The sequence below is a fragment of the Halomonas sp. LC1 genome (assembly GCF_030247125.1).
GTDB lineage: Bacteria > Pseudomonadota > Gammaproteobacteria > Pseudomonadales > Halomonadaceae > Vreelandella.
The window spans coordinates 1-57,671 of record NZ_JASSPG010000001.1 but is presented as its reverse complement, the minus strand read 5'-3'; the positions used below and the strand labels follow the sequence as shown (position 1 = coordinate 57,671).

General features: G+C 58.1%; 47 protein-coding genes and 4 tRNA genes (1 of these 51 running past the window's edge). 34 read left to right on the top strand and 17 right to left on the bottom strand.

Annotation, left to right across the window (positions count from 1 at the left end; genetic code table 11):
• The 6 genes from QIT27_RS00255 to uvrY form a co-directional block, all read right to left on the bottom strand.
• A tRNA-Leu gene (locus tag QIT27_RS00255) sits at positions 1–17 on the bottom strand; it reaches 70 nt to the left of the window's first position.
• Between the two features lie 39 nt (positions 18–56).
• Positions 57–130 (bottom strand) — tRNA-Cys (locus QIT27_RS00250).
• A 26-nt stretch (positions 131–156) separates the two neighbouring features.
• Positions 157–231, bottom strand: a tRNA-Gly gene (locus QIT27_RS00245).
• Between the two features lie 99 nt (positions 232–330).
• Positions 331–879: a CDP-diacylglycerol--glycerol-3-phosphate 3-phosphatidyltransferase gene (pgsA, locus tag QIT27_RS00240; RefSeq protein ID WP_159341713.1), complete on the bottom strand. Its 549-nt coding sequence runs from the start codon at positions 877–879 to the stop codon at positions 331–333.
• A 99-nt stretch (positions 880–978) separates the two neighbouring features.
• On the bottom strand, positions 979–2,793 hold the full coding sequence (gene uvrC, locus QIT27_RS00235; RefSeq protein ID WP_285262554.1) for an excinuclease ABC subunit UvrC: 1,815 nt from the start codon (positions 2,791–2,793) through the stop codon (positions 979–981).
• 46 nt (positions 2,794–2,839) lie between these two features.
• Positions 2,840–3,490 (bottom strand): UvrY/SirA/GacA family response regulator transcription factor, encoded by a 651-nt coding sequence (uvrY, locus tag QIT27_RS00230; RefSeq protein ID WP_139525612.1) that lies wholly within the window; start codon positions 3,488–3,490, stop codon positions 2,840–2,842.
• Positions 3,491–3,664: 174 nt separating this feature from the next.
• On the opposite strand from uvrY, the gene QIT27_RS00225 reads away from it, so the two are divergent.
• Positions 3,665–3,740: transfer RNA gene (locus QIT27_RS00225), tRNA-Ala, on the top strand.
• 93 nt (positions 3,741–3,833) lie between these two features.
• Here QIT27_RS00225 and argF read toward each other — a convergent pair.
• Positions 3,834–4,754, bottom strand: a complete 921-nt coding sequence (gene argF / locus QIT27_RS00220; RefSeq protein WP_285262553.1) for an ornithine carbamoyltransferase — start codon at positions 4,752–4,754, stop codon at positions 3,834–3,836.
• Positions 4,755–4,971: 217 nt separating this feature from the next.
• Here argF and grxD point away from each other — a divergent pair, with 217 nt between their 5' ends.
• The 8 genes from grxD (at position 4,972) to QIT27_RS00180 (ending at position 10,993) form a co-directional block, all read left to right on the top strand.
• Positions 4,972–5,322 carry a Grx4 family monothiol glutaredoxin gene (gene grxD, locus QIT27_RS00215; protein ID WP_159341716.1) on the top strand — a complete coding sequence of 117 codons (351 nt, stop codon included), beginning with the start codon at positions 4,972–4,974 and terminating at the stop codon, positions 5,320–5,322.
• 160 nt (positions 5,323–5,482) lie between these two features.
• Positions 5,483–7,429 carry a DNA polymerase III subunit gamma/tau gene (gene dnaX, locus QIT27_RS00210; protein WP_285262552.1) on the top strand — a complete coding sequence of 649 codons (1,947 nt, stop codon included), beginning with the start codon at positions 5,483–5,485 and terminating at the stop codon, positions 7,427–7,429.
• Positions 7,430–7,478: 49 nt separating this feature from the next.
• Positions 7,479–7,805 carry a YbaB/EbfC family nucleoid-associated protein gene (locus QIT27_RS00205; protein ID WP_044630130.1) on the top strand — a complete coding sequence of 109 codons (327 nt, stop codon included), beginning with the start codon at positions 7,479–7,481 and terminating at the stop codon, positions 7,803–7,805.
• 3 nt (positions 7,806–7,808) lie between these two features.
• Positions 7,809–8,414: a recombination mediator RecR gene (recR, locus tag QIT27_RS00200; protein WP_159341718.1), complete on the top strand. Its 606-nt coding sequence runs from the start codon at positions 7,809–7,811 to the stop codon at positions 8,412–8,414.
• A gap of 53 nt (positions 8,415–8,467) precedes the next feature.
• Positions 8,468–9,601, top strand: coding sequence for a ribonuclease D (rnd, locus tag QIT27_RS00195; protein WP_285262551.1), 1,134 nt, complete (start codon positions 8,468–8,470; stop codon positions 9,599–9,601).
• The gene (locus tag QIT27_RS00190) at positions 9,598–9,891 is read left to right on the top strand and encodes a YcgL domain-containing protein (protein WP_253017318.1); all 294 of its coding nucleotides are present in this window, start codon (positions 9,598–9,600) and stop codon (positions 9,889–9,891) included. Before rnd ends, QIT27_RS00190 begins: the two co-directional genes overlap by 4 nt.
• A 31-nt stretch (positions 9,892–9,922) precedes the next feature.
• Positions 9,923–10,495, top strand: coding sequence for an acyl carrier protein phosphodiesterase (locus QIT27_RS00185; RefSeq protein WP_159341721.1), 573 nt, complete (start codon positions 9,923–9,925; stop codon positions 10,493–10,495).
• Positions 10,496–10,534: 39 nt separating this feature from the next.
• A complete protein-coding gene (locus tag QIT27_RS00180; RefSeq protein WP_253017322.1) occupies positions 10,535–10,993 on the top strand; it encodes a YcgN family cysteine cluster protein in 459 nt (152 codons plus the stop codon).
• 58 nt (positions 10,994–11,051) lie between these two features.
• Here QIT27_RS00180 and QIT27_RS00175 read toward each other — a convergent pair whose 3' ends face one another.
• Positions 11,052–11,222: a hypothetical protein gene (locus QIT27_RS00175; RefSeq protein WP_167520872.1), complete on the bottom strand. Its 171-nt coding sequence runs from the start codon at positions 11,220–11,222 to the stop codon at positions 11,052–11,054.
• Positions 11,223–11,395: 173 nt separating this feature from the next.
• Positions 11,396–15,373, bottom strand: coding sequence for a putative bifunctional diguanylate cyclase/phosphodiesterase (locus QIT27_RS00170; RefSeq protein ID WP_285262550.1), 3,978 nt, complete (start codon positions 15,371–15,373; stop codon positions 11,396–11,398).
• A 315-nt stretch (positions 15,374–15,688) separates the two neighbouring features.
• Here QIT27_RS00170 and QIT27_RS00165 point away from each other — a divergent pair, with 315 nt between their 5' ends.
• The 3 genes from QIT27_RS00165 to QIT27_RS00155 are packed head-to-tail and all read left to right on the top strand — an operon-like array spanning position 15,689 to position 22,333.
• Positions 15,689–20,245: an EAL domain-containing protein gene (locus QIT27_RS00165; RefSeq protein WP_285262549.1), complete on the top strand. Its 4,557-nt coding sequence runs from the start codon at positions 15,689–15,691 to the stop codon at positions 20,243–20,245.
• A complete protein-coding gene (locus QIT27_RS00160; protein WP_285262548.1) occupies positions 20,242–21,732 on the top strand; it encodes a GAF domain-containing protein in 1,491 nt (496 codons plus the stop codon). The genes QIT27_RS00165 and QIT27_RS00160 overlap by 4 nt, the downstream gene beginning before the upstream one ends.
• Positions 21,733–21,742: 10 nt before the next feature.
• The gene (locus QIT27_RS00155; RefSeq protein ID WP_285262547.1) at positions 21,743–22,333 is read left to right on the top strand and encodes a biliverdin-producing heme oxygenase; all 591 of its coding nucleotides are present in this window, start codon (positions 21,743–21,745) and stop codon (positions 22,331–22,333) included.
• Here the strand turns inward: QIT27_RS00155 and QIT27_RS00150 are convergent.
• On the bottom strand, positions 22,305–24,371 hold the full coding sequence (locus QIT27_RS00150) for a S9 family peptidase (protein WP_285262546.1): 2,067 nt from the start codon (positions 24,369–24,371) through the stop codon (positions 22,305–22,307). The genes QIT27_RS00155 and QIT27_RS00150 overlap by 29 nt on opposite strands.
• Positions 24,372–24,433: 62 nt before the next feature.
• Here QIT27_RS00150 and QIT27_RS00145 point away from each other — a divergent pair, with 62 nt between their 5' ends.
• From QIT27_RS00145 to QIT27_RS00110, 8 genes are all read left to right on the top strand, one after another.
• A complete protein-coding gene (locus tag QIT27_RS00145) occupies positions 24,434–24,856 on the top strand; it encodes a hypothetical protein (RefSeq protein ID WP_285262545.1) in 423 nt (140 codons plus the stop codon).
• A gap of 27 nt (positions 24,857–24,883) precedes the next feature.
• Positions 24,884–25,678: a class II glutamine amidotransferase gene (locus QIT27_RS00140; protein WP_253017336.1), complete on the top strand. Its 795-nt coding sequence runs from the start codon at positions 24,884–24,886 to the stop codon at positions 25,676–25,678.
• A 150-nt stretch (positions 25,679–25,828) separates the two neighbouring features.
• Entirely contained in the window at positions 25,829–27,502 is a 1,674-nt protein-coding gene (locus QIT27_RS00135) for an AMP-binding protein (RefSeq protein WP_285262544.1), read from the top strand.
• A 203-nt stretch (positions 27,503–27,705) separates the two neighbouring features.
• Entirely contained in the window at positions 27,706–31,617 is a 3,912-nt protein-coding gene (gene hrpA, locus QIT27_RS00130; RefSeq protein WP_285262829.1) for an ATP-dependent RNA helicase HrpA, read from the top strand.
• Between the two features lie 115 nt (positions 31,618–31,732).
• Positions 31,733–32,854 carry a beta-ketoacyl-ACP synthase III gene (locus QIT27_RS00125; protein WP_159341733.1) on the top strand — a complete coding sequence of 374 codons (1,122 nt, stop codon included), beginning with the start codon at positions 31,733–31,735 and terminating at the stop codon, positions 32,852–32,854.
• Between the two features lie 80 nt (positions 32,855–32,934).
• Positions 32,935–33,738, top strand: coding sequence for an MlaA family lipoprotein (locus QIT27_RS00120; RefSeq protein ID WP_253017337.1), 804 nt, complete (start codon positions 32,935–32,937; stop codon positions 33,736–33,738).
• A gap of 8 nt (positions 33,739–33,746) precedes the next feature.
• Positions 33,747–34,940 carry a PP2C family protein-serine/threonine phosphatase gene (locus tag QIT27_RS00115; protein ID WP_159341735.1) on the top strand — a complete coding sequence of 398 codons (1,194 nt, stop codon included), beginning with the start codon at positions 33,747–33,749 and terminating at the stop codon, positions 34,938–34,940.
• On the top strand, positions 34,930–35,448 hold the full coding sequence (locus QIT27_RS00110; RefSeq protein ID WP_159341736.1) for an STAS domain-containing protein: 519 nt from the start codon (positions 34,930–34,932) through the stop codon (positions 35,446–35,448). Before QIT27_RS00115 ends, QIT27_RS00110 begins: the two co-directional genes overlap by 11 nt.
• A gap of 59 nt (positions 35,449–35,507) precedes the next feature.
• Here QIT27_RS00110 and tal read toward each other — a convergent pair whose 3' ends face one another.
• The gene (gene tal, locus QIT27_RS00105; protein ID WP_285262543.1) at positions 35,508–36,446 is read right to left on the bottom strand and encodes a transaldolase; all 939 of its coding nucleotides are present in this window, start codon (positions 36,444–36,446) and stop codon (positions 35,508–35,510) included.
• 148 nt (positions 36,447–36,594) lie between these two features.
• Between tal and QIT27_RS00100 the strand changes: the two genes are divergently transcribed.
• From QIT27_RS00100 to arsJ, 8 genes are all read left to right on the top strand, one after another.
• A complete protein-coding gene (locus QIT27_RS00100; RefSeq protein WP_253017342.1) occupies positions 36,595–37,788 on the top strand; it encodes a multidrug effflux MFS transporter in 1,194 nt (397 codons plus the stop codon).
• Entirely contained in the window at positions 37,788–38,519 is a 732-nt protein-coding gene (locus QIT27_RS00095) for a sulfite exporter TauE/SafE family protein (protein WP_285262542.1), read from the top strand. Before QIT27_RS00100 ends, QIT27_RS00095 begins: the two co-directional genes overlap by 1 nt.
• A gap of 117 nt (positions 38,520–38,636) precedes the next feature.
• Positions 38,637–39,650, top strand: a complete 1,014-nt coding sequence (locus tag QIT27_RS00090) for a substrate-binding domain-containing protein (RefSeq protein WP_285262541.1) — start codon at positions 38,637–38,639, stop codon at positions 39,648–39,650.
• Between the two features lie 146 nt (positions 39,651–39,796).
• On the top strand, positions 39,797–41,047 hold the full coding sequence (pstC, locus tag QIT27_RS00085) for a phosphate ABC transporter permease subunit PstC (protein ID WP_159341741.1): 1,251 nt from the start codon (positions 39,797–39,799) through the stop codon (positions 41,045–41,047).
• Positions 41,048–41,065: 18 nt separating this feature from the next.
• On the top strand, positions 41,066–42,232 hold the full coding sequence (pstA, locus tag QIT27_RS00080; RefSeq protein ID WP_159341742.1) for a phosphate ABC transporter permease PstA: 1,167 nt from the start codon (positions 41,066–41,068) through the stop codon (positions 42,230–42,232).
• A gap of 23 nt (positions 42,233–42,255) precedes the next feature.
• Entirely contained in the window at positions 42,256–43,095 is an 840-nt protein-coding gene (pstB, locus tag QIT27_RS00075; RefSeq protein WP_044630110.1) for a phosphate ABC transporter ATP-binding protein PstB, read from the top strand.
• A 128-nt stretch (positions 43,096–43,223) separates the two neighbouring features.
• Positions 43,224–44,255, top strand: a complete 1,032-nt coding sequence (locus QIT27_RS00070) for an ArsJ-associated glyceraldehyde-3-phosphate dehydrogenase (RefSeq protein ID WP_285262540.1) — start codon at positions 43,224–43,226, stop codon at positions 44,253–44,255.
• Between the two features lie 49 nt (positions 44,256–44,304).
• Positions 44,305–45,471 (top strand): organoarsenical effux MFS transporter ArsJ, encoded by a 1,167-nt coding sequence (gene arsJ, locus QIT27_RS00065; RefSeq protein ID WP_502875175.1) that lies wholly within the window; start codon positions 44,305–44,307, stop codon positions 45,469–45,471.
• Positions 45,472–45,491: 20 nt separating this feature from the next.
• On the opposite strand, the gene QIT27_RS00060 is transcribed toward arsJ, so the two are convergent.
• Genes QIT27_RS00060 through arsH form a run of 5 tightly spaced genes read right to left on the bottom strand, consistent with a single transcriptional unit; the run spans position 45,492 to position 48,697 of the window.
• Positions 45,492–45,806, bottom strand: coding sequence for a CC/Se motif family (seleno)protein (locus tag QIT27_RS00060; RefSeq protein WP_285262538.1), 315 nt, complete (start codon positions 45,804–45,806; stop codon positions 45,492–45,494).
• Positions 45,807–45,823: 17 nt separating this feature from the next.
• Entirely contained in the window at positions 45,824–46,231 is a 408-nt protein-coding gene (gene arsC, locus QIT27_RS00055) for an arsenate reductase (glutaredoxin) (RefSeq protein ID WP_285262537.1), read from the bottom strand.
• Positions 46,222–46,884 (bottom strand): NADPH-dependent FMN reductase, encoded by a 663-nt coding sequence (locus QIT27_RS00050; protein WP_285262536.1) that lies wholly within the window; start codon positions 46,882–46,884, stop codon positions 46,222–46,224. The genes arsC and QIT27_RS00050 overlap by 10 nt, the downstream gene beginning before the upstream one ends.
• Before the next feature lie 12 nt (positions 46,885–46,896).
• Positions 46,897–47,964, bottom strand: coding sequence for an ACR3 family arsenite efflux transporter (gene arsB, locus QIT27_RS00045; RefSeq protein ID WP_253017357.1), 1,068 nt, complete (start codon positions 47,962–47,964; stop codon positions 46,897–46,899).
• Between the two features lie 13 nt (positions 47,965–47,977).
• Complete coding sequence (gene arsH / locus QIT27_RS00040) at positions 47,978–48,697, bottom strand: arsenical resistance protein ArsH (protein ID WP_285262535.1); 720 nt, start codon at positions 48,695–48,697, stop codon at positions 47,978–47,980.
• Positions 48,698–48,843: 146 nt separating this feature from the next.
• On the opposite strand from arsH, the gene QIT27_RS00035 reads away from it, so the two are divergent.
• Entirely contained in the window at positions 48,844–49,254 is a 411-nt protein-coding gene (locus tag QIT27_RS00035) for an arsenate reductase ArsC (RefSeq protein WP_159341750.1), read from the top strand.
• 26 nt (positions 49,255–49,280) lie between these two features.
• Complete coding sequence (locus QIT27_RS00030) at positions 49,281–50,972, top strand: methyl-accepting chemotaxis protein (protein ID WP_285262534.1); 1,692 nt, start codon at positions 49,281–49,283, stop codon at positions 50,970–50,972.
• A gap of 39 nt (positions 50,973–51,011) precedes the next feature.
• On the opposite strand, the gene QIT27_RS00025 is transcribed toward QIT27_RS00030, so the two are convergent.
• The gene (locus tag QIT27_RS00025) at positions 51,012–52,199 is read right to left on the bottom strand and encodes an acetyl-CoA C-acyltransferase (protein ID WP_253017363.1); all 1,188 of its coding nucleotides are present in this window, start codon (positions 52,197–52,199) and stop codon (positions 51,012–51,014) included.
• 127 nt (positions 52,200–52,326) lie between these two features.
• Here QIT27_RS00025 and QIT27_RS00020 point away from each other — a divergent pair, with 127 nt between their 5' ends.
• The 4 genes from QIT27_RS00020 to QIT27_RS00005 all read left to right on the top strand — a co-directional run bounded on the left by QIT27_RS00020 (position 52,327) and on the right by QIT27_RS00005 (position 57,573).
• On the top strand, positions 52,327–52,890 hold the full coding sequence (locus QIT27_RS00020; protein ID WP_285262533.1) for a TetR/AcrR family transcriptional regulator: 564 nt from the start codon (positions 52,327–52,329) through the stop codon (positions 52,888–52,890).
• 193 nt (positions 52,891–53,083) lie between these two features.
• Positions 53,084–54,754 carry an AMP-binding protein gene (locus tag QIT27_RS00015; protein WP_285262532.1) on the top strand — a complete coding sequence of 557 codons (1,671 nt, stop codon included), beginning with the start codon at positions 53,084–53,086 and terminating at the stop codon, positions 54,752–54,754.
• A 17-nt stretch (positions 54,755–54,771) separates the two neighbouring features.
• A complete protein-coding gene (locus QIT27_RS00010; protein ID WP_159341755.1) occupies positions 54,772–55,539 on the top strand; it encodes an SDR family NAD(P)-dependent oxidoreductase in 768 nt (255 codons plus the stop codon).
• Positions 55,540–55,767: 228 nt separating this feature from the next.
• Positions 55,768–57,573: an acyl-CoA dehydrogenase C-terminal domain-containing protein gene (locus QIT27_RS00005; RefSeq protein WP_285262531.1), complete on the top strand. Its 1,806-nt coding sequence runs from the start codon at positions 55,768–55,770 to the stop codon at positions 57,571–57,573.
• Positions 57,574–57,671: the final 98 nt, after the last annotated feature.

Sequence of the window (57,671 nt, the reverse complement as noted above, 5' to 3'; positions counted from 1 at the left end):
AATTTCGCCATCCGGGCAGTGTATCGGTGCCATGAGAGTCATCGCTACACTGAAAATGGAGGCTGGAGTCGGAATCGAACCGGCGTACACGGAGTTGCAGTCCGCTGCATAACCACTCTGCCATCCAGCCTAACAAGTCATTGGTATCAACCAAATTGGAGCGGGAAAAGAGATTCGAACTCTCGACCCTCGCCTTGGCAAGGCGATGCTCTACCACTGAGCTATTCCCGCTCGACTCGAGGGCGAATTATACGCATCGCCACGCGCTTGTCAAACAATCAATTTATCAATGGGTTCAAAGAGCTACTTTGCGACTCTGAATCAAGCCGCTCACATGGAGCGGCTCAGGTGTGGCCAAGCGGCCTTTAGGTACTGGGCCATGGACCACAGCGTCAGCGCGGCGGCGACGTACAGAACGACAACGCCTAAGAGGGCAACCTGGTGCCCCGGTGGGAAAGCCAAAAGCACCAAAATGGCGATCATCTGTAGCGTGGTTTTCAGTTTACCGATCCAGGAGACCGCAACCATGCCACGTTTGCCCATTTCGGCCATCCACTCGCGCAGTGCCGAAATGACGATTTCACGCCCGATGATGACCAGAGCGGGAAGCGTAAGGACTAGCGTATCGAAGCGCTCGATAAGCAGGGCAAGGGCCACGGCGACCATCAGTTTATCCGCCACGGGATCCAAGAAGGCGCCGAAGGGCGTAGATTGATTCCAGCGACGGGCGAGGTAGCCGTCCAGCCAGTCCGTCACGGAGGCAAGGGCAAACAAGCCCGCAGCCACTGGCATGCTCCAACTAAACGGTAGATAGAAAAGCACGACCAGTAGTGGAATAAAGACGATTCTTGCCAGTGTTAGTATGTTGGGTATATTCATCGCAGGGCGCGATCCTTGCCGGAGAATCATGAAAGTCGGAGTGTAATGTGCGGGTTATTCTATCCCCCTTAGCGCATTGCATCCATGTTAAGAACAAGTTTATCCGTTCAATGCCGTATAAATGGCTTCTGCGAGCGAGGCGTTGATGCCGGGTACCCTGGCCAGTTCATCGCGGCTCGCCTTTTGTACGCCCTGTAGGCCGCCGAAGAAGCGCAAAAGTTCACGCCGTCGTTTGGGGCCGATGCCTGGAATGTCTTGCAAGGTAGAGGTGCGTCTCGCTTTGTCTCGTGCGGCTCGGTGCCCTGCGATGGCAAAGCGATGCGACTCGTCGCGAATGTGCTGAATCAAATGCAGCGCTGGCGACGCTGGATCCATTGGCAGCGGGTTGTCGCTACTCTCGAGAAAAAGCGTTTCCAGCCCTGCTTTGCGGGTAGTGCCTTTGGCAACGCCCAGAAGCACGATATTGGTGACCGCCAAATCGTTCAGCACGCCGCGTGCCATGTTGAGCTGCCCTTTGCCGCCGTCCACGATGAGGATATCGGGCGCCACGGCTTCGCCACTTTTGACCCGTTTCAACCGCCGGGTGAGTGCTTGCTGCATGGCCGCGTAGTCATCACCGGCGGCAACGCCCTCGATGCGAAAATGGCGATAGTCGCTCTTGCGTGGGCCTTGATGGTCGAAGACGACGCACGAAGCCACCGTCGCCTCGCCTTGACTGTGGCTGATATCGAAGCACTCCAGGCGTTCTGGCACGTGTTCGAGGCCGAGGGCGTTTTGCAACGCTTCGAAGCGTTGCGTCAACTGAGTCTTGTTGGCTAACTGCGACGAGAGCTGCTGCTCGGCGTTGGTCATGGCCAAATGCTGCCACTGAGCGCGGTGCCCGCGGACTTGGCTGGCGACTCTGACTTTTTTGCCCGCCTGTTGAGACAGAGCCTCTGCAATCAGCGCGCTATCCTCCAGCGGATGGCTGGTAATGACTTCGCCAGGGACGTTATGGGGTTGCCCGAAATAGTACTGGCTGACCACTTCGGTCAGTAGCATGTCTGGCGGTAGGTCGAGATCGTTTTTCGGCGTATGGTGCCGGGCGCCTAGAAGGCGGCCATCGCGCACGCTCAGAATGGAGATGCCTAGCGCGCCAGGTCGCTGGGCCAAGGCAAACACATCGGCGTCGCCGCTTTCATTATCGACGAACTGGCGCTGCTGAAGCTGGCGCAACTGCTGGATTTGGTCGCGTAGGCGGGCGGCTTCTTCGAAGTCGAGCGCTTGGCTGGCGGTCTCCATCTCTTGGGTCAGTAACTGCGTAACGTGCTCGCTCTTACCCTCAAGGCACATCACGGCATGCTCTACATCCCGCCGGTACTCCTCCTCGGAGATATAGTCGACACAAGGAGCGCTGCAGCGCTGGATTTGGTACTGCAAACAGGGGCGAGAGCGGTGGGCGAAAACGCTGTCCTCGCAGTTACGGATGCGGAAGATTTTCTGCATCAGTGTGAGGCTCTCTTTGACCGCGCCGCTGCTTGGGTAGGGGCCTAGATAGCGGCCATCGTCACGCCGCTGACGTGCGCGCTTGTACTCAAGGGCAGGGTAGGGGTGGCGGTCAGTGACGAATACGAAGGGGTAGGACTTGTCGTCACGCAGCAGAATGTTGTACGGCGGACGAAGCTCTTTGATCAGCGTCTGTTCGAGCAATAGGGCTTCGGTTTCGCTGCGGGTAACGGTGATTTGGATGTCGGCAATACGCGCCACCATGGCCTGAGTTTTAGCGTTGAGCTGGCCACGGAAGTAGCTTGCCAGCCGTGCTTTCAGGCGCTTCGCCTTGCCCACGTAAAGCGTGTTTTGCTCCTCGTCCAGCATGCGATAAACGCCCGGCGAAGAGCTGACGGAGCTTAAAAACTGCTTGGCATCAAAAGTCATGGCTGGGCATCGGCGCTCTCAAACATCAGAAGAGGCGATGGTAGGTCTATCCCAAGATGGCGTCAAAGCCCTCGACCAGTCCATGGCGTAATGCCAAGTGAGTGAGCTCGACGTCCGTCGCGACCTGTAGCTTGTCAAACAGGCGATAGCGGTATGTGTTTACGGTCTTCGGGCTCAAGTGCAAGCGGTCGGAAATGTCTTGAACGCGTTGGCAGTTGACGATCATCAGCGCGATTTGTAACTCGCGATGTGAAAGGTGGCTGAAAGGGTTGTCTTCGTCGGTGAAGTGCGCCAAGGCGAGGCGCTGGGCAATCTCTTGGCTGACATAGCGGCGGCCATGAAAGACTTGACGGATGGCTTCGGTCATCTCGACGGCATCGGCCCCTTTGCTGAGAAAACCTGAGGCGCCGGCCTCGAGCATCCGTCGTAGTACGCTATCTTCCAAATGCGCAGTGAGAATGATGACTTTGACATCGGCCAAGGTGCGGTGAATGCGCCGTGTGGCTTCGAGTCCACCGATTCCTGGCATGCGAATGTCCATGAGCACGATGTCGGGCTTTAACTGGCGGCACTGGGTGACGGCGCTTTCACCGTCATCGACCTCACCGACGATTTTGATATCGCACTCTTCATTGAGCAGGTGAGCAATACTGGTTCTCACCAGGTGGTGATCATCGGCAATTAAAACGTTGATCAAGGGTCTGGCTCCTGCAGGTAATCATCGTTGGCTCGGGCGATACGCACGCTGCGAATCCATAGAGTGCCACAGCTCTTGGCAAAGGAGAATTAGTTGATGCTTGTTTACTTTAAACCTTGACCTCGTACAGATTGTCACTTACTATTCGCCCCGCTGCAGGCTACTGCAGTTCGTGGGGCCTTAGCTCAGCTGGGAGAGCGCAACACTGGCAGTGTTGAGGTCAGCGGTTCGATCCCGCTAGGCTCCACCAAATTCTAAAACGCCGCGTTATACACGACGCGGCGTTTTTTTGTGTTCGTTTTTTATGCGAAGCCCCCACCCTGCATGGCAGGGTGGGGGAGTGCTACGCGTCGACTTTGCCGAGCAGCAAAAACTCGATTAATGCCTTTTGGGCGTGTAAGCGGTTCCCGGCTTCCTGCCAAACCACCGCCCGCGGGTCGTCTAGCAGCGTGTGGCTGATCTCTTCGCCGCGGTGGGCTGGCAGACAGTGCAGGAAGAGAGCGTCGGGTTTGGCAGTATCGAGCATGGCTTCGGTGACTTGGAATCCAGCGAAGTCCGCTTCGCGCTTGGCTTGTTCTGCCTCTTGGCCCATCGATGCCCACACGTCGGTGGTGATGAGGTCAGCGTCTTTGGCAGCGTCTTTGGGGTCGTGGAGTAGCGTGACGCAGTCGCCAGCCGCTTCCATGATGTCAGCGCGTGGCTCGTATCCTTTCGGGCAACATACCCGCAAATGGAAGCCGAACTGGCGAGCGGCGTTGATCCAGGAGTGGCACATGTTGTTGCCATCGCCCACCCATACGGCCGTACGTCCTTTCACGCTGCCACGAAGCTCGGTCCAGGTCATCACGTCTGCCAGCAGTTGGCAGGGGTGATAGTCGTCGCTGAGCGCGTTGATCACTGGCACGCTGCTGGCGCTGGCGTACGTTTCCAAACCTTCATGGGAGAACGTACGAATCATCACGGCGTCGACCATTTCAGACAGCACACGAGCGGTATCTTCGATCGGCTCGCCGCGACCCAGCTGCGTATCGCGAGGAGAGAGAAACAGTGCATGGCCGCCAAACTGCGCCATCCCTGTCTCGAAAGAGACACGGGTGCGCGTGGAGGATTTTTCAAAGATCATTGCCAGCGTGCGATTAGCCAGGGGCGTATAAACGGGGCCGTTGGCTTTCAAGTCCGTTTTGATCTTGATGGCACGCTGGATCAGGTAAGCCAGCTCATCTGGGGATAAATCCAGCAGGGTAAGGAAATGGCGTGTCGCCATGATGACTGCTCTCCGCGCAAAAACACCATCCTAGCGATGCGGCGGGGGATGCGCAACGCGAGCAGCATGCGTAGAATGGCGGCCACGCGTTAAGGCCGAGTAGTTTGCTCAGGTATTGGCGTTGGCCGCCATACCTTGCAATGCTGGCCATGGGGTTAAAGCCAGTGGACGAATTGCGTAGACTGGCTTGGATCACATCACTTGTTAGGAGCACATCATGAGCACCACTGCCGAAAATATTCAGCGTCAAATCAGCGAAAACCCCATTCTGATCTACATGAAAGGCACGCCTCAGCTGCCCCAGTGTGGTTTCTCTGCTCAAACCGTCCAGGCATTGATGAGCTGTGGCGAGCGCTTCGCCTTCGTCAACGTTCTGGACAACCCGGATATCCGCGCAGAACTGCCGAAAATTGCCAACTGGCCGACCTTCCCTCAGCTGTGGGTCGAAGGCGAGCTGGTGGGCGGCTGCGATATCGTGATGGAGATGCACCAAAACGGCGAGCTGGAAAAGCTGGTGAAAGAAGCCGCTCAGCGTGCTGCGGCCGCCGAAGGTGGCGAAAACGCCTAAGCGTGACGCCACAAGGCGCCTGAGCATCGCCGGGCGGTTGGCGGGCTGCGGTGCAGCCGCTAGAATGGTGCGCAATCACTAAGCGCTTACTCTTAGCAAACGCGGCTCACGATGGGCCGCGTCGCATCGAACGTCAGCCCGCCAAAGGAAGTTTTGCTCAATGAGCTATCAGGTTCTGGCCCGCAAGTGGCGGCCACGTACATTCCACGAGCTCGTGGGCCAGGCCCATGTTCAACGCGCCCTGGTCAATGCCCTTGATCAGGGCCGTTTGCACCATGCCTATCTCTTTACCGGCACGCGAGGTGTCGGCAAAACCACCTTGGCGCGGATTTTGGCAAAGTGCCTCAACTGCACGGCGAATGGGCGCGGCGACGAAGGCATCACCTCGACCCCCTGTGGTCAGTGTGATAGCTGCCAAGCCATCGACGAGGGGCGCTTCGTCGACCTGATCGAAGTCGATGCTGCCTCGCGTACCAAAGTGGAAGACACCCGCGAGCTGCTCGATAATGTCCAGTACGCGCCTACACAAGGGCGCTATAAAGTGTATCTCATCGACGAGGTACACATGCTGTCCACCAGCAGCTTCAACGCGCTGCTGAAAACGCTGGAAGAACCCCCGCCCCACGTCAAGTTCTTGCTGGCGACGACCGACCCGCAGAAACTCCCTGCAACCGTTCTATCCCGCTGTCTGCAGTTTACGCTCAAGCATATGCCGCCTGAGCGTGTCGTCGAGCATTTGACCTACGTGCTGGGGCAGGAGGGCGTCGATTACGACGAGAGCGCGCTGTGGCTACTGGGCAAAGCCGCCGAGGGCTCCATGCGCGATGCCATGAGTCTGACCGACCAAGCCATTGCGTTTGGCCAAGGCGCCGTTCGCCATGCCGATGTGGCTGCCATGCTCGGCACGCTAGATCATCGCCATGTGCTCGCGCTCGTCGATGCGCTGGCGGACGTGGATGTGCAGAAGCTGTTGGCGGAAGTGGCTCAGCTGGCCGAGCAGGGGCCGGATTTTGCTGCCGTGCTGGATGAGTTGACGGCCATCCTCCACCGCTTGGCCGTCGCGCAGATGGTGCCCGATGCAGTGGACAACAGCCATGGAGATCGGGCGCAGATTCAGCAGTTGGCCAGCCGGTTTACCGCCGAGGACATCCAACTCTATTACCAGATTGGTATTCAAGGGCGTGGCGATATGGTGCATGCCCCGGATTTGCGCAGTGCCTTGGAAATGACGCTGTTGCGTATGCTGGCGTTCCGCCCCCAGGGTGTGCCGAAACCGCCGGCAACGCCGCTACCTCTGCGCCGCGAACCCGCCGCCGAGGCAAGCGCGCCAGCCGACGCCGCGACCGACACCGTTGACTCGGTGGATGAGTCAAGCGCAAAAAAGCCTGAGCCTGTACCCGCAGCCGCCGAGGACGAGCCTCCAGCGCCCGCTGAGGTGCAGGCCGCCACGTCACCCAACGATACGCACGTCGAGGTGGCTGAGCAGCATCGGCCAGAGCTCAGCAGTGAAGCACCGCCGCCTTGGTCGCTTGAAGACGTGGAAAGTGCCGCTACCCTCTCGCCAGAGCCAGAGCCAGAGCCAGAGCCAGAGCCAGAGCCAGAGCCAGAGCCAGAGCCAGAGCCAGAGCCAGAGCCAGAGCCAGAGCCTCCAGCCACCCCTTCGACAGCGATGACGCCCAGTGCCGACTCCGTGTCCGAGCATGGCCGCTGGGACCATGCGGCATGGTTAGCCCATTTTGACGCGCTGGGTTTGGGTGGCCTAACGCGCAATTTGGCCGCGCACTGTCAACTGCAGAGCGATGATGGGCAGACCGTGATACTGCGACTCGATCCCAGCCAATCGGCCATGCAAGCCGATGTGCATAACGGTCGAATCGAGCGAGCGCTCAAGGCCCTGGGCATGGCGAGAAACGTTCAGTTCAGTGTGGCCGAGCTAGATACAGCGCTCGAGACGCCCCGTCAGCAGGAAGAGCGTCAGCAGCAGGAGCGTCACGCACAGGCGGTTGATCTATTGCATCACGACCCCAATATTCAGAAGTTACAGCAGGCGTTTGGGGCTACGCTAATTGAGTCCAGTGTCAAACCCACGCCAGCGTCGCGTTCGTAACGGCTAACGGCGACCCAATATTCGTTTCAATATTTGAGGAGAACACCGCATGTTCAAAGGCGGAATGGGCAACATCATGAAGCAAGCCCAAGAGATGCAGGAAAAGATGCAGCGCGTGCAGGAAGAAGTCGCCAAAGCGGAAGTGCATGGCGAAGCGGGCGCTGGCATGGTCAAGATCACCATGAACGGTCGCCATGACGTCAGCGATGTCACCATCGATCCGAGCGTACTGGAAGAAGATAAAGAGCTACTGGAAGACCTGTTAGCGGCCGCCGTCAACGACGCCGTTCGCAAGGTGGAGGCCAATTCCAAGGCGAAGATGGAAGAAGCAACGGCTGGCCTGAACCTGCCACCCGGCTTTAAGATGCCCTTCTAAATCATGCGATTTTCCCCGCTTGTCGAGCAATTGATGGACGCGTTTCGCGTGCTGCCAGGCGTTGGGCCGAAAACGGCCCAACGCATGGCCATGCATTTGTTAGAGCGCGAGCGCCCAGGCGGCCAGCGCCTGGCAGCGGTGATCCAGCAGGCGATTGAAGAGGTCGGTTACTGCCAACGCTGTCGAACGCTGACCGAGGCAGAGATCTGTGCGCTGTGTGAGAGTCCGCGCCGAGACGACGCTTTGCTCTGCGTCGTCGAATCCCCCGCAGACCAGCTAGCGGTCGAAGAGGCCGGCGGTTTCCAAGGTCGCTATTTCGTGCTGCATGGCCATCTTTCGCCGCTCGACGGTATTGGACCCGAGGCCATCGGCCTCGATGTGCTCGAAGGCATCGTCGCAGAGGGCACCGTCCGTGAAGTGGTATTGGCCACCAACCCCACTGTAGAGGGCGAGGCCACGGCCCACTACATCGCTTCACAGCTCGCGCATTACGGTGTCTCTTTCTCGCGCCTCGCCTACGGTGTCCCCATGGGCGGCGAGCTGGAGTATGTCGATGGCGGCACGCTTAGCCGCGCCTTTAACGGTCGCCAACCCTTTGCTGGCGACTAACACTGATAAGAAACGCAAGCGCTGATGCGGTTGTGCCAACCCGGAAAACTGCTTTGTCCTCTTCAAGCTCTTCTTTATATCAATGGATTGATAATGCCGAGGCATTGGACGCCGCCTGCGAAAAGGTGGCCGGTGCCCGCGTCATTGCCCTCGATACCGAGTTTTTCCGCGAGAATACCTTCTTCCCTGTACCTGCGCTGATCCAGTTCGCCAGCGATGACGTCGCCTATTTGGTCGATCCGCTCGCCACCCCCTGTACGGCATCGTTCAAAGCGCTGTTGCAAAATAGCGCGGTGAAACTACTGCATGCCTGCAGTGAAGATTTGGAGGTGTTCCAGCACTGGGCAGGCGTGCTGCCCACGCCGCTGGTAGACACCCAAGTAGCGCAGGCCTTTTTGGGTGAAAACCCGGGGATGGGCTACCAAAAGCTGGTCGAACATTGGATGGGAGAAACGCTTCCCAAGGAAGAGACGCGCTCCAATTGGTTGGAACGTCCGTTGACGCCCTCTCAATGTGAATACGCCGCCCTCGATGTGATTTACTTGCTCAAAGTGTGGCAGCGTCAAGCGGAACAGCTTGACGCATTGGGGCGTCGTGACTGGCTGGAGAGTGAATGCGCAAGCCTGATCGAACAGGCTGGTCGCAGCGTCGAAAGCGATGGTCAGTGGTATACTCGCCAGCGTCAGCTGTGGCGGCTGTCGCCCCGCCAGCTCGAAGCGTACCGGTTGATGACCATCTGGCGCGAAGGCGAAACGCGCCGCCGCGACCTGCCGCGTAACTGGTTAGTGAGCGATAAGCTGCTGTTTGCCGTGGCGGAAAAGATGCCGAAAAACCGCTATGAGTTGGCCGAGGTCGAGGGTGTTAAACCGCCGCTGGTCAAGAAAGAGGGCGACGCCTTGCTGGCCCTCGTTAAGCAGGCGCAACTCTGCCCTGAGAGTGACTTGCCTGCGCGCTGGCCGGACCCCATGCAGCCTGCGTTCAAGCGCCGCTTCAAGGCCATCAAAGGGGTCGTGACCGAACAGGCGTCCGCGTTGAATATTGCCCCGGAAATGTTGCTGCGACGCCGGGATATCGAAGCGCTCGTGATGCAGCGGCTTGCCGAGCAGCCGCTGACGGAGCTCGGCGGCTGGCGTGGCCACTGCCTCACCCAGGCGATTCACCAAGCGCTCGAGGAGGCCTCTTTATGAGCGACAAGTTACTTTGTGAGATTTTCAAAAGCTCACGCAAAGACGAAATGTACCTGTACGTGGACAAGCGTAAGGGCATAGAGAGCGTGCCGGATGCGCTGATGGACACCTTTGGTAAGCCGGTGCCTGTGCTGACCATGATCCTGACCGAGGACAAGACGCTTGCCCGCGTCAAGGCGGCGGATGTCATGGCGGCCATTGACGAGCAGGGCTTTTACCTGCAAATGCCGCCTGCCAAAGAGCCCTATTTACTCGACATTCATCGGGCGCAGTCCGCAGACCGCTCGTGAACGGACGAAGGCGCCGTCGGGGGGCTTTACCATGAATTTTCTGGCCCACGCATGGCTGGCACAGCCAGGAAACGATGGTTTTTTGTACGGTAACTTGATCGCCGATGGGGTGAAGGGCAGTGATCTCTCGGCGTGGTCGCCCAGCGTAGCAAGCGGTATTCGCCATCATCGACGGGTCGATGCCTGGGTAGATCAGCACCCTAGTGTCCTGTTGGCCAAGCGGCGCGCCCCGAAGATGCAACGGCGTTACGCGGGTATTGCACTGGATATCGTTTGGGACCACTTTATTGCCCGCCAGCATGCAGGCACAGAGCAACACGCCTTGGTCGAGCGCTGCTATCGTCTACTGACTGCTTGGCCCGCACCACAGCGCCTGTCGACGATGATGCCGATCCTGATCGAGCAGGACTGGCTACGCCGCTATGCGGATTTCGACTTTACGTGCCGCGCGGTATCGGGGATTGGGCAGCGGCTATCAGGCGCTAATCGCTTGGCCGAGCTCGTCCCTTGGTTGCGCGAAGATTACGCCGCGTTGGAACAAGATTTCAGTCGACTATGGAGCGAATGTCGTGCCGAGCTCACCAGTCAGGGTGACGCACGCTGACACCTTCAACGATGCTATGGTTAACCGAGGTGACGAGAGATGGAAACCGCGCTACGCGAGCGCTTCTGGGAACGCTATCCCCTGGAAGAACTCACCCAGCCCGAATGGGAGGCGCTGTGTGACGGCTGCGGCCAGTGCTGCTTGCTCAAGCTGCACGATGACGAGACGCAAGAGCTGGCCATTCTGAACGTGGCTTGCAGACTGTTGGATACTCATAGCTGTCAGTGCAGTGATTATGAGAACCGCTTTGACAGCGTGCCGGATTGTACGCAGCTAACCCCCGCGCTGGTCAAGGAGTTTACTTGGCTGCCCCACACCTGCGGTTATCGACGCGTAGCGGAAGGGCGTAAGCTGGCAGGTTGGCACCCCTTGTTGAGTAACGATGCCGAGCGGGTGCACCGTAAAGGGGTCAGCGTACGTGGATTTGCCGTGTCGCAAGATGAGGTGCCAGAAAAATACCTCGAAGAGCACATCATTGCCGTGATTCCGATGACGTGATGGGACGCCCGTGTGGCATTGCCATCCTTGGCCATGAAGCCGCTCGCTGCCCTCTGGGTTAGCTGGCGGCTTTACTTTTGGTGCTGTCCCAAATCGTCAAGAACGCTTCTTTCAGCGTCGAGGGCTGCGGTGTGTTGGAACGTTGCTGAACGTTTTGCTTGGCCTTTTTTTGCGCCGCGTTGGTGGCCGGTGCGTCCCAGATGGTCAGAAACTTCTCTTCATAGCTCATGATGTGCCTCGTCAAAATGGTTAGACGTTGGTATATACAACTTATGGCTAGTATGGCGTAAAAAAGGCACGCTGTGAAGTTTTTATGGAAAATGTTTTCATAAAATATGGTGGGGCCGTGCTCGCCAACAAAAAAGCAGCGCCTAGGCGCTGCTCGTTCACCGATGTCATCGCTTAATGTTGGCGGGTGCCACGCTCGGTTAGCCAATGGGTGAGGGCGTCGAACGGCATGGGCTTGGCGAACAAATACCCTTGTAGCACGTCGCACTCCAGCGAGAGGAGCTGCTGCTCCTGTTGGCGGGTTTCTACCCCCTCGGCAACCACGTTGAGTTCCAGATGGTGCGCCAGGGCGATGATGCCTTGCACGACGGCGGCATCTTTGCTGTTGTCTTCGATATTGAGGATAAAGCTGCGATCGATTTTGATTTTGTCGATGGGGAGATGGCGCAGATAGCTAAGGCTCGAGAACCCCGTGCCAAAATCGTCGATCGCAATACTGATGCCCATGCCGCGCAGGGCGTGCAGCGTATCGATGGCGGCGTCGGTGTCGTTCATCAAAATGCCCTCGGTCAGCTCTAGCTCAAGGGCGGTCGGCGGTAATCCCGTGACCTCCAGCGTTTTGCGTAGCGAGCTTAAAAAGCTAGGACGATGAAACTGCATGGGAGAGAGGTTGACCGCCATGCGACAGTCGCTCGATAGCAGCGGCTGCAGCTGTAAGAAATCCTTGGCGGCGCGCTCCATGACCCACTGGCTCAAGCCAATGATCTGTCCCGTCTCTTCGGCAATGGGAATGAACAGCGCAGGCGATATCGGCCCTTTGACGGGGTGGTTCCAGCGCACGAGCGCTTCGAACCCTCGGATATCGCCCGCTCGACCCAGAAGCGGCTGATAGTGGAGTTCGAACTGCTCCTGTGTGATGGCCTCTTGCAGGTCGTTTCTCAGCGTGACGCGCTGCGTCAGCTTTTGATTAATGTCGTGGGTGAAAGTTTGTAGCGTGTTGCGCCCTTGCTGTTTGGCTTTGTACATCGCCATGTCCGCTTGTTGCAGGAGCGCCGCAGGGTTTTCCAGGCCCTCATCGCTCAATGCGATACCAATGCTGGCGGAGAGGTAGAGTTCATGGCGATCAATACGATAGGGCTGGGCCAGCTCCAGGAGCAAGCGCTCGGCCACCTCTTGGGCCTGATGCGGCGCGTCCAAGTCGGGCAGCAGCAGTACGAACTCATCGCCGCCGAAGCGGCAGAGCGTGTCCGAGGGGCGAATCACCTCTTCCAAGCGCCGTGCGACGCTGATCAATACTTGGTCGCCCACCGCATGGCCCAGCGTGTCATTGATCGGCTTGAACTCGTCCAGATCGATGAACAGCACCGCTAGCTGCTGACGGTGGCGTTTGGCGAGATCGACGTCATGGCGCAAACGGTCTTCGAATAGCGCTCGGTTGCCAAGCCCGGTGAGCGCGTCGTGCGTTGCATGAAAGGCCAGTTCGTTTTCGTGATCTTTGCGCTCGGAGATGTCGTTGATGATGCCGACGAAATGCGTGGCCTGCCCGTCTTGCGCCCGTACCGGAGAAATAAAGACGTTGTTCCAGAAGGCGCGACCATCCTTGCGGTAGTTGCGAATCGTCAAGCTGATGTCCCGCTGCTGAAGAAGCGCGTCACAAATCTCCTGCACTTGTTTGGGGTCGGTATCCGGCCCCTGTAAAAAGCGGCAGTTTCGGTGCCGCACGTCATCAAAGTCGTAGCCGGTGATCTCTACGAACGCTGGGTTGACGTAAATGATCGGGAAATCGTCGTTTTGCGCCTCACAAATCAAGACGCCGTTACTGCTCGCCTCTAGGCTGCGTTGAAAAATGCGCAGCTGCGCTTCATTGAAGCGCAGTGCGGTCATCTCTTTCACCACCCCATACACGCCGACCACCGTTTCCATGACCACGGTCGGCAGAAACGAGATATCGACGAAATGTAGCTCGCCCGTTTGGCTGGGCAGTTCGATCTCGAAGCGCTGTGATACGCCGGTGAGGGCTTGGCTAAAAACCTCATTGATCGGCTCGCGCTGTTCAGTCGGCAGCAGGCTGTACAGGTGTTGGCCGATAATATCGGCTTCGCTCATGGACAGCAGGGTCAGCAGCGACTGGTTCACGCTGAGGAAGTAGCCGTCGACATCCAGCGAAAACACGCCGTCCGGGTTTTGGGTAAACAGTGAACGAAAGCGCTGCTCGCTGTCTTGTAGCGTTTGCTGATGGTTATAGCGCTCGATGGCCAGACGCATTAGCCGCAGCGCGCTAGGTAGCAACGATGACTCTACCTCGAGTGCGCGGTGGCCTGATAAGGGCTGGTCCTGTTTCGACAGCAAGACTACCGCCCCTAACGGCAGCGCCTCTCCGCTGCTTAGTATATGAACGGTGGCGCTAACGTAGCCGTACTGGGCGGCCATCTGGCTAAACGCCGTCGACGCGCTGGGGGTTATCGGCAAGTTCGCCGCCATCTCTCCTTGCTGATGCAGCTCGGTCGCCAAGGTGATGAGGCTCTCGTTGAAGGGCATGGATTCCTGCAAGGCAAAGGGAAGGCTGCAGGAGAGCAGCTCCACTCGGTAGGACGCAGCGTTGTCCAGTCGCCATATCGCGGTGTGGCAATGGGGGCTTTGTTGCTCCAACAGTCGGCAAATCTGTAATAGCGTGGCGCTGCACGGCTCGTCGCGGGCAATCATGGCCTGAATGCGGTGCTGGTCCTCCAGTGCCTCTTTGGCTTTGGCAAGTTCCAGCGTGCGCTGTGCCCGTGCGGCAATCAACGCCAGGCTCAGGACTAGCTGGTAGGTGAGCAGCAGGCCCGCCACGCCAATACCGGCGGCAATGAAATTGGCCAGCTCGAACACGGAGGAAGGGGGCGGCCAAAGGCTCAAATGCAGCGCAGCTCCGCCGGGTAACCCCAGGTGCTGCTCACTGAGCGGTGTGCTCTCCTGTAACGCTTCTGGCACTCCAGGCGCGATGCCTGGAGCGAGGATATGCCCATCGGGATGGCTGATCGAAAGCGTGAAGGCTTGATCTGCAATCTGGGTCTCTTTGGCCAGCAGATAAGCGATATCGATAACTGCCACGAGTTGGTAGCGCTGCTCGACGGAAGGCTTCAACGCCAGCAGGGCGATATCGGGACGCTCGGGATCAGGAAAGAGCCACTGGACGGATTGCTGCTGTTGATTGAGCCAGCGTAATACCGGCAGGCTAACGAGCTGATCATCCAGCCATAAAAGATCGCGGCCCTGCTGAGCGCGGCGCCAAACGTCCCGGGCCAAGGGGTTGAAATAGGCCAGCGCCAGGATGCTGGGATAGTCGTTCCAGTAGCGAGCGACTTCCCGTTGGCGGGACGCCTCGTCTTCGAAAACGTCTTGCCAGCGTTCGGCGAGACGCTCGAGTACGATGGTGCGAGAGTTGAACGTTCGTTCGATACTGGTCGTTACGCTGGCGAGCGTATTGTGTGCTTCGGCTCGGGTCGTTTCGTGTTGATTCCAACTGATCAAAAACCACGCGCTCATACTCAGCGCCACCCCCACGATGCCTGCGGCGACAGCGGCTTTGCTCAGGGAGGTCGCCAAATGCGGCACGTGTCGGCTGACCATGATCATGGCCAAACCAAACGAGAAGCACAGTAGCCCCGGTAACAGCGCACTGGCACGGGGGAACCATCTAGGCAGTGGAAGGCCCGCCTGATAGAGCAGCGTCAAGCTGCCAATGCCCCACAGCACGATGCCACCCACTTGCCATACGCGACGCTGCCAAGTGCCCTGGGGGCCTACCCACAAACAGAAGGCCGCCAGCAGTAAGGTCGGCGCGGCTTGAGTGGGAAGTCTGGGCTGGCCGGTGAGCCAGGAGACGCCGGTGTTGCCTGCGATGACGTTATGCACTGCCGTGTAAAACGCCAATATCAATAGGGCAAGGCCTGCGATGCGCCGCCAGCGCGGAGCGTTGGCCATGACGGCACTCAAGCCAAGGCCTGAGAGCAGAATGACCAGCGAGCTGTCGGGCAGGACGGCCAGCGCCTGAGGCTGAGGCAAGCTGGGAACGACGCCGAATACTAGGCTAGCGCCACCGATGATAACGGTGGTGGTTAGCAGCATGAGTAGGCCCGTTTGTAACGCTAGCTCACGGTTGTTTACATCCATTAGGCAGGAATCATCTAAAGCAGGGAGAGAATCAGACTGGCTGTCGCCAAGCCGGGTGGCGTTCGAATAATCTCAGCGAAGTAAGGGGCTGGCAAGGCGCATTAGGTCGTAACCCGCCATATTTTAACGACAGCGTTAAAAGGAGGCAGGCCATGTTAAGGGGTGTAACGACCTTGTCGCCTAGGTCGGCGAAAAGACCTGGCTCATAAATGATAAACAGCGGTCAGGCGGGCAGTTTATCGAGCGAGAACATATAGCTTTGCTATCGAGCTGTGTAGACTGGGGAAAAGACCTATCGATTCGTAAGGGAACCTCATGACGGCTGCAACCTCTGCTCCTCTCTCGCCTATTGTGGTGGGTATTGGTGCCTCGGCGGGCGGGCTCGAAGCCATTTCGAAATTGATCCGCTCGCTTGATCCTGCCTTGCCCATGGCGTTTGTCGTGCTGCAGCATGTCTCCCCTACCCACAAGAGCATGCTGGTGGATATTCTCAGCCGCGAAACGCGCCTAAGGGTGACGCGGCTCGAAAACCTGCAGCGCCCCGAACCGGGGGTGATCTATGTCGTGCCCGCCAATACCAATGCCACGATTAAAGACGGCGTGTTTTACACCACGGCGGCATTGCCCCATGTGGTGCCCAAGCCGTCGGTGAACGATTTCTTCTCCTCGTTGGCCAGTGATGCCCACGAAGCCTCTGTCGGCATCGTGTTGTCAGGCACGGGGTCTGACGGTACCGCCGGGCTGCGGGCGATCTTGGCCGCAGGTGGCATTACCATGGTGCAAACGCCCGGCAGCGCCAAGTATGAGGGAATGCCCCAATCGGCGATCGATGCTGGGGTCATCGATTATATCCTCGACGTCGAAGAGATGGCCCCACGATTGGCAGAGCTGGCGAGGTTGGAGTGCGCGAGTCTTGAAGGCAACCAAGTCGCGGTGCCGCAGCGCTTACTGACGCTATTGAAAGAGCGTCGCCAGCTCGATTTTTCAGGCTATAAACCGGGCACTATCAGCCGTCGGCTTCGCCGCCGTATGGTGGCGACCCAGGTCGCCGACATGCAGCAGTACGTCGCGCTGGTGGAGCAGGACCCCGCTGAGTTGGAGCAGCTTGGGCGCGATATTCTCATCTCTGTCACCGCCTTTTTTCGCGATGCCAGTGCCTTTGACGCGCTCAAGAAAGTCATCCATCCCATGGTGGAGCAAGTCGATAAGGGGCCGCTGCGCATCTGGGTGGCGGGCTGTGCCACTGGCGAGGAGGCTTACTCCATCGCACTGTTGGTGGCCGAGTCGAAACGTGTGCTCGATAGCGAGGCGGTGGTGCAAGTCTTTGCCACGGATATCGACGAGGAAGCGTTGGAAATCGCCCGGCGTGGGCGCTACCTAGGGGCCGCGTTGGAGGCGTTACCCCAACCGCTGTTGGCGCGCTACTTTACGGCCCATGAACACTTCTATGAAGTGAATAAAACGCTGCGCGACATGATCGTGTTTGCCAAGCACAATTTGGTCGATGACCCGCCGTTTTTGCGCTTGAACCTGATTACTTGTCGTAACGTTTTGATCTATTTCGATAATGAGCTCCAGTCTAAAGTTCTGCAGCGGTTTCATTTCGGTCTCAAAGTCAAGGGCGCGCTGTTTCTGGGGCGCTCTGAGAGCATTGGCCACTCCGAGGCGCTGTTCACGCCTATCGATCGACGTGAACGACTGTTTGCCAAGCAGGGCGAAAGTCGCGACGTGCTGGATAACGCACCGACCTCTAGGCGGACGAACTCTCCCCTAAAGCGCAGAGACCGTGATATGCAGCAGCTGCTGGATGCACTGGTAGCGCACATGGGTGCTACCGTGGCCTTGTGTGATGCGCAAGGCAACGTGCAGCACACGGCGGGCGACGTGAAGCGGTTCTTGCGTTTTCCCGCCGGGCGCACCCAGGTGGGCATTCAGGATGTCATGATCGATCCTTTTCGCGGCGAGCTGATGTCGCTACTGCACCAGTTCAACAAGCAGCGGGAGCCCCAGGTGGGGCGGCGTCGACGATTTGACGACGAGTGGATGCGGCTCAGCGTGCGCGGGCTCACCGAACAGGAGGACGACCGGCGTATCCTGATCGTGTTGGCTCCACTGGCTGAGATCGAAAAGCCTGCCAGCCTGCCGCTCGATCAGTTGATGGAGCCACCTCTGCTCGATGGTGCCGATAGTTTGGAAGATGAATTAGAAGCCACCCGGGAACATCTTCAATCACTCATCGAAGAATTGGCGACCGCCAATGAGGAGATGCAGTCGCTCAACGAAGAAGCTCAGGCCTCCAACGAGGAGCTTCAGGCTACGAACGAGGAATTAGAGGCCTCTAACGAGGAGCTCCAAGCGACCAACGAAGAGCTGATCAGCCTAAACGAAGAGCTCAACGTCAAAACGGGCGAATTGACCAAGCTCAACGATGAGTATACCTACCTCTACGACGCGCTCGATTTTCCGCTCATGGTGTTCGATAGCGAGCTGTGTCTCAAACGCTATAACGCCCCCGCCGCGCGCTCGTTCAGCGTCCGCCCAACGGCGCTATTGCGCCATGTGTCGGGGCTACGTCTACCCACCGTCTTCAACGATCTGGAAGAGGCGCTGACAAACGTCTCTCGACAGGCCTCGCCGGTGGAGAACGTCGTCGAGCTAGAGGGGCGGTTACTACAGCGACTGATCACCCCCGGCGTGAACCAGCAAGGGGAGGTGGAGCTGCTCGTGGTGACGCTGATGGACGTGACCGACCTCAGTCAGGTGCAAGCGAAGCTCCGGCAGTCCCAGGCGCAAATGCAGGCGCTGATGGAAAACAGCACGGTAATGATTGCGCTGAAAGACCTCAACGGGCGCTATACCTTTGCCAACCCGCAGTTTCTCACTGCCTTTGGTCTCACCCAAGAGCAACTGATCGGCCGCAACGTGTTCGAGGTGTTTCCCGACGTTTACGCGGGCTCGGTATGGGCGAGGGACATGGACGCGGTGCGTTTTCAGCGGATCGTGGAGGCCGAGCACACGCTTCCCAGCGAGCACGGCACTACGCGGATCCTTTCCTGTGTGCATCAGGTGCTGCGCGACGAGCAGGGGCACCCCTACCTCATCTTGACCGAATCCGAAGACATCACCGCGCGCAAACACGCCGAGCGAGACATGCTGGTCGCCTCCAAAGTGTTTGAACAAGCGGGCGAGGCCATCGTCGTGATCAATGCGCTCGGTGACATTCAATCGGTCAACAACGCCTTTAGCCGTATTACCGGGTACCCCGCCAGCGCCGTCGAGGGGCAGCCAGCGCTGCCTTTGCTGTATTGCGAAGACGAAAACCAGGGCGGGGGGCAGACGCCAGACACCTGCTACGTGCTATGGGAGATCGTCAAACAGCACGGTTATTGGCAAGGCGAAGTGTTCAACAAGCGCCGAGACGGCACGCTGTTTTCCCAGTGGCTAACGCTCAACATGATCGCCCCGGACAGCCAAGACGATGGGCTGTGTGTGGCGGTCTTTTCGGATATTACGCATATCAAGGAGTCTCAGCGCCAGGCTGAGTATCTGGCCACTCACGATGCGCTGACCGGTTTGCCCAATCGCACGCTGTTTCAGGACCGGCTGCAAGTGGCGATTGCCCATGCCAAACGCAGCGAGCAACTCAGCGCGCTGATGTTTTTGGATTTGGATAACTTCAAGAGTATCAACGATACCTTGGGGCATGACGTGGGGGATGAGCTTCTCATCCAAGTGGCCAACCGGCTCAAAGAGTTGGTACGCGATATGGACACCGTTGCCCGACTGGGAGGCGACGAGTTCACGATCATTCTCGTGGATACCTCTATCGAAGGTGCCGAGCAGGTCGCCAAGCGTATTGTCGAGGCGCTTTCCAAGCCCTTCGAAGTACGCCGCCATGCGCTGTTCGTGACGTCCAGTATTGGGCTGGCGTTCTGTCCGGACGACGGTGACGACGTGGCAGGGCTCACCAAAGCCGCCGATACGGCAATGTACCGAGCCAAAGAGAACGGCCGTGACCGCTTCGAGCTGTTCAAACCCGAGTTGCAGGCGCGCTTGATGCGCGATGTCGCTATCGAGCATGCGCTGCGTGAGGGCATGGAGCGCGGCCGTTTGCAGCTGGTATATCAGCCGAAGTTCGTCTGCGTCGACCAGGGCCCGCTATGCGGGGCGGAAGCGCTGCTTCGCTGGACGGATCCCTATTTGGGGCAGGTCAGTCCCGCCGACTTCATCCCGGTGGCCGAGGCGACCGGACTGATTCTGGAGTTGGACCGCTACGTAGCTTTGCAGTTGATCCGCCAACTGGCCAAGTGGCGTGACGAGGGGCTGACGCCGCCGCCGATCGCCATGAACGTGTCGGCGCGCAGCTTTCAGGAAGAGCGCTTCATCACGCACCTGTTCAGCTGCTTGAAGCAGTACCGAGTGCCTTACTCACTGGTTCAGGTAGAAATTACCGAAAGCACGCTGGTGGACCGGTCTAGCTCGGCGCTGGGTAATATTGAAAAACTGCGCGAAGCGGGCATCAAGCTGGCGGTGGATGATTTCGGTACCGGCTACTCGTCGCTGGCCTATTTGAAGCGGCTGCCGCTGGCCGAGCTAAAAATCGATAAGAGCTTCGTGGACGGTTTGGGTGGCAACGATGAGGGGGATCAAGCCATTGCGCTGGCTATTTTGGGGATGGCCAAGGCCTTGGGAATTCGCACCGTAGGAGAAGGGGTGGAAACGTCTGCACAATTAACGTGGTTGATTGAAAATGGCTGTGACTTTGTTCAAGGTTACCTGCTTTCGATGCCGCTACCGCTGGCCGAATTTACGACATTGATCGGCGCCAGCGCCTCTTCTAACGACGACCCCTCCCAGGATGCCTTGTCATGACCCAACCCCGTGGCTTTATCCATCAGTGTGAGCAGGAGGAGCTGCACCTCTCAGGCGCCATTCAGCCGCATGGCGTACTGCTGATCACCGATGCCCAAGGCGTGGTATCTCACTGCTCGGCCAACGCCGAGACCCTGTTGAGCGACGTCGAGCCTCCTGTCGGACTCGGTCAGCCGCTGCCGGATTGTCTGCACGATGTGACCGCTGCGCTGCCTGAACTCGGCCCAGGCGAGCGCTATATTGGCCAGTGCGATACGCCTAAACAGGAGTTCGATGTGGTGGTCACCAGCCATCACGGCAACGGTTGGATCTACGAGCTGTACCCTGTCGATGCCCATGCCGCGCCGATGTCGGCCAGCAGCCATGTGGCTGCCGTGCCCGAGAGTGGGGAGGAGCTGGCGACCCAGTGTCAGACGTTGATGGAGAACTTGCTGGCGCTCAGTGGCTTTGATCGGGTGCTGTACTACCGCTTCATGCCGGAGGGCGATGGGGAGGTGCTGGCCGAGGCGCGTCGCGAAGGCGTGACGGGCAGCTATCAGGGACTGCGTTTTCCAGCCAGCGATATTCCCTACATTGCGCGTCAGCTCTATTTGAAAAACCCTTGGCGCACGATTCCTGATGCCACCGCCGCCCCCGTGCCGATTTACGCGGCGCAGGCCGATGCCACACCCGATTTAAGCTTCGTCGATTTGCGCAGCGCTTCGCCGGTGCATTTGGAGTACATGGCCAACATGGGCGTGGGCGGTGCTATTTCGCTACCCATTATTCAAGGGGGGGAGCTGGATGCGTTGATCTCCTGCCACGCCGCAGCGCCCAAGCAGCTCACGGTCAGCCAGTTGGATTCCATGCGTGCTCTGAGCGAGGGCTTTAACCTTCGCCTGCGTGACTTCAAGGCGCGGCGGCGCCAGCAGGTGATCGACGGTCTTCAGCGCCATTTTGACCACGCCAAAACGGTATTGATGCGGCACGGCGAGCTGGAAAGCGCTTGGGAAGAGTTGAGTGACTGGCTCATGGAGACCTTCGCTGCGGATGGGGTGATGTTGCAGATGGGCGAGGAGTACTACCAGCACGGTATGGGCTTGACGCCTCACGTCATGAGCATGGTGGCGCAGCAGGCAGCGGCCGAGGCTACCCATGTTTGGCTCAGCGACTCTCTGCAGCGTGACTGTCCTGGCATGCCGCTCAGTGAGGTGGCTGGCGTCGCTTTGATCAGCGATCTCCCTCTTGATCAGCACCACACTGTCAATCTCTACTTGTGTCGTGTGGAGCATATTTACGACGTCACGTGGGGGGGCAATCCCGATAAGCCAGTGGACTACCGTGATGGGGGGAGCGTGGTCTCGCCGCGTCGCTCCTTCGAAGCATGGGTCGAGCAGCGCTTGGGCCACAGCCGCCCTTGGACGGCCAGTACCCGCCTTTATCTATTGAAGCTGCGTGCGCTTCTTCAGCAGGCAAAAAATATGCCCTGGCGTCACGATGGCGAGTGAGGCAGCGCCCATGACACTGGCCCGGCGGCTCCGGCAGGCAACGAAAGCCGACCATCACCGCGTCGATCATCACCCGGCGCTGGCGTCGCTGCTGAGCCCCCGGCTGGACATGGCACGCTACGGCGTCGGGCTTGCCGCGCTCTATCCCGCCATTGCCGGGCTAGAGCGGGCGCTGACTCATACGGTGGGTGGTGACCCGGGCCACTACGCATTGACCCTGCGTGAGCCGCTGCTGCGTCATGACATCAGGCGGCTGGGCCAAACAGTGCCTTTAGCGTGGGCGTTCACCGTGCCTGTCAATACGTATGAGCGGGTAGGCATGCTCTACGTGCTGGAAGGCTCGCGGCTGGGCGGCCACTTTATAGGGCGCCATGCTCAGCGCATGCTGGGGGAGCAGGTGCCATGCCGTTTTTTTACCGACATGCCGCTGACTCCCCACGCCTGGGCTGCCTTTTGGCACTATGCAGAGGTTGCGTGTCCTGAGCACGCATGGCCTGACGCCGTGAGAGGCGCTCGGCAGGCCTTCGGCGAGTTCATCCAAGCACTCACAGCGGCGCTGCCCGCCGACTCCGTTACACCAACCCCAGCGCCCATAGAATGAACGCATCCTGGCGCGCGGCATCTCGCCAGGCTTTGAACCTTCCCGAAGCGCCGCCATGACCACTGCTCATGTCGGTATGCAGCAGAATGGGCGCGTCTCCTTGCTGTGCTTGCGTGACACGGGCGTAGAACTTGGCAGGCTCCCAGTAGCTCACCCGGGTATCGAACCAGCTGCCTTCGATCCACAGCGCTGGGTAGTGGCGCGGTTGGATGTTGTCGATAGGCGAGTAGCCCGCGATACGCTGGGCGACCTCTGGCGCTTCCGGGTTTCCCCACTCCGTGTACTCGGCGGTGGTGAGCGGCAGCTCTGGGTTTTGCATGGTGCGCAGCACATCCAGAAAAGGGACATCCAGCACGGCGGCACAGAACGCCTCGGGGGCGCGGTTGAGGCACGTGCCCACCAGTAGCCCACCGGCGCTGGCACCATAGGCGACCATTCGCTCAGGCTGACTGATATTGGCGGTGACAAGGGCGTCACGGGCGGCTAAAAAGTCGTGAAAGCTGTTCTCTTTGTGGGCCAATTTGCCTTTCAAGTACCACGGCTCGCCGCGCTCGCCGCCGCCCCGTACATGGGCCACGGCAAACGCGACGCCGCGCTCCAGAAGCTCCAGTCGGGCAATCGAAAACCAGGGGTCCAGCGCTTCTCCATAGGCGCCGTAGCCGTATAACAGGGTGGGCAGTGGCTGGCCTGCCAAATCTGCTCGCATGACGACCGAGACTGGGACCTGCTCGCCATCATGGCTGGTGGCCCAGACTCGGCGGCTGACTAGCTGCTCTGGGGCGAGGCTGCCATGAACGGGCACCTGTTTTAAGAGCGTGCGTACACCGTTATCTAGGTTTAAGGCATACCAGCTCGGAGGGCGGGTAAACGACTCTTCGCGCAGGTGCAGCGTGCGCGCGTTAAAGTGTGGCGAGTCTTCCAGCAGCTGTGAACAGGGCGTTTCGGGCAGGTCAATGTAGCTATCAAGCAGCGTTTGATGATGACTATCCAGCTCCAAACGTCGCAGCAGTACCTGCGCATCCTGATGGCTTCGCTCAGCGAGTATCAAGCCCCACTCAAACGCATCGACCCCCTCCAGCGTTGCGTCATCGCGATGCGCAATTAGCGGTAGCCAACTAGCGTTATCGCCTTCGGCGCGCATATCCAGTTGAAAGTGGGGGCCTGTCTGATTATGTAGGCGGTAAAACGTGCCTGGCCGATGGTCGATGCTCACCTCGACGCCCGGTTGGCGAGCATGCAAGCACATGGGCTGGGCGCTGGGCTGATCGGCAGGGAGGGCGAGCACTTCCGTGGTCTCTTTCGAGCCCGTCTCGATCATTAACCACGCTTTTGAGCGCGTTTTGCCCACGCCGACCCAGAATTCGGCATCGGCTTCGCGATAGATCACTTCAGGGACTGGCTGTTTCTCTTCCTCGCCAAACGCTACCCATAGCCGCCATAAGCTATCCGGGCGCTGAGTGTCATCGAAGCGAGTGAACAGTAGCGTGGCCCCCTCTGCGCGCTGATCTTCCGCCCAACAAACGCTGGGGCCGATATCACTGAGTAGCTGGCGGGGCGTTCCGCTGGGCAAGGCTTTCAACCATAGCGTAAAGCGCTCGTCGCCCTGAGTATCCTCCGTCCAGGCCAACCACTGCTCGTCGGGGGAGAGCGCCATGTCCCCCATGTCAAAGAAGGGCTGGTCAGCGGCGCGCTCGCGGACGTCGAGAAAACAGGTTTTTTGCTCAGGCTTGCCGTTGGGGTGACGCCACCAGCAGGGGTAATCATCTTCCGCGCCGGTCTCGCTCCAGAACGTAAAGTGGTCAAGTGCTGTCTCTAGACTCTTGACCGCTAACTCTCTGCGTGCCAAATGCGAGCGGTAGAGCGTGTCCGCCAGGGGCGAGAGAGGAGCAAACCAGTCGGCATGCTGCTGGTTGGCGGCCGCGATGAAATCGCTGACCTCAGCGCTATCGCGATTTTCTAACCAGTGCCATTCAGGGTCATCGGCGCGATAATAGCGCGCTACGGGCGAGCCTTCGTGCATACCAGGCTGTGCTTTCATAAATTGATAGGTACCATAACGGGAAATCAACGTCGGGTGCTTCCACCCACATGAGGGGTATTATGCTGTTTGCAGACTCAATGTCACTGCTGTGGTTCAGTTATTACGGTCTTTCACTGCTGGTTCTGCTGGCGGTCTATTTTGCGCTGTCCTTTTTGCCGCGCCTACCAAGATTAGTGATGACGTGGTGCGTGGCGGGGGCCATGTGGATGCCGGCCAACTACCGCTTACCGCTGGTCGACGAGGGTGAGTTCTACACCGGCTGGGCACCTTCGGCGATGGTCGCCGCCGTTGGCTTCTTCGAGCACAGCGCCAGCGCCATGCGTAACGGCCTGCTGTGGGCCGTATTCGGCGTGGCGCTCGGCGCCGGCATCGGCATTGCGCTGTGGTGGCGACGCCGTCCGTCTGCCGTCGAGCCCGCGCCGCGTCGCCAAGCGGAGGAGGAGCCTCAGCCCACGCGTCGCCGCGAACCGGTCATCCGCTAATGCGAGGGACTGCCAAGGAGTGGGCCCATGTGTGAACTGTTGGGCATGAGCGCCAATGTGCCAACCGATATCTGCTTCAGTTTCTCAGGCTTCTTGCATCGCGGTGGGGGCACTGGTCCTCACCGCGATGGCTGGGGCATCGCCTTTTATGAAGAGGGCGGCTATCGTGAATTTAGAGACCCTCACCCCTCCGTGGATTCGCCGATTGCCCGCTTGATTTGTGAGTATCCGATCAAATCCAACGTCGTCATCAGCCACATTCGCCAAGCCAACGTGGGCGGCGTGCGACTGGCCAACACGCACCCGTTTACCCGTGAAATGTGGGGGCGGCCCTGGTGTTATGCTCACAATGGTCAACTCAGCGACTGGCAGACGCTACCTTTAGGGGTCTATACCCCCGTTGGCAACACCGATAGTGAGCACGCGTTTTGTTGGATCATGGGCGAACTGCGCAGTGCGTTTCCTACCCCACCGGCTGCACCGGAGGCGCTATGGGAAATGCTTCACGCACTGTGTGAACAGCTGAGAGGCCTGGGAGTGTTTAATTTACTCCTCTCCGACGGCGTCTATCTTTATAGCTACTGCTCCACCAAGTTGGCGCATATCACTCGGCGCGCCCCCTTTGGTGAGGCGGAGCTATCCGATGCAGAGATGACGGTCAACTTCATCGAGCATACGACGCCCAACGATATCGTGTCGGTGATTGCTACCGAGCCGCTGACCCAAAACGAGGCGTGGCAGCGTATGGAGCCGGGGGAACTATTGGTATGGCGAGAAGGAGAAATCAACGCGCGATACTGTCCAACCCCTAAACCCGCATGACAGGGCATAAGCTAAAGTTGAAACGCAAGTTTCAATCGATCGTTTTACAGTATCATAAACGTCGTATATCGTTGGCGTTTAATCTCTTTATACAACCACACCACAATAACAAGGTCGGTCTCACATCGACACGGATAGCGGAGATAGCCCATGAGCCAACACGCCAACACCCCTATTTTGAGCGGGCCAGCGCTTGAGGGGTTGGAACACTACCACTCTATTACGGACGTTTTTCACTCGGCCGTCTCGCGCTTTAACAGCAAGCCCGCGTTTACCTGCATGGGCAAAACGCTGAGCTTTTCCGACCTTGATCGTCTCTCGGCCCACTTTGCGGCTTGGCTGCAACATGAAACCGACTTGGTGCCGGGCGACAGAATCGCCATTCAGCTGCCGAACGTTTTGCAGTTTCCCGTGGCGGTGTTCGGTGCCTTACGGGCAGGACTGGTGGTGGTCAACACCAATCCGCTGTATACCGAGCGGGAGATGGCGCACCAGTTCAAAGACTCCAACGCTAAAGCCATCGTGATTCTGGTCAATATGGCCGACAAACTGGAAAAAGTGCTTGATAAAACGGACATCAAGCATGTGTTGGTGACACAGCTTGCCGACCTGCACGACGCCCCCAAGCGCTGGCTGATCAATGCGGTAGTGAAGCACGTCAAGAAAATGGTGCCTGCGTACTCGCTGCCGAGTGCCGTCGGTTTCCGAGATGCGCTGAAGAAGGGCGCGTCGCTGAAACACACGCCGGTCGAGCGCAAAATGGACGATCTCGCGGCGCTGCAGTACACCGGCGGTACTACGGGTATGCCCAAAGGGGCGATGCTGACCCACCGCAACCTGGTGGCCAACATGCTGCAAGCGCGCTCGGCCATCGGCGAGCACCTGACCGACGGCGAAGAGCTGGTGATCGCACCGCTGCCCGTGTATCACATTTACACGTTTACCGTGAACTGCCTGTTCCTGATGGAAACCGGCAACCACTCGCTGCTGATCACCAATCCTCGCGATCTGCCCAATTTCGTCAAAGAACTCAAAGGGCTGCCGTTCACGGGGTTTATCGGTCTCAACACGCTGTTTAACGCGCTGTGTAATCGGGACGACTTCAAGCAGCTCGACTTCTCCAAATTGAAGCTGACCATTTCAGGCGGTATGGCGCTGACCAAAGCGGCTGCCCAGCGCTGGGAAGATACCACTGGCTGCCCGATCGCCGAAGGCTATGGCCTAACGGAAACCTCGCCGATTGTCAGCTTCAACCCTAACGATGCGATCCAACTGGGCACCATTGGTAAGCCGGTCGCGGGCACGTCGGTGAAAGTCGTCGATGCTGATGGTAACGATGTACCGTTTGGCGAGCCGGGCGAACTTTGCGTGCAAGGCCCGCAGGTCATGAAAGGGTACTGGCAGCGTGAGGAAGAGACGCGCAACGCCATTGATGAAAACGGCTGGTTCCATACTGGTGATATCGCCGTGCTCCAGAGTGACGGCTACATCAAAATCGTTGATCGTAAAAAAGACATGATTTTGGTGTCGGGCTTCAACGTCTATCCCAATGAAGTGGAAGATGTCGTCGCTGCCCACCCTGACGTCTTGGAAGCGGCGGCCGTCGGCGTGGCCGATGAAAACGCGGGCGAAGCCATTAAGCTGTTTGTGGTCTCCAAAAACAGCCAGCTTGACGCTGACACGCTGCGCGCTTGGTGCAAGAAAGAACTCACGGCCTATAAAGTGCCGAAATACATCGAGTTCCGCGACGAGCTGCCGAAAACCAACGTCGGTAAGGTACTGCGTCGCCAACTGCGCGACCAGGAAGCGACCCCTGCGCCCTAAGGGTTGAACACTCGGTCAAGCAGGCGTTAGGCGTCTCGTTCGCGAAAGCGTTACAATGGTCGGCCCACTTACGAGTGGGCCGACGTTTATTCTGAGATGGAACCGAGCCTAACGTGACCACCGACACGCACTCATCCCGTATCGATACCCCACAAGACAACGCCTCTTCACTCACAGCGCTCCAGGAGTCGCTGGGTTACGTGATGCTGCGTGATCAGGAGCGGCTCTCGCGTCGGGTGGCGGGCCTGCGGCGTCGGCAGCGAGAGAACAAACCGATCGACCGCGGCTTGAACGAGGTGGAGCGGGAGGTCGACAAAGCCAAGCAACTGCTGGCCCAGCGGGAAAGCCTCCGCGTGACGCTGGATTACCCGGCAGAGCTGCCGGTGGTAGAGCGACGTGAGGATATTCTCACTGCGATTCGTGACCACCAGGTGGTGGTGGTGGCGGGGGAAACCGGCTCGGGTAAAACAACGCAGCTGCCCAAGATGTGCCTGGAGCTGGGCCGTGGCCGAAAAGGGCTGATTGGCCATACGCAGCCACGGCGTCTGGCGGCGCGCAGCGTCGCGGGGCGGCTGGCGGAAGAGTTGAGCGTGCCGCTAGGCGAGCAGGTGGGCTATCAGGTGCGCTTTAACGACCAAAGCTCGCCGAGCACCCTCGTCAAACTGATGACCGATGGCATTCTTCTGGCTGAGACGCAGCACGACCCGCTGCTGCTGCGCTACGATACGCTGATCATCGACGAAGCCCACGAACGCAGCCTCAACATCGATTTCTTGCTGGGTTACCTCAAGCGGCTGCTGCCCAAGCGCCCAGATCTGAAAGTCATCATCACCTCCGCCACGATCGACGTGGAGCGCTTTGCGGCCCATTTCGGCTCGCCTAACACGCCTGCGCCGGTGGTCGAGGTGTCTGGCCGCACGTTCCCGGTAGATGTCCACTACCGCCCCCTGGCGCGCAGCGAAGAGGATGAGGATGACCGCACGCTGCAGGAGGGGATTTTGCATGCCGTGCGTGAGATCGAAACAATCGAGCGTGAAAAAGGCTGGCTGCATGGCCCCCGCGATGTGCTGGTGTTTTTACCCGGCGAGCGGGAGATCCGCGAAACCGCCGATACGCTGCGCCGTGCGGATTTAAAAGGCACCGAGATTTTGCCGCTGTACGCGCGCCTCTCTAACGAGGAGCAGAACCGGGTGTTTGCTCCCCACCGGGGACGGCGTATCGTGCTGGCGACTAACGTGGCTGAAACGTCGCTCACCGTGCCGGGAATTCGCTATGTCATCGACCCTGGCCTTGTACGCATTAGCCGCTACAGCTACCGAGCGAAAATCCAGCGGCTGCCCATCGAGCCGGTCAGTCAGGCCAGTGCTAACCAGCGCAAGGGTCGCTGTGGGCGGATTGCGGAAGGCGTGTGTATCCGCCTTTACGACGAAGAGGATTTTCTGTCACGCCCTGCATTCACCGACCCGGAGATTCAGCGCACCAACCTTGCGTCGGTCATCCTGTCGATGCTGGCGCTAAAGCTCGGCAGCATCGAAGACTTCCCCTTCGTCGACCCGCCCGACGGTCGTTTCGTCAAAGATGGTTTCCGGCTTTTGTTCGAGCTCGGCGCCGTCAACGAGAAGCAGCAGCTCAGCGGTTTGGGTCGTAAACTAGCGAAGCTGCCCATTGATCCGCGTTTGGCCCGTATGGTGTTGGCCGGTGCAGAGCGAGGCAGCCTGCGGGATGTGCTGATCGTGGTGTCGGCGCTGGCGATTCAAGACCCCCGTGACCGGCCCGCCGATAAGCGTCAGGCCGCCGATCAAGCGCACCAGCGCTGGCACGACCCGGACTCCGACTTCGTGGCACTGCTGAACCTGTGGCACGGCATCGAAAACGCCCGCGAGGCATTGTCGGGCAACCAGCTGCGCCGCTGGTGTCGTGAGCACTACATTAACTATCTGCGCATGCGCGAGTGGCACGATACCTTCCGCCAGTTGCGCCAACTGCTGCGGGATATGGACATCGAAGTACCCGCGCCGTTGCCTCGTGATGAGAACGAGAGCGAAGAGCAGGCCAAACAGGCCAGACGCAAAACGTCGGGCAAGCTGCATCAGGCGCTGCTGTCTGGCCTGCTCTCCAATTTGGGTACGCTGCTTGAGAACCGAGAGTACCTCGGCGCGCGTAACCGCAAGTTCATGATTCACCCCGGCTCTGGTCTGGCGAAGAAAACGCCCAAGTGGGTCATGGCCTTCGAGCTGATTGAAACCACCAAGCTGTTTGCGCGCACCGTTGCCAAGATCGACCCGCAGTGGATTGAGCCACAAGCGCAACACCTAGTGAAAAGCAGCTACAGCGAGCCTCATTGGGAAATGAAGCGTGCTCAGGTGGTCGCCTTCGAGCAAGTCACCCTGTTTGGCCTGCCGATCGTGGTGCGTCGTCGCGTTCATTACGGGCCCATTGCGCCTCAAGAGTCGCGGGAGCTGTTTATTCGTCGAGCGCTGGTGGAAGGCGAGTTCCAAACCAAAGGAGAATTCTTCGCCCATAACCGTGCGCTGATCGAAGAGGTAGAAGCGCTGGAAGATCGCGCCCGTCGGCGAGATATTCTGGTGGATGAAGAGACGCTATTTGCCTTCTACGATGAGCGAATCCCCGTCGATGTCGTCAATGGCAAGGGTTTCGAACACTGGCGTAAGCAGGCCGAGCGCCAAGAGCCTGAGCTGCTCAAGTTCGATATCGACGCTCTCAAAGCCAGGGACGCCCATGACGTCACTCAGGCGCAGTATCCGGATCATTTAACGCTGTCTGGCGTCGCGTATCCGGTCAGCTACCACTTTGACCCGGACGCCGACGATGATGGCGTGACCCTCACCGTCCCTGCGGCCATGCTGCCGCAGCTACCTGTGCACGCGTTGGAGTGGCTGGTGCCGGGGCTGCTGCGTGAAAAGTGCATTGCGCTGCTGAAATCGCTGCCGAAAAGTATTCGCCGCCAAGTGGTACCCATTCCCGACTGGGTCGATGCCGCGCTTGAGACGCTGGTGCCCGATGAGCGGCCGCTCACCGAAGCGCTGGGCGAGTTCATTCGTCGCCGCACCGCCACCCGCGTTCACCCGGATGATTGGCGTCTCGATCTGCTGCCGCCGCACCTCCTTATGAACGTGCGGGTCGTCGATCATGCGGGCAACACGCTGGGCCAAGGGCGCGACGTGCGTGCGCTGGAGCGGCGTTTCGAAGAGGCGGCGAGTGCAGGCGCCCAGGCGCTGGCCGATCAGGCAAGCCAAGCGCCCACGCTGGACGAGTTACCAGAATCACCGCTGCCAGAGTCGCGGGTGACGACTCAGGCCGGTATCCGCGTGGAGGCCTACCCAGCGCTGGTGGCCGACTCTCATCATTTCAAGGTGGCGCTATTCGACCATCCGGCAAAAGCAACGGCGGCCCACCAACAAGGTGTTGCCCGGTTAGCCATCGCCAAGCGGCCCGAGCAGGTCAAAGCGATCAAGCGCTTACCGGGCGTGGAAAAGTGCGCGTTACTCTTTGCTAAGGTGGGTAGTAAACAGGCGCTCGTGGATGATTTGCTGCTGGCGGTCTTTACGCAAGTGGTCGCCACGGATCCGCTGCCGCGCTCTGCCGGAGAGCTGGCCGAGCGCCTCCAGGTCACCGACGAGGCGCTGGTGCCACACGCGACGTTACTGTTAGAGCGTGTCGAGGCTGCGCTCAAAGGGCACTTGGCCGTGACCAAAGTGCTCAAAGGGAGGCTCAACTTTGCGCTAGCGCTCGTTTATAGCGATGTGAGCGCGCAGATGCAGCGCTTGGTCTATCCTGGCTTCATTCGCGATGCCGGGGAGTGGCTCGATGAGTATCCGCGCTATACCGAGGCAGCGCTGATCCGGCTTGAAAAGGCGGCACGCGAACGCGGCCGTGACCAAATGATGATGCAGGATATCCAAGCGCTCGAAGCACGTTTCGATGCGCGGCGTAACAGCGAGCGACGCGGCGATGCCGAAGACCCGGCGCTGGTGGCCTTCGGCTGGTGGATACAAGAGTTGCGCGTTTCGCTGTTTGCTCAGCAGCTCGGTACGAAGATGCCGGTATCCGTGAAGCGCCTGGAAAAACGTTGGGACGAGATCACTCGTCTTTGACACGCTGGGTGCATCGCACAGCGCGATGCCCCTTAGAGCAGGACGGACACGCCTGCAAGACATTCGTTGATGGATGGTTTCGGCGTGACGCCTTGAGGCCGCCTAAGGAGACAGCATGACCAATGTAGTGATCACCGGTACAGGACTTTATACGCCGGAAAACGCCATCGATAACGCGGCGTTGGTCGCTGCTTTCAATGCCTGGGTCGATCAGCACAACGCCCGGCATGCAGACGCCATCGCGCGTGGAGAGCAAGAGGCACTGGCGTACTCCAGCAGTGAGTTCATCGAGAAAGCGTCGGGGATCAAGAGCCGCTACGTGCTCGATGCCGAGGGCATCCTTGACCCTGAGCGTATGCGACCTAAACTGCCTCAGCGGCACAATGACGAACCCTCTATTCAGTGCGACATGGCCACTCAGGCTGCGCGCCAGGCGCTAGAGGCGGCGCAGGTCGAGGCGGCCGATATCGAGCTGGTGATCGTGGCGTGTTCGAATCTGGAGCGCGCCTATCCGGCGGTGGCGGTAGAAGTGCAGCAAGCGCTGGGAACGTCTGGCTACGGTTTCGATATGAATGTGGCCTGTAGTTCTGCCACGTTTGCGCTGGAAACCGCGGCCAATGCGATTGCGTCAGGCAGCGTCAAGCGGGCGCTGATCGTCAACCCGGAGATCTGTTCGGCGCATTTGAACTTTAGAGACCGTGACAGCCACTTTATTTTCGGCGATGCTTGTACGGCTATGGTATTGGAAAATAGCGATGTGGCCGTGGCTAAAGAGCGTTATGACATTTTAGGTACACGGCTCGTCACCAAGTTTTCCAATGCGATTCGTAATAATGCGGGTTTTTTGAATCGAGTCACCGACAGCGACCCGCAGGCACTGGATAAGCTATTTGTGCAGGAGGGGCGCCGCGTATTCAAAGAGGTGTGCCCCATGGTGGCCAAGCTCATCACTGACCATCTCGCTTCATTAGAGCTGTCGGGGGCGGATTTAACGCGGATGTGGTTACATCAGGCCAACCGTCACATGAACGATTTGATTGCCCGTAAAGTGCTGGGAGAAGAGCCCAGCGAGGCTCAGGCACCGATCATCCTAGATCGCTACGCCAATACCAGCTCGGCAGGCTCGATCATCGCCTTTCATCTTCACCGCGAGGCGTTATCGGAAGGCGATATCGGCGTGATTTGCTCGTTTGGCGCAGGCTACAGCGCGGGAAGCGTGGTCGTTCGTCGCCAGTAATCGGGTGGGTAGTGGGTGAGTGGATGTCTAGAAAAGCGGTCAATGTTGAAGAAGGACAGTGCATGTTGAAGGGGTGGGCAATGCAAACACAGGCGCGAAGTGCATGGCAAAAACTGCTGCCGTTACTGCTGCTTGCGACGTTGAGCATGGGCGGGTGTGCCAGTACGGGGTCGCCGCAAGAGGGCAACGCGTCTGAGCCACCGATGGCGGCTGACCCTCAGGACCCCTGGGAAGGATTCAATCGGCGCGTATTTGAGTTCAATGACGTGCTGGATCGCTACGCGCTCAAACCCGTGGCGCAGGGGTATAACGCCGTTACCCCCGAGCCGGTGCAAACCGGGGTCGGTAACTTTTTCTCTAATTTAGGGGAAATACGCACGGCCCTGAACAGCTTGCTGCAGGGCAAACCTGCCAACGCGGGACTGGCAACGTCACGATTTTTGATCAACTCCACGGTGGGTATCGGTGGCTTGCTCGATTACGCAACGCTGATGGAGATCACCGCCGATAAAGAAGATTTTGGTCAAACGCTGGCCGTATGGGGCTGGGATGATTCGCGCTATTTAGTGTTACCGCTTCTGGGTCCGCGCACCTTGCGGGATGCGTCAGGCCTACCGGTGGACTTTGCCGCGCATCCGATCACGTATATCGACGATCACCAACTGCGTGCAGGTTTGACGGCGCTCGATATCATTCATCTTCGCGCCGACTTGTTGGATCAAGAGTCGTTGATTTCCGGAGACCGCTACCGCTTCGTTCGTGATGCTTATTTGCAGCGGCGACAGTTTCAAGTCAATGACGGGGAGTTAGGCGATGACCCGTTTGCCATGGACGATTTTGATTTCGACGATACCGATGTGGGTGACGACGACTTCGCCGATTGAGGCCTGACATGGATCACGCTAAGCAGTTGATCGCGGTAATCGACGAGCCCGGCCCCGAGCGCGATGCGCTGGCCGAGGCGATTACCTGCGACGGCATGTGGGTGTTTGCCGCCGATAACATTGACCATCTTCCTAGCGGCACCGCGCTGATCGTGGCTCACGCCCGAGCCGTGCCGCGCCAGCAGTGGTCACAGTTGACGCATCGGCTGCCTACGTTGGTCGTCAGCGACTCCCGTCAAGACGCTGACTTGATCAAGGCCATCGATGTAGGCCTGGTGGACTACATCGTTCATCCGCTGCGCCACACCGAACTGCTGCGCAGAATGATCCGTAAAGCGATCGAGCTGCATACCTTGGCCCAGGAGCGTGATCGGGATCGAGCGCGGTTGGCAGAGCTCAATGAGAGCCTCGAAACGCATCTGGCCCTGCTGCGGATGGATCAGCAAAGCGGCGGGCACATCCAGCGACGCCTGCTGCCCGCGCACCCCAAGGTGATCAGCGGTGTGTATTACGACTACTGGTTCGCGCCATCGCTCTATTTGTCGGGCGACTTTCTCGACTATCAGCGCTACAACGACCGTTTCAGCGCGTTCTACTTCGCCGATGTGTCGGGGCACGGCGCATCGTCTGCCTTCGTCACGGTGCTGCTCAAATATTTGTGCAACCGATGGCTCAACGAGTGGGACGGCCAAGCGCCCGAGCAGCTGCCGCCGAACTGGCTCGCTGCCATGAATCGAGAGCTTCAGGATACCGACATCGGAAAACATGCCACTTTATTTGTCGGTGTTATTGACCACGAGCAACAGACTCTTCACTATTCGCTCGGTGCGCAGTTACCCATGCCGCTACTAGCGGCCGACGGTAAGCTGGAGCGCTTAGCAGGGGAAGGAATGCCGGTAGGCCTTTTCCCTGATGTGGAGTATCCTTCGCTTAGCTGTGCTTTACCGGCCAACTTTCGGTTATGGCTGTGTTCAGACGGTGTATTGGAATGCTTGCCGGGTAAAACGCTCGACACGCGGCTCACGGAACTTGAGCAACTCGTTAGCGAAAGTGTCACGCTTGAGCAGTTGCGCGACCGGCTAGCCAGCACCAATTCGCTTCTCAAAGAGGGCGATGAGGATGACGAGGCGAACCAAGACCGCGATGCTTTGCCCGATGACCTGACAATCATGATGGTGAGCGGATTTGGTCATGCTGATTGAAGAGGGCCGCATCAAAGCGGCGTTCAACTCTGGTGTTTTTGTCTTAAAGCTCTGTGGCGACGTGCGGTTGACGCTATGCGCCACGCTCGATACCCAAGCACAACGTCTCGCGGAAACCCCTGGCCTTCAGGCGGTGATGATCGACCTGCGGGAAGCCAGTAACGTGGACTCCACGGCGCTTGGCTTCTTGGCGAAGGTCGCCATGGCTGTCAAAGGGCGTTTGGAGCAACCTCCGACCATCATTGCTGATAACCCGGATGTCAGGCAGATGCTCGACGTCATGGGCTTTGCGCGCTTTTTCACGCTCATGGAAGCACCTTTGCAGCCGAGTTCAACGCTGAACTCATCGATGCAGGACTTGCCCGCCGAGCCTGCCGATGAAGAGGGCCTGCGTACGCGTATACTAGAAGCGCATCGCATTTTGATGCATATGAACGAGCATAATCGCGAGCAGTTCCAGCCGCTGGTCGAAATGCTCGAAGCGCAATCTGCGGTGGCGCATAAATAACGCGCCCCCTTGCCTGGCAGACAAGAGGGCGTCGAGCGAGCGCGGACGATCGCGTCGTCTTAGCCTTGGCGTAGTTGGCTGAGCAGCTCCTCGAGCTTACGCTGGTCGGCCATGAACTTCCGAATACCTTCGGCCAGCTTGTCGGTCGCCATCTCGTCTTCGTTCATTTCCCATCGAAAGTCAGCCTGGGACAGCGCTTGGTCGACAGAGCTGCTGGCTCCCATGGGCGTCAATTGGCGCGGCAGCTCGCCCTGCTGTTCGTCAAGGTCATTGAGTAACGCGGGGGAAATGGTCAAACGGTCACAGCCTGCCAACGCCTGAATTTCACCTACGTTCCGGAAACTGGCACCCATGACGATCGTGGGGTAGCCGTGGCCTTTGTAGTAGTCGTAAATGCGCTTCACTGACTGCACGCCCGGGTCATTGGCGCCGCTAAAGTCGGCTTCCGGCGAACGGGCTTTGTGCCAATCGAGGATACGGCCAACGAACGGTGAAATGAGTGTGGCACCGGCGTCGGCACATGCCTGCGCCTGAGCAAAGCCGAATAGCAAGGTCAGGTTGGTACGAATACCGTCGCGCTCCAACTGGCGGGCGGCCTGAATGCCTTCCCAGGTAGAGGCCATCTTGATCAGAATCCGCTCCGGGCCCACGCCGTGTTGGGCATAGCGTTCGATGAGCGAGTGCGCCTTGGCAATCGTGGCGTCACGGTCAAAAGAGAGGCGGGCGCTGACTTCGGTCGATACGTAGCCGGGTACCAGCTCGCTGATTTCGCTGCCAATATCCACTGCCACACGGTCGACAGCCTCGTCGATGTCGGTGCTCTCTTTGGCAATGCTCGCCAGCCGCGCGCGACGCTCTTCTTGCTGAGCGGCCTGTAGAATCAGTGAGGGGTTGGTCGTGGCATCTTGAGGCTGAAAACGGCGAATCGCATCAAGGTCGCCCGTATCAGCCACCACGGTGGTCATCTCTTTTAATTGGCTTAGTAAGCTCGTGGCCATGCAGTGCTCCTTGGTTGTCTTTGGAGTACTTTAGCAAGGGGCGCGCGCAACGAACAGACACCGACAAATGAATTGAAATCGATTATGATTAGCGGCCTATCTTTTTGGCGGTCTCCTCCGCTCTCTCACGCCCATAGTAAGGAGGCTTATGGAACTTAATCCTCGTCGAGTGGCGCTGCTGGTGGCGGCCAACACCGCGTTGGCGCCGTTTGCGATCGACGCCTATCTGCCTGCCATCGGCGTTCTGGCCGAGAGCATCGATGCCAGCATTCACCATACCGAACTCTCGATCAGTATGTTTTTGTTTGGGTTCGCGCTCGGGCAGCTCTGTTTTGGCCCACTCTCCGATCGAGTAGGGCGCAAGCCAGTGCTGCTCAGCGGTTTGGTCGTGTTCATGCTGGCAAGCCTGATGATCACCACTGCCGACAGCCTGACGTCACTGCTGATTTGGCGCTTTATTCAAGCATTGGGCGGTGGTGCTTGCGTCGTGAATTCGGCGGCCATCGTACGCGACTGTTTTAGCGGGCGGGAGGCGGCCAAGGTCATGTCCACCATGGCCATGATCATGATGCTGGCCCCGCTGGTGGCGCCAGCGGTGGGCAGCTTGCTGCTGCATATCGCGGGGTGGTGGCTGATCTTCGTTTTTCTGGCCGTTTATGCCGGTTTCTTACTCTGGCTGCTAGGAACCCGCTTGCCCGAAACCCGCGATACCAATTTGCCAGCGGCCTCGCCCCGTCAAGTAATTCGCAACTATGCCAGCGTGCTGCGTCATAAAGAGGGCATGGGATACATCTGTGCGGTCGCCGCATCGTTTGCGGGGCTGTTTGCGTTCGTCACCGCATCGCCCTTTCTATATTTGGATTACTTCTCCCTCTCGCCCAGCGTCTACCCTCTGGTGTTTGGGGTGAACGTCGTGGTGATTGCGCTCTCCAACCGCGTCAATATCTATCTGCTGCGAAAACGCACGCCGCAGCAAAATTTGCGCTTGGGATTGGCCGTTCAGTTAGCGGCTGCTCTGGGGTTGGTGCTGGCCGCAGCGCTGAATGTGGCGTCGCTCTATGTGGTGGTGCCGTTGGTCATGATGTTCACCGGTATGATTGGCTTGATCACTCCCAACGCCATCTCATCGCTACTGGATCATTTTGGCCATATCAGTGCCACGGCGACCGCGCTGCTCGGCGGTATCCAGTTTAGCTGTGGGGCGCTGGCGGGCGTCCTGGTGGGCCTGTTCCAAGTAGAGCATGTGTGGCCCATGGTGCTAACCATGTTAGGAGCGGCCTTACTGGGCAACATCGGCGTGAGAGTCCTGACCCAGGCCCCTAAGGCAGACGATGCGTTGTAATGGATAGCCTGCTGCAGTGGTTAGACATGCCATTGACCCATTGGCTTGGCAGCGCCGCCGTACTGCTACTCGGTGCTTTCGTGCAGCGGGCGACGGGGTTTGGCTTGGCAGTGGTGGGCGCACCGCTGCTACTGATGATCGAACCCCGGCTGGTGCCGGTCATTCTGGTGCTGTTTGGTTTCACGGTCTCGTTGATGATGGTTCGCCGTTATTGGCATGAAGTGAGACTAAAAGAGATGAGCGTTGCCTTGGTGGGGCGCTTACCGGGGAACGGTCTGGGGCTTTGGCTGTTGCTGGCCGCGCCAATGGTAGTGCTGGAAAAGCTGATAGCCGCCATCGTACTGTTTGCGGTACTGGTCACGTTATGCCGTTTCGAGCTGCCGGTGAACCGCATCACTCTCTTTATCGCGGGTGTTCTTTCCGGTGTTTTTGGCACGGTAGCGGCCATTGGCGGGCCGCCCATCGTGCTGCTCATGCACGGTTTCTCGCCGGACCGCATGCGCGGCAACCTAGCCGCCTTTTTTGTTCTCACCTCGCTGTTAACTCTGCTGACACTGGCGTTGGCAGGGCAGATCAGCGTTTGGCATTTCAAGCTGGCGCTCACTTTTCTACCTGCCGTCTTGTTGGGTAATGCGCTGGCGGATGCAATCGCACACCGACTGGATAAACCGCTGTTGCAGCGTCTTTCGCTGGGGCTATGCACGTTCGCGGCATTGGGCTTATTGCTTTAGCGCGAGATTTTCTTAAAAAAATGGAGACGTTTTGGGTGATGTCATAAAGATGTCATCGAAGGGGTGCAAAGTACGTCATGCGAAGGCCAGAACCCTACATCGACAGGAGTATTTCGCATGAACCGTATTCTAAAAACTACCGTCATCGCGGCGGCTGTAATGAGCGTTGCCGGTGTGGCACAAGCACGTGACCAGATTCGCATCGTCGGCTCCAGCACTGTTTATCCGTTCGCCAGCTACGTGACTGAAGAGTTCGGCGCGCTGACCAACTACCCGACGCCGGTCATCGAGTCCACAGGTTCTGGCGGTGGTATTCGTCTGTTCTGTAACGGTGTTGGCGAAGGCACGCCGGACATCACCAATGCGTCTCGTCGCATGAAGTCTTCTGAGCTCGAGCGTTGCGAAGAGAACGGCGTTACTGATATCACCGAAGCGAAAATCGGTTCTGACGGTATCGTTCTGGGTCTGGCGGCCACCAACGAGCCGATCGATCTGACGCTTGAGCAAATCTTCCTGGCGGTTGCCGCCCAGGTGCCGGTAGACGGCGAACTGGTTGACAACCCCTACACCAACTGGAGCGACATCGACGCTTCTCTGCCGGACCGCGCCATCTCTATCTATGGCCCGCCCAGCACGTCTGGTACCCGTGACGCGTTCGAAGAACTGGTCATGGAAGCCGCTTCTACCGAGATGGACATCTACGGTGAAGAAGGTTACACCGACATCCGTACCGACGGTGTTTACATCGACGCCGGTGAGAACGACAACCTGATCGTTCAGCGCCTGGCAGAAGACACCGGTGCCTTCGGTATCTTCGGCTACTCCTTCCTGGTGGAGAACCCGGACACCATCATGGGTGCGTCCATCAACGGTGTTGAGCCGGAAGTCGAAGCTATCAGCTCTGGCGAGTACCCGGTAGCTCGTTCACTGTGGTTCTACCTGAAGAACCAGCACGCTGACGAAGTACCGCCGATGTACGAATACGCCAACATGTTCATGGAAGATCAGATGATTGGCGATGACGGTTACCTGGTTGATCTTGGTCTGATTCCGCTGCCGGAAGCCGAGCGTGAGCAAGCTCGTCAGAAAGTGGCTGACCGCACCAAGCTGGTGGCGGCTGACCTGAAATAATCGCTATTCGATAGTGATGAAATGGCCGGTAGCGGATGCTACCGGCCATTTGTTTTGGGGTGCGCTGTCTTTGTCATATTGCTGTCATGTTTTTAATCCAAAGTAGCAGCCAACACGATTTCATTAGGTGATGCGAGAGAAATTCGATGCAAACAAACCAGCTACTTTTACTCTTTTGCACAGTGCTCTTGCTGCTTGGGCTAGTGGCCTTTTTTGTAGGCCGAGCGAAGGCTGCGCGGGTGCGTGCTTCTGGCACGGCGATGTTCGCACAGCCTGATCAGTATGCCTGGTTTGCTGTTCTCTCAACGGCAGGGCCTGCGGTACTGGTGGGCGCGCTAGGGTCGTTGCTACTGCTGTTGTTAGGTGCGGAGATACCGCCCATGTATTTGCTGGCTGCGAGCTTGGTGGTCGCCGCAGCCGGGTTGGCGGTTGGGGTGGCGCAAGTGAAGCCCCACTTTCACGCTCGCCAAGCCATCGAGCGGGTGATTCGCTGGGTGCTGACCGGCGCGGCGATGATCTCGATCTTTACCACGTTCGGTATTCTGTTTTCGATCATCTCGGAAGCGCTGCGTTTCTTCCAAATGCACAGTTTCTGGGACTTCATCACCGGTACAACCTGGAACCCCGGTGCGAGCTTTCTAGCGGCTGCAGGGCGCGGTGACGGCAGCAGCGCTGAGTTCGGTTCGGTGCCACTGTTCGCGGGCACCTTCATGATCACGGCCATTGCGCTGTTGGTCGCGGTGCCTATCGGTCTGTTGTCAGCGATTTACATGTCGGAGTACGCGCCTCAACGGGTGCGCACGATCGCTAAACCGGTGCTCGAAGTGCTGGCAGGTATTCCCACCGTGGTTTACGGCTTCTTCGCCGCCATTACCGTGGCACCGATCATCGTCAATATCGCCGGCTTCTTTGGGCTGGATGCGTCTTACAACAACGCCGTTGCGCCGGGTGTGGTCATGGGCATCATGATCATTCCGTTTATCTCCTCGCTCTCTGACGACGTGATCAACTCGGTGCCCGATAGCATGCGCCAGGGCTCGCTGGCACTGGGAATGACCAAAGGCGAAACCATTCGCGACGTGGTCGTGCCTGCGGCACTGCCCGGTATCATCTCTGCGGCGCTGCTGGGGATGTCCCGAGCGCTGGGTGAAACCATGATCGTGGTCATGGCGGCCGGTATGCGCCCGAACCTGACGGCCAATCCCTTGGAAGACATGACGACAGTGACCGTCCGTATCGTGGCATCGCTGACCGGCGACCAAGAGTTCGAGAGTGCGGAGACGCTGTCAGCCTTTGCACTGGGCCTGGTGCTGTTCGTCGTCACTCTGACGCTCAACCTGGTCTCTGTATTAATGATTCGTCGCTTCCGCGAAAAATACCGCGTGAACAACCTGTAACGCCGAGGAACTGATTCGATGAGCCACTCTTTTGACGAGATCAGCCAGCAGCTTAAGCGGCGTCACCGTAAGTCGGCCCGCCTGAAGTGGGTCTCCATGGGCGCGCTGGGTTTAGCAGGCCTGTTCTTGGTGCTGTTCTTTGCCGACATGCTGAGCAAAGGGTTACCTGCGTTCCAGCAGGCCTATATCAATACCGAGATCAACTACACCGAAGAGGCGAGCCGCGATGGTCGTCAAGCGTTTGACGAGGAGTTGGTGCCGCTGATTAGCCGCACCGAGGTTCGCGTCATTCCGCTGCAGCTGCGCAATAACCCCGACATGATCGGTACCTCCGAGCAGCGCTGGATGCTGGCCAACAGCGAAGTGGACCAGTATTTGAAAGGACACCGCAACAGCTTGAGCGACGAAGAGAAAGCCGAAATCGACGAGCGGGTTGCTTCAGGTCAGGTGGATTTGCGTTTCAATAAAACGTTCTTCGGCTCAGGGGATTCGAAAATCGCCGAGAACGCCGGTATCTTGTCGGCGGTGGTGGGGACGGTCATGACCATGATCGTGACGCTGCTGATCTCTTTCCCCATTGGCGTGATGACGGCCATCTATCTGGAAGAGTTCGCACCGGATAATCGTTTTACCCAGATCATCGAGATCAACATCAACAACTTGGCAGCGATTCCGTCGATTCTGTTTGGTCTGCTAGGTTTGGCGATCTTCATCAACTTCTTTGGCGTGCCGCGCTCATCTCCGCTGGCAGGCGGTATGACGCTGGCGCTGATGACCCTTCCCGTCATCATCATTGCCACCCGTACGGCACTGCGTAGTGTGCCGGACTCCATTCGCCATGCGGCATTTGGCGTAGGCTGCTCGCGCTGGCAAGTGGTTCGTGATCACGTTCTTCCGCTGGCGATGCCCGGTATCATGACCGGTTCGATCATTGGCCTGGCGCAGGCGATGGGTGAAACTGCACCGCTGATCATTGTAGGGATGGTGGCCTTCATTCCGGATGTCAGCGCTTCCTTTACCCAGGCAGCCACGGTCATGCCCGCGCAGATCTTTACCTGGTCAGGCGAGCCGGAGCAGGCCTTCGTTGAAAAAACCGCTGGTGGCATCCTAGTGCTACTGTCTGTGCTGATTTCGCTCAACGCCTTTGCCGTTGTGCTACGCAAGAAATTCGAGCGCCGCTGGTAAGCCGGCGCCCAAGAGGACACCTTATGAATAGCCAAGCACCCGTTATGAATCAGCAGCATGCACCAGACGTTGGCCAGCCCTACACGCGTAACGAGCAAGCATGTCACGATCTCAGCATTCGTGTTCGCGACCTCAACCTGTGGTACGGCAAGAGCCAAGCGCTGAAAGGGCTGAACATCGACCTGTTCCAGAAGAACGTGACCGCGCTGATTGGCCCTTCGGGGTGCGGTAAATCGACCTTTTTGCGCTGCTTGAACCGTATGAACGACTTGATTCCCAGCGTACATATTGAAGGCTTGGTGGAGATGGACGGCCAGGATGTGAATGCTGGCAAGATGGATGAAGTGGCGCTGCGCCGCCGGGTAGGGATGGTGTTTCAGAAGCCTAACCCGTTCCCGAAATCGATCTACGAAAACATCGCTTACGCGCCGCGTATGCACGACCTGGTGAGCCGTAAAGCCGACCAGGACGAGCTGGTCGAGAAGGCTCTGCGCGATGCTGGCTTGTGGAACGAAGTGAAGGACAAGCTGCAAGAGCCGGGCACTTCGCTCTCTGGTGGTCAGCAGCAGCGTTTGTGCATTGCACGAGCCATTGCCGTTCAGCCGGATGTGATTTTGATGGACGAACCGACGTCCGCTCTGGACCCGATCTCCACGGCCACCATCGAAGACCTGATGGACAAGCTGAAAGAGCAGTTCACCATCGTGACCGTGACGCACAACATGCAGCAGGCGGCGCGCGTGGCGGACTACACGGCGTTCTTCCACCTGGGGGAAATCATCGAGTACAACGACACGAAAGTGATGTTCTCGACCCCCGCACAGAAGAAGACCGAAGACTACATCTCAGGCCGTTACGGCTAAATAGACTGCTGTTTGTTGGCCCGCTGTCATGGCGGGCTTTCAAGCAGCGTTTTTTCGACTACCAACATATGTTTTTTCGTATATAAGCGGTAGGCTGGGCCTTTATTGCATATTTGGAGACTTCCCCTATGTCACTTCGCATCGGTATTAATGGATTTGGCCGTATTGGACGCCTAGCGCTGCGCAGCCTTTGGTCGCAGGTGACGACAGGCGAGGTGACCTTGGTGCGTATCAACGACCCTGGTGGTGATGCGGCCACCTTTGCCCATTTATTGGAGTTTGATTCCGTCCACGGCCAATGGACGCCAGGAAAGGGCATGACGTCGCGTCAGGATGCCATCGTCATTGATGGATATGAGGTGGCCTTTAGCACTCATAAAACCATCGCGGAAAGCGATTGGTCCAGCTGCGACGTGGTCATCGAATGCTCCGGTAAAATGAAGAGTACCGACAAGCTGCAGGCTTACCTGGATCAAGGCGTTGGGCGCGTGGTGGTGAGTGCGCCGGTGAAAGAGGAGGGCGTGCTCAATGTGGTGGTGGGCGTGAACGATCACCTGTTTGAGCCAGCCAAGCACCGTATTGTTACGGCCGCTAGCTGCACCACTAACTGCCTAGCGCCGGTCGTTAAAGTGATTCTCGAGCATTTCGGTATCCGTCATGGCTCGATGACCACCGTACACGACATCACCAACACCCAAACCATTCTCGATGCCCCTCATAAAGACCTGCGTCGCGCTCGCGCCTGCGGCATGAGTCTCATCCCTACTACCACGGGCTCGGCGAAAGCCATTACGGCGATTTTTCCTGAGCTAGAAGGCAAGCTCAACGGCCACGCGATCCGTGTGCCGCTGGCCAACGCGTCGCTCACCGATATGGTGTTCGAGCTTGAGCGGGAAGTAACCGTCGAGGAGGTAAATCAAGCGCTCAAGGCGGCCGCCGAAGGGCCGTTGAAAGGCATCCTCGGTTATGAAGAGCGCCCGCTGGTATCGATCGACTACCGCACCGACCCGCGCAGCTCGATCATTGATGCCCTCTCTACCATGGTGGTGAACGGCACTCAGTTAAAGCTCTACGCCTGGTACGACAACGAGTGGGGCTATGCCAATCGTACCGCCGAGCTGGCACGTAAGGTGGGCAAGGAGCCAGTGGGTCGTGGCTGAATCGCTGCTGGATAAAGTCAAGGCGCTACCGTTCGAGGTGCGCCAGTACATGCTGATTACAGGCAACTATTGGGCGTTCACCGTGACCGACGGCGCGCTGCGGATGCTGGTGGTGATGTATTTCCACCAGCTCGGCTACTCGCCGTTGGAAATCGCCATGCTGTTCCTCTTCTACGAAGCGTTTGGCGTGGTGACGAACTTGGTGGGGGGCTGGTTAGGGGCGAGATTGGGCTTGAACCGCACCATGAACGTGGGGTTGGGTCTGCAAATCGTGGCGCTCGCCATGCTCATGGTACCGGCGAGCATGCTGACCGTGGTGTGGGTCATGGCCGCTCAGGCGCTGTCAGGCATTGCCAAAGACCTCAATAAAATGAGCGCAAAAAGCGCTGTGAAGGTGCTGGTGCCGGCCACAAGTGCCAATGCCAACAGCGCCTTATATCGCTGGGTCGCTATGTTGACCGGCTCTAAAAATGCCCTGAAAGGCCTAGGCTTTTTCGTTGGCGGTGTGCTGCTCACGCTGATTGGCTTTCGCGGAGCCGTTATCGCCATGGCGGTGATGCTGGCTGCCGTGCTGTTGCTATCGCTCTGGCGTCTCAAAGCGGATTTGGGCAAGCAAAAAGTCAAACCCAAGTTCACCGAGATCTTTTCTAAATCCCGCGCCATCAACGTGCTCTCGGCCGCGCGGTTTTGCCTGTTTGCCTCGCGCGACGTGTGGTTCGTCGTGGCGCTGCCGGTCTTTCTTTATGATCAGCACGGCTGGAGCCACTGGACCGTCGGCGGGCTATTGGCGGCCTGGATTATTGGGTACGGCGGAGTGCAAACCCAAGCGCCGAAGCTCACTGCCTTACTAAAAGGCGATGCGAGAACCATCACCGCTGGCTGGGCCGCCGCCCTGGCCGTTTTGGCCATTGTGCTAGCGCTACTTCCCTTGGCGCAGGTGGGCTGGCTGGTGGTGGGCCTGTTGGCGTTTGGCGTGCTGTTTGCCGTGAACTCCAGTTGGCACAGTTATCTGATCGTTCACTATGCCCGCGCTGACGGCGTCTCGATGGACGTAGGGTTTTACTATATGGCCAATGCCATGGGGCGCTTGGTCGGCACGCTGCTCTCCGGGTGGCTCTATATGGCATACGGCCTGAGCGCCTGCCTCTGGGTAGCGGCTGCCTTGGTGGCGGCAAGCGCCGTCATGGCCCTCGCGTTGCCCAAGCAGGTGGCGTGAGCAAAGCGCACCACGCCGATTCACGGCGTGGGCGTGTCCTGGTGCCCTGCGCGTAGCGGGGCGCCATCGACGAAGAGTCGCTGGAGTTTCCACCAGCCTTCCACCCGTAGTCGCAAGCCCTGCCGAGCAAGCTCTGGGGCTACCCAGAGCCAGACCCCTTCGAGAAAGTGGCTTTCAAATGCCGATGTGTCGTCAGGTGCATGTGTCTCAGCGATGGCGATACGCGACGTGCCTCCGCAGCAGCCGTGATGGGGGGAGCATCTCACGGTGACCACGCCCCCTTGTTGCTTGATAAACGCAGCCGCTGTTTCTTCTATATCAATGATCGGGTTCATTGCTGCGTGAGTGCCTCTTATTGGGGTGGATAGTCAACACGCTCGCCATCCTCTTTCACAAAGTGCGCCACCGGCCGATCCAGCAGCGCTAGCACCTGTTCGGAAGGTCGGCAGAGTTTTGCCCCTTTGGGGGTGATGACGATTGGGCGATTGATGAGGATCGGGTGGGCCATCATGGCATCGATAAGCTGCTCATCGTCTAGCGTTGGGTCATCCAAGGACAGTTCATCGTAAGGCGTGCCTTTGCGGCGCAGCAGCTTTCGCGGTGGCAGCTTCATCATCGCCAGCAATTCTACCAAGCGCTCTCGGCTTGGCGGTGTTTCCAGGTAGTGGATCACGTCAGGGGACTCCCCTGACGCCTTGATCATGGCTAACGTATTGCGGGACGTTCCACAGTTAGGGTTGTGGTAAATGGTTACTGACATGAGGGGGCGTCACGTTGGCTAGGGGTATGATGAAACGCGGGCGATAGGCGAGTGGGGTCTTGCTCGGCTTTATGTGCGTTGGCGGCGTCGGCCCACCATATGAGCTGCGCGAGCGTCCGACCAAAATAGCTTTCCCAGCGCTCCTGCTCCGCCTGAAATTGTCCATCGCTATCGATGGCTTCGTGGGCCTTCGGGATATGTATCATCGCTGAAACGGGCAAGCAGCCCAGCTCGGATAGAAACGAGCGCATATTCACCGCCGCGCGGGCGCCGCCCCACTGGCCCATGGAGTAGGTCACGATGGCGCTGGGTTTGAACGCAAATAGCGACGCGCCAAAGTGATTCAATAAATGACTCAGCGCCGGGCTCATCGCGTGATTGTACTCTGGGCTGACCATCACGTAGCCGTCTGCCCGGTCGATTTTCGTTGCCAGGGCATCCAAGTCATCCGGTACGGTGGAGGCAGAGTAGGCAAAATGCGGTTTAAACGGACCGCTCAAATCGAATGAGAGCGGGTCAATAATCTCCGCCGTCGTATCGCGCTGGGCGCTGAGTAAGCGCAAGCACGCTTTGGCTACCCGCTCGCCCAGGCGGGCGGGCGCGGGAGGCGTTGACGTTCTGGTCGAGCCGAGAAAAATCAAATAGTGCGCCATCAAGCAGGCTCCTTAAGCATGAGTAGGGAAGTGCTGGCGCGTGTTATTGGCAATGCGCACTAGGGCCAGCATCAGCGGGACTTCTACCAGTACACCCACCACCGTAGCTAGCGCAGCGCCCGACTGAAGGCCGAACAGCGCGATGGCGGCGGCCACGGCAAGCTCGAAAAAGTTGCTGGCACCAATCATCGCCCCAGGTGCCGCAATAGGGTGCGGTACGCGCCACGCTTTTGCCCAGCCATAGGCAATGAAGAAGATCAAAAACGTCTGCAGAATTAGTGGAACGGCGATCAGTACGATATGCAGCGGATTGTCGAGAATGACATCGCCCTGAAACGCGAACAGCAGGACCAGGGTAATGATCAGGCCCATGGGCGTGATAGGTCCAATGCGCTTCATAAAAACGTTGTCGTACCACTGGGCACCGCGCTTGGCGATAAGGGTTTTCCGCGTGAGGTAGCCTGCTGCCAGGGGAATGACGATGTAGAGCACTACCGACAGCAGGACCGTATCCCAGGGCACCTGAATATTAGAGATGCCCAGCAGCAAGACCACGATCGGCGCAAAGGCAAACAGCATAATCAGGTCATTGAGCGCCACTTGCACTAGCGTGTAGGCTGCGTCGCCACGGGTCAGATAGCTCCAGACGAAGACCATCGCGGTGCAGGGCGCCGCACCCAGCAAGATGGCTCCCGCGAGGTATTGGCTGGCTAGGTCATCCGATATCCAAGGTTTAAATATCACCATGAAAAACAGCCATGCCAGGGCAAACATGGTGAAGGGTTTGATGAGCCAGTTTACCGTGGTGGTGATGGCCAGCCCCTTCGGCTGACGGCGAACGCCAGCAATGGCGCTAAAGTCAATTTGCGCCATCATGGGAAAAATCATCGCCCATATCAGGACGGCGATCGGGATCGACACCTGCGCGTATTCAAAGTGTGAAAGAGCCTCGGGAATGGCGGGAGCCCATTGGCCTAACGCAATACCGGCCACAATCGCAGCGGCGACCCAAAGCGACAGATAACGTTCGAAAAGCCCCATGTCAGCACTGCTGGGGGCTGCTTGCTCCTGATGTGACATGCTCGCTCCTTGATTAGATAGCCCGCTGGTTAACGCGCTTGGAGAGCTCTTCGGCACTCTCTTTACGCTCTGAGTATCGATCCGTGAGCAGCTCGCTGCGCTCTCGTACTAGCAGGGTGAATTTCACGAGTTCTTCCATGACATCCACGATGCGGTCGTAAAACGGCGACGGCTTCATACGGTCGTTCTCATCGAACTCCATAAAGGCTTTGGGCACGGAGGATTGATTGGGGATCGTCACCATGCGCATCCAGCGGCCCAAAATGCGCAGCTGGTTCACCGTGTTGAACGATTGTGAACCACCGCAGACCTGCATCACGGCCAGGGTTTTGCCTTGGGTAGGGCGTACGCCGCCAAGCGCTAGGGGAATCCAGTCGATTTGGGCTTTCATGATGCCCGTCATCGCTCCGTGACGCTCCGGCGAGCACCACACCATCCCGTCTGCCCACTGCGCCAGTGAGCGTAGCTCTTCCACCTTGGGGTGGCTGGCATCCTCGGCATCTGGGAGAGGCAGGCCACGCGGGTTAAAAATGTGTGTTTCAGCGCCCATCGCGTTCAGCAGGCGGGCGGCCTCTTCAACCGCCAAGCGGCTAAACGAGCGCTCACGAAGAGAGCCGTATAGCAGTAGCACCTTGGGGGCGGGAAGCGAGGAGGGCGGTAACCCCAATAATTCGAGGCTAGGGGTTTGAAAGCACTCAGGGGCGAGATTGGGTAACTCCTCAAACAGGGCCATTGGGGCTCCTTGGTCGACAATCGATAGGTGGTTTTCATGATATATGTTTTTTCGTATATTTCTAGCCGCCTGTCTGGGTTGCAATATCTCCGTCATCATCGGGGCGTATGGTGACGATGTAAAATTAAATAAGAGGTTGTTGAATTATGTCGAAGCGTCGCGTGCTCTTTCTCTGCAATGCCAACTCTGCGCGCTCTCTCATGGGGGAGGTGCTACTTCGCCATATGGCCGGTGATCGCTTCGAATCCTTCAGTGCGGGCTCGGAACCTGATGAGCCCCATGCGTTAACCCTTGAAGCCTTGAAAAAACAGGGTCTTTCGACAGAGGGGCTGCACAGTAAGTCGCTGGATCAATTCGAGAATGACACGTTCGACGTGGTGATCGTACTGTGTGACAAAGCCCAGCAGGCGTGCCGGGAGTGGCAAGGAAAGGCTGACGAGATTTTATTCTGGGACATCCGTGACCCTCGTCTGATGAGTAAGTTGGATGCTTACGAGCAGGCGCTGTTCGAGATCCGCCACCGTTTACAGCTGTGGCTACCGCTACAAAAAAGCTGATCATTCCTATCTCGACGGAGTGCACCATGAAATTCATCAATAACTTAAGCGTCAAAGCAAGCTGGACGCTGGTACTCGTGACCTTTACCTGCTTGGTGCTAGCCATCGGCGGCTTGGGTCTGTTTGCCAACCAATTTGGGCGCGATGCGTTTACATCGATGCAGCAGCGTGACATGGCCCAGGTGCGTGAGCTGAACAGTGCTTACACGCAGCTACTGCGTGCCCGGGTACAGATGAATCGGGCGGCGGAGTTGATTCGCACGCCGTCGTTCGATCGTCCCGAGCCGCTGCTGGAAGAAGCGGAACGACTGCTGGCTTCGGCGTCCACGCACTTTGATGCTTTCGAGGCGAGCTTCCCAGAGGGGGAGTTGCCGGATCTAGTAGGGCAATTGTCTAACGATTTCCAATCCCTGGTGAATAACAACCTCAGCCTGCAGATGATGATGCTGGAAGAGCGCGACGTGCGCGGCTTTTTATCTGGCGAGTCGCGGGTCGATGACAGCAGCCAACAGTTCGTCAATACGGCGGAAGCCTTCTACGGCTACTCGGTAGCGCGTGGTGCTGGTCTGTCCGAACGCTTCGAAAACGTCTCATCGTTGCTGTTCATGGGTGTGATCGGAGTCGTCGTCCTGGCACTGCTGGTGGTGGGGCTCGTGGTATGGGGCGTGCGTCGTAACGTACTGCGTCCACTGCGCGTCATTACTCAGCACTTCAAACGTATTGCTAAAGGTGATTTATCCTCGCCGGTGGAAGCGCACGCCAATAATGAAATTGGCCTGCTCTTTACCGAGCTGGCGAATATGCAGCGCTCGCTGACCACGACTGTGAATCAGCTCAATAACAGTAGCCAGCAGGTCTATACCGATAGCCAAGCCATGGCGACACAAAGCCAGCAGCTGGCTGGCCAAACCGACTCTCAGGTGTCGGCACTGCAACAAATGGCCGCCAGCCTCGAACAGCTCACCGCCACGGTCAATCAGAATGCGGAAAGTGCTGCCCACGTCAATCGCTCGACCACTGACGTGTCTCACAAGGCGCAGCAGGGAGATGAGGTCATTTCTCAGTTCATCGCCACCATGCGGTCGATCAACCAGCACTCCGAAGAAATCCAAACCATCATTACCGTGATCGAAAGCATTGCTTTCCAAACCAATATTTTGGCATTGAATGCGTCGGTCGAGGCCGCTCGTGCCGGTGAGCATGGTCGCGGCTTTGCGGTCGTCGCCAGCGAAGTGCGAGCGCTCGCCACGCGCAGTGCCGATGCCGCCCACGATATTCGTGCGCGCATCGAGGCATCCCGCAAGAGCGTCGAAGAGGGGAGTGAACTGTCTCAGCAGGCGGGTGAGCACACGCGGGCCATCATGCAGGCGGCGACCGAAGTCGAGCACTTGATGGCACAAATGGCCAAAGCGTCCGAGGAGCAGCGGCGCGGTATCGAAGAGGTCAACGTGGCGGTCACGCAGATCGATGCGACGACGCAAGACACGATGCGGTTGGTGAATCAAACGGCGCAGAGTGCGGAAGGTCTGACACAGGAAGCGCTGCAGATGCGTGAATATGCAGGGCAGTTCCAAATAGCCGAAGGTATCGACAGTGCTGAGGCCAGCGAAGAGTCGGTGGAAGAGTCGCAGCCTCTAGAGCAATTGGATTGGCAGGCCATGGCTAGCGCTGAATCGGAGGATCGTGACTATAAGGACGATATGCGCGCCCTGGCATAAAGCAAAGCCAAGGCACGCGATGGGCGAGCTGTTGGGCGTTTAATCCATCAGCTCAACGGCAACGGCGGTGGCTTCTCCACCGCCAATGCAGAGGCTGGCAATACCGCGTTTTCCTCCCTTGGCGCGTAGTGCATGGATCAGCGTAGCGATGATCCGCGATCCCGTGGAGCCCACCGGGTGGCCTTGAGCGCAAGCACCGCCAAAGACGTTCACTTTGTCATGGGGCAAGCCTAGGTCGTCCATGGCCATGAGCGTCACGACGGCAAAGGCTTCATTGATTTCGAACAAGTCGACATCGTTGACGCCCCAGCCCAGCTTTTTCATCAGTTTATCGATGGCACCCACCGGCGCAATGGTGAATTCGCTTGGGTGACGCGAGTGTGTCGCATGCCCCAGCATTTTTGCCAATGGTTTAACGCCATGGCGCTGCGCGGCTGCATGGCTTGCCAAAATGAGTGCCGACGCGCCATCGGAGATGGAGCTAGCGTTGGCTGCGGTGATGGTGCCATCTTTGGCAAACGCTGGGCGCAGCTGCCGTATCTTGTCTAGCTTGGCTTGAAAGGGTTGCTCATCGTGGGAGACGATCGTCTCACCCTGGCGCGTCGTCACCGTGACTGGCGCCATTTCGGCGTCCAAGTCGCCGTTGTTGGTGGCGGCCATCGCCCGCTCTAAGGACGCAATGGCGAAATCATCCAGCCGCTCGCGCGTATAGCCCCTTTCTGTGGCTACTTCTTGGGCAAAAACGCCCATTAGCTTGCCCGTTTCGGCGTCTTCCAAACCGTCCAAGAACATGTGGTCTTTCAGCTCGCCGTGGCCCAGGCGGTAGCCGCTGCGCGCTTTGGTCAGCACGTGGGGAGCGTTGGACATCGACTCCATGCCGCCTGCCAGCAGAATGTCGCCGGTGCCTGCTTTGATCAAATCATGCGCAAGCATGGCTGCTTTCATCCCCGAGCCACAGAGCTTATTGATGGTCGTGGCACCGTTGGCATCTGGAATGCCTGCCTGGCGCATCGCCTGGCGGGCAGGGCCTTGTTTGACACCAGCAGGCAGCACGCAGCCCATGATGCCCTCTTCGATGGAGGCGGCATCGATACCTGCGCGCTCGATGGCAGCGCGGATTGCCACGGCGGCAAGTTCAGGGGCGCTCATACTGGAAAGGCTGCCCATCATGCCGCCCATCGGGGTGCGAGTGGCGGATAAAAAGACGACGTCGGTAGCGCTACTCATTGTCTATCTCCTGATAGATTTTTTGTGATTATCGGGCTGAGTGTTTAGCGATGCGTTGACCCGTTCGCGGGCCTGTGGTCTTCTCCTACGTAACCAAGCAAGCGCTAGTGTAAATGACATGAATGTAATGAATGCATCTCCTCGCCGCAAGGAATTGACGCGCTTAGCAGCTCAGCTATTCGTCCAAGAGGGCTTTGATCGCACCACGGTGCGCATGCTGGCCCAGGAAATGGGCATCAAGTCCGGCAGCCTGTTTCATCACTTCAAAGATAAGCAGGAAATTCTGGCAGCAGTGATTGAGGAGGGCACCCAGAACGCACTAGGCATCGCAAAAGCCGCGTTGCAATCTTGCCCCGACAGTGCAGAAGCTCGGCTGCATGCCATGGCAAGGGCGCACCTGGAAACGCTGTTTGCAGATCGTAATGCTCACGTGGTGGCGCTGTTTGAATGGCGACGTTTAGACCCCGCCGCCAGCGCCCACCTTAGCCACCTACGCGATGCTTATGAGGCGATGTGGGTTGAGGTGATTGATGACGCTCTGGCGGCAGGGCTGATTCATGGCGACCGCTTCCTCGTTTCTCGCTTTATCTTAGGGGCGTTGAACTGGACTGTTCGTTGGTATGATCCCAACGGCTCGCGCACGCCAGACGACCTTGCTGATGAGCTGGTAGCAATGATTCTATCGCGCTAATGCTTGGCGCTGTCTCTTCCCAATCGACCAACGTCTAACCTCATGGCCGCGCTTGTGGCTTGCGCTCTTGGGTAAATGCTTTTAGCGTTGGTCTATCGGTAGGTTTCCGTTAACGTAAACGCACAATAATGCCAATGCCACGCTGAATCCTGCCTGCCCGAGTGCTCACGACCAACAACATAAGAGAGCCGTCATGACAGCAACATCCACGTCACTTCCCCCGTATTCGACTTTTCTTGAAAGCTTTTCGGTTGATAGCGTTGTCGCCAAACTTGACGACCATCAGGATGGATATTTAAACGCCTTTGAAGCCTGTTGTGGACGGCACGTGCGCCAAGGGCGTGGTGATGTATTGGCGCTAGTACATGAAGATACCCAGGGCCAAACCCATACGCTGACCTATTCCGAACTTGATCAGCAGAGCGGCCAATTAGCGGGCTGGTTCAAAAGCCAAGGGCTCGGTGAAGGCGACCGGATTGCCTGCATGCTGCCCCGTTCTGTTAATTTGCTGATCACCGTGCTGGCAACATGGCGCATTGGGGCTGTCTACCAGCCGCTATTTACTGCCTTTGGGCCGGACGCCGTGGATTATCGGCTTAGCCGAGCAGACACCAAGCTGGTGATTACCGATCGCGTAAACCGCTATAAATTCGACGGTTTGAGCCAGTGTCCACCGGTATTGGCGGTGGGCGGCGCAACCCGAGAGCACCCTAACGATCACGACTGGCAGGCTGCGTTGACGTATACGTCAATGAGCGACAGGCCGCCTAGATTGTCGCCGGATAAGCCGTTTCTACAGATGTTTACTTCGGGCACGGTGGGAAAGCCCAAAGGTGTCGCCGTGCCGCTGTCGGGTATGACCGCATTTGCGCTCTATATGGAGTTGGCGGTCGATCTGCGTGAGGATGACCGGTTCTGGAACATGGCAGACCCAGGCTGGGCCTACGGTCTCTATTACGCTATTGCAGGGCCACTGCTCTTGGGCGTTACCACGCACTTTTGCGAGGCTGGTTTTAGTGCTGAGGGCGCGTTGGCCTTTATGACACGTCATCGCATTACCAACTTCGCGGCGGCACCTACGGCTTACCGATTGATGAAAGCGTCAGGCCTGTTTGACGACGCTCATCAAACGTTGACGCTGCGAGCAGCCAGCTCTGCAGGGGAGCCGCTCAACACCGAGGTCGTCACCTGGGTCGAAAAATCCTTGGGTTGCCCGGTCATGGATCATTATGGCCAAACGGAAACCGGAATGACCTGTAATAACCACCACTCTCTCGAGCACCCTAAGCATGTGGGGGCCATGGGCGTTCCTATGCCGGGCTACCGTCTGGCCATTCTCGATGCGGAATACAATGAGCTGCCACCCGGTGAACCCGGTGTGCTGGCGGTGGATATCAAGAACTCACCCGCTCACTTTTTCCAAGGCTATACCTGGCAGGAGAAAGACCCCTTCGTTAATGGCTACTACCTGACCGGCGATGTGGTGATTCGCAATGAGGATGGTTCGTTCCAGTTTGCAGGCCGTGACGATGACATCATCACGACTGCAGGGTATCGGGTAGGCCCGACAGACGTTGAAAATAGCGTGATGACACATCCAGCGGTGGCGGAATCTGCGGCGGTGGGGCAGCCAGACGAGATTCGTGGCGAAGTGATCAAATCCTATATCGTACTTCGCGATGGTTACGAGCCGAGTGATGCCCTGGCCGAAGAAATTCGCCAGCAGGTGCGCGAACGGCTCTCTACTCACGCTTTCCCTAGGGTGATTGAGTTTGTCGATGAGCTACCTAAAACACCCAGCGGCAAGATTCAGCGCTTCAAGTTACGTGCTCAAGCGGCAGAGCAAGTACGTCATCACTCATAATTCATAGGACATGTGCCATGCAGGTAAAGGATCGTACGTTTTTGATCACCGGGGCTGCCTCAGGTCTTGGTGCGGCCACGGCAGAACGGCTGGTAAGCGCTGGCGCCAATGTGCTGCTGTGCGATATGAGTGATCGCGTGTCGAATCTAGCAGAACAGCTGGGTGTTCAGGCCAAAGCCTGTGTCGCTGATATTACCTCTGCCACCGATATGCAGCAGGCGATAGATAGGGCGGTGGCGTTGGGTGGCGAAAGCGGGCTTTCTGGCGTGGTTCACTGTGCGGGTGTGGTGAGCGTCGCCAAGCTAGTGGATCGAGAAGGCAACCCCGCCGATCTTGATAGCTATGCGCGCACGGTCCATATCAACTTGGTCGGCACTTTTAATGTGATGCGGCTCGCGGCCGCTGCGATGGCTAAAAACCCGCCGGGTGATAGCGGTGAGCGTGGTGTGATTATCAACACAGCGTCTATTGCGGCGTTCGATGGGCAGGTGGGGCAGTGTGCCTACAGCGCCTCTAAGGCGGGGGTCGTGGGAATGAGCCTGCCAGCGGCGAGAGAACTGTCCCGACATGCCATTCGCGTCATGGCCATTGCGCCTGGGGTATTTGAAACGCCGATGATGAGTGAAATCCCTGACGAGGCTGCACAGGCGTTAGCTGCTGCCGTGCCTTTCCCCAAGCGTTTGGGTAAGCCTGAGGAGTTTGCACGGCTAGCAGAGCAGATCATTACCAACCCCATGCTTAATGGAGAGGTAATTCGTTTGGACGGCGGTATCCGAATGCAATAACAGCTTTCAAGTAAGTCTTTCTGGTTAGCCTGCTCGAGGTTTTGAGCAGGCTTTTTTGTATTTAAGAACAAGGGGTTATATAAGTGGCTACCAAAGTAGTAGCGCCTTTGGAGGTTTAATTCAAACGACTGCTTGACTGTGTCGAGCGTGCGCGCTAATTTTCAAACATGTGTTTGAAAGGCGTTGGTGAAGCCCACCCCTTTCAGCCCCCTGTTTAGGAGAAGTGACATGCCCAGCTATCAAGCCCCTCTGCGCGACATGCGTTTCGTGATGGACGAAATGTTTGATTACCCAAGCCACTACGCGGCGCTTCCCCATGGTGATGAAGCGTCTCCTGATGTCGTAGGGGCGATTTTGGAAGAGGGCGCGCGCTTTGCTCGCGAAGTGTTGCTGCCACTCAATCAGAGTGGGGATGAAGAGGGGTGTTTGCTGGAGGGCGGAGAGGTTAAAGCGCCCAAAGGTTTCAAAGAGGCCTATCAGCAGTATGTCGAGGGCGGCTGGCCGAGTTTGGCGGCAGATCCTGAACAGGGTGGTCAGGGCCTTCCTCATTCGCTGGCGATGATGCTTTCCGAAATGATCTGCGCCACCAACCTAGCGTGGGGAATGTACCCGGGCCTGTCACACGGCGCGGCGGATGCGCTGCGTCATCACGGTACCGACGAGCAGAAGGCGACATACCTCACCAAGCTGGTAGAGGGGGTTTGGACAGGCACTATGTGCTTGACGGAGCCACACTGCGGTACTGACCTTGGTTTAATTAAGACTCGTGCGGTGCCCGCTGAAGGTGATGCTTACCAAATTACGGGCACCAAGATTTTCATCTCAGCCGGTGAGCATAATCTTGCTGAGAACATTGTGCATCTCGTGCTGGCCAAGCTGCCGGATGCCCCTGAAGGCTCTAAAGGTATTTCGCTATTCGTGGTGCCCAAATTTCTGCCGGACGCTGCGGGTAATCCAGGCGAGCGCAATGGCGTCAGCTGTGGTTCGCTTGAGCACAAAATGGGTATCCATGGTAATGCCACCTGCGTCATGAACTTTGACGGCGCAACGGGTTACCTAGTGGGCGCGCCCAATAAAGGCCTAGCCTGCATGTTCACCATGATGAACGCTGCTCGCCTAGGCGTAGGTATCCAAGGGCTAGGGTTGATGGAGGCAAGTTTCCAGAACTCGCTGAGCTATGCGCGCGATCGTCTGCAAATGCGCGGGCTGTCGGGTGTCCAAGCACCGGATAAAGTCGCTGACCCCATCATCGTGCACCCTGATGTACGCCGTATGTTGCTCACTCAAAAAGCCTTTGCCGAAGGCGGCCGCATGCTGGTGCTGTATACCGCTCAAATGCTGGATATTGTTGAGCACGGTGCGTCGGGGGCAGAGAAAGAGCGAGCGGAGACGCTGCTCGGTCTATTAACACCCATCGTCAAAGCCTTCCTGACGGAAGTGGGCTTCGAGTGTACCAATGAAGGCGTGCAGGTTTTTGGTGGCCACGGCTTTATTAAAGAGTGGGGCATGGAGCAACTGGTGCGCGATGCGCGCATCACACGCCTCTATGAAGGTACGACCGGTATTCAAGCGCTTGATCTGCTGGGGCGCAAAGTGCTGATGAGTCAAGGTGAGTCGCTGAAAGTATTCACCAAAGAGATTCACAAGTTCTGCAAAGCAGAAGCGGATAACTCCGCATTGAAAGAGTTTATTGAGCCGCTGGCTAAGCTGAACGCCGAGTGGGGCGAGCTCACCATGGGTATCGGTATGAAAGCGATGCAGGACCGTGAAGAGGTAGGAGCTGCCAGCGTCGATTACTTGATGTACTCAGGCTACGTGACGGTTGCTTACCTGTTCGCACGTGCTGCCAAGCAGGCGGCTGCCTCCCAGGACGGTGATGATGCCGCTTTCTATAAGACAAAGTTGAATACAGCGCGGTTCTATTACCAGCGCTTGTTACCGCGCACTAAAGCGCACGCTTCCATGATCCAAGCGGGGGCGGGCAGCTTGATGGCCATTTCAAGCGACGATTTTGGGCTGGGCTTCGAGATTTAAGCCCAAGCATTTACCAGGCACTCTCTGGTCAGGGTACTGATCGGTGGTTTGCGGCAGACTTGCCTTTGGCATCGTCTGCCGCTTTTTTTCAAAACCCT

What these genes read in the sequence shown, in the direction of transcription:
- QIT27_RS00140 (WP_253017336.1), top strand. Translation starts at nt 24,884, where the DNA reads ATGTGTGAACTGTTGGGCATGAGCGCCAATGTGCCAACCGATATCTGC.
- arsH (WP_285262535.1), bottom strand. Translation starts at nt 48,697, where the DNA reads ATGGCCCTGTTTGAGGAGTTACCCAATCTCGCCCCTGAGTGCTTTCAA.
- arsJ (WP_502875175.1), top strand. Translation starts at nt 44,305, where the DNA reads ATGCTGATTACAGGCAACTATTGGGCGTTCACCGTGACCGACGGCGCG.
- arsB (WP_253017357.1), bottom strand. Translation starts at nt 47,964, where the DNA reads ATGTCACATCAGGAGCAAGCAGCCCCCAGCAGTGCTGACATGGGGCTT.
- QIT27_RS00205 (WP_044630130.1), top strand. Translation starts at nt 7,479, where the DNA reads ATGTTCAAAGGCGGAATGGGCAACATCATGAAGCAAGCCCAAGAGATG.
- QIT27_RS00180 (WP_253017322.1), top strand. Translation starts at nt 10,535, where the DNA reads ATGGAAACCGCGCTACGCGAGCGCTTCTGGGAACGCTATCCCCTGGAA.
- QIT27_RS00165 (WP_285262549.1), top strand. Translation starts at nt 15,689, where the DNA reads ATGACGGCTGCAACCTCTGCTCCTCTCTCGCCTATTGTGGTGGGTATT.
- QIT27_RS00125 (WP_159341733.1), top strand. Translation starts at nt 31,733, where the DNA reads ATGACCAATGTAGTGATCACCGGTACAGGACTTTATACGCCGGAAAAC.
- QIT27_RS00050 (WP_285262536.1), bottom strand. Translation starts at nt 46,884, where the DNA reads ATGGCGCACTATTTGATTTTTCTCGGCTCGACCAGAACGTCAACGCCT.
- uvrC (WP_285262554.1), bottom strand. Translation starts at nt 2,793, where the DNA reads ATGACTTTTGATGCCAAGCAGTTTTTAAGCTCCGTCAGCTCTTCGCCG.
- QIT27_RS00170 (WP_285262550.1), bottom strand. Translation starts at nt 15,373, where the DNA reads ATGGATGTAAACAACCGTGAGCTAGCGTTACAAACGGGCCTACTCATG.
- QIT27_RS00060 (WP_285262538.1), bottom strand. Translation starts at nt 45,806, where the DNA reads ATGAACCCGATCATTGATATAGAAGAAACAGCGGCTGCGTTTATCAAG.
- QIT27_RS00155 (WP_285262547.1), top strand. Translation starts at nt 21,743, where the DNA reads ATGACACTGGCCCGGCGGCTCCGGCAGGCAACGAAAGCCGACCATCAC.
- QIT27_RS00145 (WP_285262545.1), top strand. Translation starts at nt 24,434, where the DNA reads ATGCTGTTTGCAGACTCAATGTCACTGCTGTGGTTCAGTTATTACGGT.
- QIT27_RS00185 (WP_159341721.1), top strand. Translation starts at nt 9,923, where the DNA reads ATGAATTTTCTGGCCCACGCATGGCTGGCACAGCCAGGAAACGATGGT.
- QIT27_RS00120 (WP_253017337.1), top strand. Translation starts at nt 32,935, where the DNA reads ATGCAAACACAGGCGCGAAGTGCATGGCAAAAACTGCTGCCGTTACTG.
- QIT27_RS00010 (WP_159341755.1), top strand. Translation starts at nt 54,772, where the DNA reads ATGCAGGTAAAGGATCGTACGTTTTTGATCACCGGGGCTGCCTCAGGT.
- QIT27_RS00015 (WP_285262532.1), top strand. Translation starts at nt 53,084, where the DNA reads ATGACAGCAACATCCACGTCACTTCCCCCGTATTCGACTTTTCTTGAA.
- QIT27_RS00005 (WP_285262531.1), top strand. Translation starts at nt 55,768, where the DNA reads ATGCCCAGCTATCAAGCCCCTCTGCGCGACATGCGTTTCGTGATGGAC.
- QIT27_RS00030 (WP_285262534.1), top strand. Translation starts at nt 49,281, where the DNA reads ATGAAATTCATCAATAACTTAAGCGTCAAAGCAAGCTGGACGCTGGTA.
- QIT27_RS00090 (WP_285262541.1), top strand. Translation starts at nt 38,637, where the DNA reads ATGAACCGTATTCTAAAAACTACCGTCATCGCGGCGGCTGTAATGAGC.
- dnaX (WP_285262552.1), top strand. Translation starts at nt 5,483, where the DNA reads ATGAGCTATCAGGTTCTGGCCCGCAAGTGGCGGCCACGTACATTCCAC.
- QIT27_RS00035 (WP_159341750.1), top strand. Translation starts at nt 48,844, where the DNA reads ATGTCGAAGCGTCGCGTGCTCTTTCTCTGCAATGCCAACTCTGCGCGC.
- QIT27_RS00150 (WP_285262546.1), bottom strand. Translation starts at nt 24,371, where the DNA reads ATGAAAGCACAGCCTGGTATGCACGAAGGCTCGCCCGTAGCGCGCTAT.
- QIT27_RS00135 (WP_285262544.1), top strand. Translation starts at nt 25,829, where the DNA reads ATGAGCCAACACGCCAACACCCCTATTTTGAGCGGGCCAGCGCTTGAG.
- grxD (WP_159341716.1), top strand. Translation starts at nt 4,972, where the DNA reads ATGAGCACCACTGCCGAAAATATTCAGCGTCAAATCAGCGAAAACCCC.
- pstA (WP_159341742.1), top strand. Translation starts at nt 41,066, where the DNA reads ATGAGCCACTCTTTTGACGAGATCAGCCAGCAGCTTAAGCGGCGTCAC.
- tal (WP_285262543.1), bottom strand. Translation starts at nt 36,446, where the DNA reads ATGGCCACGAGCTTACTAAGCCAATTAAAAGAGATGACCACCGTGGTG.
- arsC (WP_285262537.1), bottom strand. Translation starts at nt 46,231, where the DNA reads ATGTCAGTAACCATTTACCACAACCCTAACTGTGGAACGTCCCGCAAT.
- pstC (WP_159341741.1), top strand. Translation starts at nt 39,797, where the DNA reads ATGCAAACAAACCAGCTACTTTTACTCTTTTGCACAGTGCTCTTGCTG.
- recR (WP_159341718.1), top strand. Translation starts at nt 7,809, where the DNA reads ATGCGATTTTCCCCGCTTGTCGAGCAATTGATGGACGCGTTTCGCGTG.
- hrpA (WP_285262829.1), top strand. Translation starts at nt 27,706, where the DNA reads ATGCTGCGTGATCAGGAGCGGCTCTCGCGTCGGGTGGCGGGCCTGCGG.
- QIT27_RS00070 (WP_285262540.1), top strand. Translation starts at nt 43,224, where the DNA reads ATGTCACTTCGCATCGGTATTAATGGATTTGGCCGTATTGGACGCCTA.
- pstB (WP_044630110.1), top strand. Translation starts at nt 42,256, where the DNA reads ATGAATAGCCAAGCACCCGTTATGAATCAGCAGCATGCACCAGACGTT.
- QIT27_RS00175 (WP_167520872.1), bottom strand. Translation starts at nt 11,222, where the DNA reads ATGAGCTATGAAGAGAAGTTTCTGACCATCTGGGACGCACCGGCCACC.
- pgsA (WP_159341713.1), bottom strand. Translation starts at nt 879, where the DNA reads ATGAATATACCCAACATACTAACACTGGCAAGAATCGTCTTTATTCCA.
- QIT27_RS00160 (WP_285262548.1), top strand. Translation starts at nt 20,242, where the DNA reads ATGACCCAACCCCGTGGCTTTATCCATCAGTGTGAGCAGGAGGAGCTG.
- QIT27_RS00020 (WP_285262533.1), top strand. Translation starts at nt 52,327, where the DNA reads ATGAATGCATCTCCTCGCCGCAAGGAATTGACGCGCTTAGCAGCTCAG.
- QIT27_RS00110 (WP_159341736.1), top strand. Translation starts at nt 34,930, where the DNA reads ATGCTGATTGAAGAGGGCCGCATCAAAGCGGCGTTCAACTCTGGTGTT.
- QIT27_RS00095 (WP_285262542.1), top strand. Translation starts at nt 37,788, where the DNA reads ATGGATAGCCTGCTGCAGTGGTTAGACATGCCATTGACCCATTGGCTT.
- QIT27_RS00115 (WP_159341735.1), top strand. Translation starts at nt 33,747, where the DNA reads ATGGATCACGCTAAGCAGTTGATCGCGGTAATCGACGAGCCCGGCCCC.
- argF (WP_285262553.1), bottom strand. Translation starts at nt 4,754, where the DNA reads ATGGCGACACGCCATTTCCTTACCCTGCTGGATTTATCCCCAGATGAG.
- QIT27_RS00025 (WP_253017363.1), bottom strand. Translation starts at nt 52,199, where the DNA reads ATGAGTAGCGCTACCGACGTCGTCTTTTTATCCGCCACTCGCACCCCG.
- QIT27_RS00190 (WP_253017318.1), top strand. Translation starts at nt 9,598, where the DNA reads ATGAGCGACAAGTTACTTTGTGAGATTTTCAAAAGCTCACGCAAAGAC.
- QIT27_RS00100 (WP_253017342.1), top strand. Translation starts at nt 36,595, where the DNA reads ATGGAACTTAATCCTCGTCGAGTGGCGCTGCTGGTGGCGGCCAACACC.